The 42476-nt window shown below is 63.9% G+C and carries 44 protein-coding genes and 2 pseudogenes (1 of these 46 only partly in view); 14 read left to right on the top strand and 32 right to left on the bottom strand.

Annotation, left to right across the window (positions count from 1 at the left end):
* The first annotated feature begins 512 nt into the window (after positions 1 to 512).
* From ACIP9X_RS19415 to ACIP9X_RS19405, 3 genes and pseudogenes are all read left to right on the top strand, one after another.
* Complete coding sequence (locus tag ACIP9X_RS19415) at positions 513 to 740, top strand: hypothetical protein (protein WP_400481393.1); 228 nt, start codon at positions 513 to 515, stop codon at positions 738 to 740.
* A gap of 299 nt (positions 741 to 1039) precedes the next feature.
* Positions 1040 to 1279, top strand: coding sequence for a response regulator transcription factor (locus ACIP9X_RS19410; protein ID WP_400481392.1), 240 nt, complete (start codon positions 1040 to 1042; stop codon positions 1277 to 1279).
* Positions 1225 to 1506, top strand: a pseudogene (locus ACIP9X_RS19405) (excalibur calcium-binding domain-containing protein); the annotation flags it as partial. The gene ACIP9X_RS19410 and the pseudogene ACIP9X_RS19405, both read left to right, overlap by 55 nt.
* Before the next feature lie 30 nt (positions 1507 to 1536).
* Here the strand turns inward: ACIP9X_RS19405 and ACIP9X_RS19400 are convergent.
* The 18 genes from ACIP9X_RS19400 to ACIP9X_RS19315 form a co-directional block, all read right to left on the bottom strand.
* Positions 1537 to 5799: a hypothetical protein gene (locus ACIP9X_RS19400; protein ID WP_400481391.1), complete on the bottom strand. Its 4263-nt coding sequence runs from the start codon at positions 5797 to 5799 to the stop codon at positions 1537 to 1539.
* Positions 5800 to 5812: 13 nt separating this feature from the next.
* Positions 5813 to 6397: a hypothetical protein gene (locus ACIP9X_RS19395; protein WP_400481390.1), complete on the bottom strand. Its 585-nt coding sequence runs from the start codon at positions 6395 to 6397 to the stop codon at positions 5813 to 5815.
* A 3-nt stretch (positions 6398 to 6400) separates the two neighbouring features.
* Positions 6401 to 7813, bottom strand: coding sequence for a hypothetical protein (locus ACIP9X_RS19390; RefSeq protein ID WP_400481389.1), 1413 nt, complete (start codon positions 7811 to 7813; stop codon positions 6401 to 6403).
* Positions 7814 to 7845: 32 nt separating this feature from the next.
* On the bottom strand, positions 7846 to 8328 hold the full coding sequence (locus tag ACIP9X_RS19385) for a hypothetical protein (protein ID WP_400481388.1): 483 nt from the start codon (positions 8326 to 8328) through the stop codon (positions 7846 to 7848).
* Entirely contained in the window at positions 8321 to 11395 is a 3075-nt protein-coding gene (locus ACIP9X_RS19380; protein ID WP_400481387.1) for a LamG-like jellyroll fold domain-containing protein, read from the bottom strand. The genes ACIP9X_RS19385 and ACIP9X_RS19380 overlap by 8 nt, the downstream gene beginning before the upstream one ends.
* Positions 11392 to 12708, bottom strand: a complete 1317-nt coding sequence (locus ACIP9X_RS19375) for a baseplate J/gp47 family protein (RefSeq protein WP_400481386.1) — start codon at positions 12706 to 12708, stop codon at positions 11392 to 11394. The genes ACIP9X_RS19380 and ACIP9X_RS19375 overlap by 4 nt, the downstream gene beginning before the upstream one ends.
* A 3-nt stretch (positions 12709 to 12711) precedes the next feature.
* On the bottom strand, positions 12712 to 13188 hold the full coding sequence (locus ACIP9X_RS19370; RefSeq protein WP_400481385.1) for a hypothetical protein: 477 nt from the start codon (positions 13186 to 13188) through the stop codon (positions 12712 to 12714).
* Positions 13185 to 13529, bottom strand: a complete 345-nt coding sequence (locus ACIP9X_RS19365) for a hypothetical protein (protein WP_400481384.1) — start codon at positions 13527 to 13529, stop codon at positions 13185 to 13187. Before ACIP9X_RS19365 ends, ACIP9X_RS19370 begins: the two co-directional genes overlap by 4 nt.
* Positions 13529 to 15214, bottom strand: coding sequence for a hypothetical protein (locus ACIP9X_RS19360; RefSeq protein ID WP_400481383.1), 1686 nt, complete (start codon positions 15212 to 15214; stop codon positions 13529 to 13531). The genes ACIP9X_RS19365 and ACIP9X_RS19360 overlap by 1 nt, the downstream gene beginning before the upstream one ends.
* Positions 15211 to 15594 (bottom strand): hypothetical protein, encoded by a 384-nt coding sequence (locus ACIP9X_RS19355; RefSeq protein ID WP_400481382.1) that lies wholly within the window; start codon positions 15592 to 15594, stop codon positions 15211 to 15213. The genes ACIP9X_RS19360 and ACIP9X_RS19355 overlap by 4 nt, the downstream gene beginning before the upstream one ends.
* Positions 15595 to 15615: 21 nt before the next feature.
* Positions 15616 to 16119 (bottom strand): hypothetical protein, encoded by a 504-nt coding sequence (locus ACIP9X_RS19350; protein WP_400481381.1) that lies wholly within the window; start codon positions 16117 to 16119, stop codon positions 15616 to 15618.
* Positions 16116 to 16295, bottom strand: coding sequence for a hypothetical protein (locus ACIP9X_RS19345; protein ID WP_400481380.1), 180 nt, complete (start codon positions 16293 to 16295; stop codon positions 16116 to 16118). The genes ACIP9X_RS19350 and ACIP9X_RS19345 overlap by 4 nt, the downstream gene beginning before the upstream one ends.
* Before the next feature lie 3 nt (positions 16296 to 16298).
* Entirely contained in the window at positions 16299 to 16691 is a 393-nt protein-coding gene (locus tag ACIP9X_RS19340; RefSeq protein WP_400481379.1) for a hypothetical protein, read from the bottom strand.
* A 14-nt stretch (positions 16692 to 16705) separates the two neighbouring features.
* Positions 16706 to 18145 (bottom strand): hypothetical protein, encoded by a 1440-nt coding sequence (locus tag ACIP9X_RS19335; protein ID WP_400481378.1) that lies wholly within the window; start codon positions 18143 to 18145, stop codon positions 16706 to 16708.
* 272 nt (positions 18146 to 18417) lie between these two features.
* Positions 18418 to 19233, bottom strand: coding sequence for a hypothetical protein (locus tag ACIP9X_RS19330; RefSeq protein WP_400481377.1), 816 nt, complete (start codon positions 19231 to 19233; stop codon positions 18418 to 18420).
* Between the two features lie 43 nt (positions 19234 to 19276).
* Positions 19277 to 19492, bottom strand: coding sequence for a hypothetical protein (locus ACIP9X_RS19325; protein ID WP_400481376.1), 216 nt, complete (start codon positions 19490 to 19492; stop codon positions 19277 to 19279).
* Positions 19493 to 19995: 503 nt separating this feature from the next.
* Positions 19996 to 20430 (bottom strand): hypothetical protein, encoded by a 435-nt coding sequence (locus ACIP9X_RS19320; protein WP_400481375.1) that lies wholly within the window; start codon positions 20428 to 20430, stop codon positions 19996 to 19998.
* 344 nt (positions 20431 to 20774) lie between these two features.
* Entirely contained in the window at positions 20775 to 20963 is a 189-nt protein-coding gene (locus ACIP9X_RS19315) for a DUF4236 domain-containing protein (RefSeq protein ID WP_400481374.1), read from the bottom strand.
* A 447-nt stretch (positions 20964 to 21410) separates the two neighbouring features.
* On the opposite strand from ACIP9X_RS19315, the gene ACIP9X_RS19310 reads away from it, so the two are divergent.
* Positions 21411 to 22445 (top strand): DUF4192 domain-containing protein, encoded by a 1035-nt coding sequence (locus tag ACIP9X_RS19310; RefSeq protein WP_400481373.1) that lies wholly within the window; start codon positions 21411 to 21413, stop codon positions 22443 to 22445.
* Between the two features lie 316 nt (positions 22446 to 22761).
* Entirely contained in the window at positions 22762 to 23769 is a 1008-nt protein-coding gene (locus tag ACIP9X_RS19305; RefSeq protein ID WP_400481372.1) for a hypothetical protein, read from the top strand.
* A gap of 570 nt (positions 23770 to 24339) precedes the next feature.
* On the opposite strand, the gene ACIP9X_RS19300 is transcribed toward ACIP9X_RS19305, so the two are convergent.
* Both ACIP9X_RS19300 and ACIP9X_RS19295 read right to left on the bottom strand, forming a co-directional pair.
* On the bottom strand, positions 24340 to 24462 hold the full coding sequence (locus ACIP9X_RS19300) for a hypothetical protein (RefSeq protein WP_400481371.1): 123 nt from the start codon (positions 24460 to 24462) through the stop codon (positions 24340 to 24342).
* 1134 nt (positions 24463 to 25596) lie between these two features.
* Complete coding sequence (locus tag ACIP9X_RS19295; protein WP_400481370.1) at positions 25597 to 26550, bottom strand: M12 family metallopeptidase; 954 nt, start codon at positions 26548 to 26550, stop codon at positions 25597 to 25599.
* Positions 26551 to 26609: 59 nt separating this feature from the next.
* Between ACIP9X_RS19295 and ACIP9X_RS19290 the strand changes: the two genes are divergently transcribed.
* Positions 26610 to 27764, top strand: a complete 1155-nt coding sequence (locus ACIP9X_RS19290; RefSeq protein ID WP_400481369.1) for a hypothetical protein — start codon at positions 26610 to 26612, stop codon at positions 27762 to 27764.
* A 206-nt stretch (positions 27765 to 27970) separates the two neighbouring features.
* Here the strand turns inward: ACIP9X_RS19290 and ACIP9X_RS19285 are convergent.
* A pseudogene (locus ACIP9X_RS19285) lies at positions 27971 to 28219 on the bottom strand (DUF4259 domain-containing protein); the annotation flags it as partial.
* Positions 28119 to 28370 carry a DUF4259 domain-containing protein gene (locus ACIP9X_RS19280; RefSeq protein WP_400481368.1) on the bottom strand — a complete coding sequence of 84 codons (252 nt, stop codon included), beginning with the start codon at positions 28368 to 28370 and terminating at the stop codon, positions 28119 to 28121. The pseudogene ACIP9X_RS19285 and the gene ACIP9X_RS19280, both read right to left, overlap by 101 nt.
* Here ACIP9X_RS19280 and ACIP9X_RS19275 point away from each other — a divergent pair.
* Positions 28278 to 28526 (top strand): hypothetical protein, encoded by a 249-nt coding sequence (locus ACIP9X_RS19275; protein WP_400481400.1) that lies wholly within the window; start codon positions 28278 to 28280, stop codon positions 28524 to 28526. The two genes, ACIP9X_RS19280 and ACIP9X_RS19275, sit on opposite strands and share 93 nt — an antisense overlap.
* Before the next feature lie 66 nt (positions 28527 to 28592).
* On the opposite strand, the gene ACIP9X_RS19270 is transcribed toward ACIP9X_RS19275, so the two are convergent.
* The 3 genes from ACIP9X_RS19270 to ACIP9X_RS19260 form a co-directional block, all read right to left on the bottom strand.
* The gene (locus ACIP9X_RS19270) at positions 28593 to 29306 is read right to left on the bottom strand and encodes a hypothetical protein (RefSeq protein WP_400481367.1); all 714 of its coding nucleotides are present in this window, start codon (positions 29304 to 29306) and stop codon (positions 28593 to 28595) included.
* Positions 29307 to 29574: 268 nt separating this feature from the next.
* Positions 29575 to 30444, bottom strand: coding sequence for a hypothetical protein (locus ACIP9X_RS19265; protein WP_400481366.1), 870 nt, complete (start codon positions 30442 to 30444; stop codon positions 29575 to 29577).
* Between the two features lie 239 nt (positions 30445 to 30683).
* The gene (locus ACIP9X_RS19260) at positions 30684 to 31052 is read right to left on the bottom strand and encodes a hypothetical protein (RefSeq protein WP_400481365.1); all 369 of its coding nucleotides are present in this window, start codon (positions 31050 to 31052) and stop codon (positions 30684 to 30686) included.
* A 134-nt stretch (positions 31053 to 31186) separates the two neighbouring features.
* On the opposite strand from ACIP9X_RS19260, the gene ACIP9X_RS19255 reads away from it, so the two are divergent.
* Together ACIP9X_RS19255 and ACIP9X_RS19250 are read left to right on the top strand one after the other, a co-directional pair.
* Complete coding sequence (locus ACIP9X_RS19255) at positions 31187 to 31993, top strand: BRCT domain-containing protein (RefSeq protein WP_400481364.1); 807 nt, start codon at positions 31187 to 31189, stop codon at positions 31991 to 31993.
* 190 nt (positions 31994 to 32183) lie between these two features.
* Entirely contained in the window at positions 32184 to 32342 is a 159-nt protein-coding gene (locus ACIP9X_RS19250) for a helix-turn-helix domain-containing protein (protein ID WP_400481363.1), read from the top strand.
* 945 nt (positions 32343 to 33287) lie between these two features.
* On the opposite strand, the gene ACIP9X_RS19245 is transcribed toward ACIP9X_RS19250, so the two are convergent.
* The gene (locus tag ACIP9X_RS19245) at positions 33288 to 34376 is read right to left on the bottom strand and encodes a tetratricopeptide repeat protein (protein WP_400481362.1); all 1089 of its coding nucleotides are present in this window, start codon (positions 34374 to 34376) and stop codon (positions 33288 to 33290) included.
* A gap of 733 nt (positions 34377 to 35109) precedes the next feature.
* Here ACIP9X_RS19245 and ACIP9X_RS19240 point away from each other — a divergent pair.
* The gene (locus ACIP9X_RS19240; RefSeq protein ID WP_400481361.1) at positions 35110 to 35937 is read left to right on the top strand and encodes a LuxR C-terminal-related transcriptional regulator; all 828 of its coding nucleotides are present in this window, start codon (positions 35110 to 35112) and stop codon (positions 35935 to 35937) included.
* Positions 35938 to 36434: 497 nt separating this feature from the next.
* Here ACIP9X_RS19240 and ACIP9X_RS19235 read toward each other — a convergent pair whose 3' ends face one another.
* The 5 genes from ACIP9X_RS19235 to ACIP9X_RS19215 form a co-directional block, all read right to left on the bottom strand.
* Positions 36435 to 36812 carry a hypothetical protein gene (locus tag ACIP9X_RS19235; protein ID WP_400481360.1) on the bottom strand — a complete coding sequence of 126 codons (378 nt, stop codon included), beginning with the start codon at positions 36810 to 36812 and terminating at the stop codon, positions 36435 to 36437.
* 403 nt (positions 36813 to 37215) lie between these two features.
* Positions 37216 to 38124: a DNA/RNA non-specific endonuclease gene (locus ACIP9X_RS19230; RefSeq protein WP_400481359.1), complete on the bottom strand. Its 909-nt coding sequence runs from the start codon at positions 38122 to 38124 to the stop codon at positions 37216 to 37218.
* Between the two features lie 97 nt (positions 38125 to 38221).
* Entirely contained in the window at positions 38222 to 38377 is a 156-nt protein-coding gene (locus ACIP9X_RS19225) for a hypothetical protein (protein ID WP_400481358.1), read from the bottom strand.
* A gap of 385 nt (positions 38378 to 38762) precedes the next feature.
* Positions 38763 to 38945, bottom strand: coding sequence for a hypothetical protein (locus ACIP9X_RS19220; RefSeq protein ID WP_400481357.1), 183 nt, complete (start codon positions 38943 to 38945; stop codon positions 38763 to 38765).
* 305 nt (positions 38946 to 39250) lie between these two features.
* Complete coding sequence (locus tag ACIP9X_RS19215) at positions 39251 to 39469, bottom strand: hypothetical protein (protein WP_400481356.1); 219 nt, start codon at positions 39467 to 39469, stop codon at positions 39251 to 39253.
* Positions 39470 to 39590: 121 nt separating this feature from the next.
* On the opposite strand from ACIP9X_RS19215, the gene ACIP9X_RS19210 reads away from it, so the two are divergent.
* The 4 genes from ACIP9X_RS19210 to ACIP9X_RS19195 all read left to right on the top strand — a co-directional run bounded on the left by ACIP9X_RS19210 (position 39591) and on the right by ACIP9X_RS19195 (position 41990).
* Positions 39591 to 39869 carry a YciI family protein gene (locus ACIP9X_RS19210; protein ID WP_400481355.1) on the top strand — a complete coding sequence of 93 codons (279 nt, stop codon included), beginning with the start codon at positions 39591 to 39593 and terminating at the stop codon, positions 39867 to 39869.
* Positions 39870 to 40004: 135 nt separating this feature from the next.
* Positions 40005 to 40409: a hypothetical protein gene (locus tag ACIP9X_RS19205; protein WP_400481354.1), complete on the top strand. Its 405-nt coding sequence runs from the start codon at positions 40005 to 40007 to the stop codon at positions 40407 to 40409.
* Positions 40410 to 40442: 33 nt separating this feature from the next.
* Positions 40443 to 41006: a hypothetical protein gene (locus ACIP9X_RS19200; protein WP_400481353.1), complete on the top strand. Its 564-nt coding sequence runs from the start codon at positions 40443 to 40445 to the stop codon at positions 41004 to 41006.
* A gap of 120 nt (positions 41007 to 41126) precedes the next feature.
* Positions 41127 to 41990 (top strand): hypothetical protein, encoded by an 864-nt coding sequence (locus tag ACIP9X_RS19195; RefSeq protein WP_400481352.1) that lies wholly within the window; start codon positions 41127 to 41129, stop codon positions 41988 to 41990.
* A gap of 34 nt (positions 41991 to 42024) precedes the next feature.
* On the opposite strand, the gene ACIP9X_RS19190 is transcribed toward ACIP9X_RS19195, so the two are convergent.
* On the bottom strand, positions 42025 to 42476 hold the 3' portion of the coding sequence (locus tag ACIP9X_RS19190; protein ID WP_400481351.1) for a helicase associated domain-containing protein. Its footprint extends 208 nt past the window's final position; 452 of the gene's 660 nt are visible here — the last part of the coding sequence; the start codon falls outside the window, past its right edge; its stop codon occupies positions 42025 to 42027.

The raw sequence follows: 42476 nt of genomic DNA, 5'->3' as shown, positions 1-42476 counted from the left end.
GCCCCGCACCACCGAACTCGCGGCCCTCCTGCCCCCCCCCCAATACGCCGCCGCCCCGCCCGCCCGGCCCGGCTCCGGCTCCACGTCCCCCGCGCCCCCCCCCCCCCCCGCGGCACCGCCTGGGCCGATGTGCTGCGCACCGGCGAGGACGAACTCGACGGCACCCCGACCTCACCGCACCCACGAGATCATCCTCGAAGAAACAGCCTGGAACCTCCAGGACCGGGAGAACCTGCACCACCTCAGCTGGAAGGCATTCACCGAACGCTTCCAAGAACGGCACCAGCCCCGCCGCGGCCCCGCCTCCGCCGGACCTCACCGACACCGTCTTCGGGAACCCCCTCCTGGTCGCCGCGACCGCGTACCTCACCGCCCACGGCCCCGAAAGAACCATCCCGGGAACCCGCGAAGGCCTCCTCGACGGAATCCTCAACCACGAAGCCGGCCACTGGACCCGCAGCGCCGACCGTCCCTCTGGCACGGATGCAACTGTTACCAGCCGTGCCGCTGCCATGGCCGCCCTCGCCGGTGCCGACAACGAAACTGAAGCAGCAGGGCTCCTCCACCACCTGCCCGACCTCCAGGACGCACCCACCGGGACCCGGATGGCCTGGGCACGCTGGTACCAGCGCTCCTACCCCGGCCCCCGGTTCTGGAACCCCCTCGAACCCGACCTCCTCGGCAGCACCTCATCGCAACCATCGACCCCGCACGCGGCCCCAACACAGCCCAACCCCTGACCGCCATCGCCCGCATCGCCGCCACAAACCAAACCCTGGACACCTACCCAGGCTTCACCGCCGCGGCAGCGGCAGCCCTCCCAAACACCCTCCCCAGCTCACCCGCACGGACAGCAACGAAGCCGTGATCCCCCGGACCGGCTTGCCCGCCGGGCCGCACTCTCCGCCGCCCTCGCCCAGGCTGTGACCGCCCTCAGTCCGCACCTCGGTGACGTCACCGAATCCCTCAATGCCCTCCCCCAACGCTCAGTCCCGCACCTGAACGCTCTGGCCCTCGCCCTCACCCGGCACCACGCCTCATGGCTACGAACCCGTACCAACCCAAACACCACTGCCCTCGACCACCTGCGCTCACCCGAAGGGAGATGCAGGTTCTGGTTCTCCTTGCCGAAGACTGTGATGTCCGCACCACGGCAAGGAACCTCAACATCACCGTGAATACGTACCGGGGCTACGTGAAATCGATACTGAGCAAGCTGGACTCATGCACGCAGCTGCAGGCAGTAGCATCAGCGAGGAAACTGCAGCTGCTGGCTTGACGACGTCAAGTGACGCGGACCAAGCCGGCCCCACGCCACCACCTCGACGGCCTACCCGATCGAGACCCGGTCCACCCAGTCCCCCACCCCGGCACGGCTCCGGAGCCGGTGCCGGCACGGACCCGCGATTCAGCAGCGGCGCCAGGGCCAAGGCCGCCGGCCAGGGACCCTACGTCACCGGCATCGACCCGGAGTACCACTGGTACCGCGACGGTGACGGCGACGGCATCAACTGCGAATGCCACCGGACACGGCTCCTACTCGATCCACTCGGGTTTGACCGCGGGATCCGCAGGAGCGGTCATTCCTGGCTCCCACTTGGCCCTCCAGCCGTGCGGTATCTCGAGGATCTTGAACATCTCCGCCTCCGTTCCTGCCATCTCCCTGCCGATCTTCTCAATCTCCTCGACGAGCGCGGCGCCTCTCTTTCCGTACAGCCGTCGGGTCAGCGTGTACGCGTACTCCTTCTTCTTGCCGGCATGGATGTAGGAGAGATGCAGGCGGGTCAGCTCGGGGTTGGCGGTTTTCCAGCTACCGGCGAGGAAGACGCCGTTGCTCGCCTCGTTGATGCCGCATCCCGCCTGCGCGAGGCGTTCGCGCAGCCAGTCCAGCCCCGGCTGGAAGTCGTTCTCAGGGACGATGTGGTGCGCGTGGGAGCCGGGCGACGGCAGGCCGTCGCGAGCGATTAGCGAGGCCCGCAACGCCTTGCTGCCAGCGGTTTCCACCACGTCCCTCAAGGGCTCCTCCAAACCGTCTTCGTCTAGGCGTGGGGGTTTGCGCTTGACCTTGTCGATGGTGACGCCCTCGGTCGTGGCCAGCTCCTTCTCCGAATAAACCCCCAACGGAGCATCGTCACCGGACAGCATCTCCTCGAGCTCCGCGATCCGTTCTCGGAGCTTGCCCTTCGGCACGTGTTCCAGAAGTTCCTCCACCGCCCTGTCGTTCAGGTCGGTCCTGTGCTTGGCCAAGAACTCGCCGAACGCCCTGACCTCCTCCGGGGTGTAGTGTTCTAGCAGTCTTGCGACCTGGCGTGCGAGAACGGCCGAGAGCTTTTGTCGAGTGCCCATGAAGGCGCGCAGGTCATCCTTGGTGAACCCCTTGCTCGTCGCCAGCGCCTGCACGATCTCGTCGAGCGTGGCGGGCTCGGGTGCGACGGGCAGGGGCTCCGGCGGCTTGGCCGCCGCCTGAGCTTCCTCGAGGACCTGCGCCGGGCTCCGGCCCGCAGCCTTCTCCAGCGCCGCTGCCCGTTGCGCCTCGGACAGTTTGGCGAACTCGTCGCCAAACTCTCGAAGTGTTTTCCCGGAGCCATCGAGCAGCGCACGGATGTTAACCTTGGCGCCTTGCAGCTGTTCCAGCAGCGCGAGGGACGCCTCCTCTAGGGTTGCGAGCTCGGCGAGCCTTCCGGCTTGGGCGATCTCGGCCAGTAGCGGCTCCTGCGTCCTGTTGAGGACACCGAGCACGTCTCGTAGCGGCCGCCTCGTTTCCAGGGCCCGTTGCAGCAGGGCGTCGACCTGGCGCACGTTACCGAGCCGCAGCAGCCGCTTCAGGCCGTCTGCTGCCGCCCCGGTGAGCTCGGTGCCGTACAGCTCCAGAAGGGACTGGTAGGCGCGGGACTCGTACTCCTTGCCCAGCGCCTTCAGGACGCCGGTGACCTGTTGCCGGAATCCCCGCGTGATCGCCTGGCCGGCCGGGTGCTGGACGTTCTGGGCGATCGCTGACTCGACCCCTTCGGCGCCCTTCAGCAACAGTGCCGTAAGCTCGCGCAGCGACTTGCCGGTCCCAAGGAGGGCTCGGGCTGCCTCCACGGCCGTTGAAGCCTTCTCGAGCGCCAGGCGTATCGGAGGGGCGAGGATCGGCACAGCGAGGAACTCGAACGCGAGCGTCACAGCGAAGCCCATCTTGAACCGATCCCAGTACTTCTCGGGCTTCGACCAGCCCTGGCAATGCGAGTAGTGCAAGAGGTCTTCACCGAATTGGTAGGCGGCCTCCATGGCGCCAGCGCCGGTGGCGGAGGTGAAACCACGCAGGCCGTACACGAGCCACTTGGTGGCGACCTCGCTGACCAGATTCCTGGTGACGAGCCGACCGGCGGCGAAGCCGCCGAGCTGTTTGACCGCTCCGGACAGGACCTTGAACCCGACGGCGTCCAGCTCTCCCTTCAGGGCGGCCCCGAGATAGCCCTCGATGCTTCGGTCGTCCACGTCGGTGGTGAAGTGGTAAATGAGGACCTGCATCCCAACGAAGAAAAAGAGCTGGCCGAGCGTGGCGACGCCAAGCTCGATGATCATCACGCCGCCGATCACGACCGTCTGGGCCATCACGAAGATGGTAAGAGCGCGCTCGAGGTGCTTGACGTGGTAGGAGGTGAGGTAGGCCTCGAACGCCGACGGCAGGCCAACGATCACGTCCCCGGCCGGCACCCACGGATTGTCCCCGACCTTCTGCACCGGCTGGTAGTGGACATAGATTTCGTCTACCCCGGCCTCCCGCCGCTGCTCGAGCTTCAGGACGCGGATCGACTTGACGAGCGTGACCTTGACCAGATCATCTTCGGTCAGCGGCGGAAGCTCCTTGGCAGCCTCTTGGGTGGCCCGTTGGAGCAGCTCCTCGCGGGTCATCCGCTCGCCCGGTTTGCAGATCATGCGCGCGAGGAGCTCGGAGACTTTTTTGCGCGTCGGCTCGCGGAGCCGGTCCAGGATCTCGGGTTTCGGCTGGAGGACCCGCCCGTACTCGCTGTAGTACGAGTCCACCTCCGCGACTACGCCTGTCTTGTGGTCGCTGCTTCCGTTGGCGGCGCGCACCTTTCGCTCCGGATCACGCAGGAGCCAGACCTCTTGGTTCGCCACGTCGTAGTAGCCGTCCAGGACACCGCGCGCCAAACGCTCGATGTCATGCACCACGTCGGAGAACCTGGCGTCGCCGTCGGCGAGCTTGACAATCATCCGTTTGTAGGCAGTGTACGTCGACGGCAGCGCCCGCACCGCCGCCACGAAGGCGTCGAGGGTGCCGCGGTGATTCAGCTCCTCGAGGAGGAGCGCGAAGAGGTCAGAGTTGAACTTTCTGCTCCAGCGCGCGATGAAGTCGAGGAGCGCGTGGTTGCGGTCCATCCCGAGCCAGGCGCTGTTCTCCTTCCGGAGGATGACGTGCACCGTCTCGGCCTCTGCGGCAATGAAGCCGGCGTTCGCCGTGCGAAGGATCTGCTGACGCAGGCTGCCGAGGAGCGGTGTCAGGTTCGCACCCGCGGCGCCGGGGGGCCAGAAGCCGGCGGCCGGACCGCGCCCGCGGCCCGGATTGGCGGCGGCCAGAGAGGCTACGAACGGTCCCAGTGTGGATCCGAGGCCGGCCACCCGCGGATCCGTGTATGGCACGACAGCGCCCATCCGAACGAGGAACATGTCGCGCCGGTATCCGGCGAACAACGCGGCCAGAGAGCGTTCGTGCGTTGGCCGCCGGACCGTGAACGGCGTGACGGCCACCCGCACTGGCACATCAGGTGCGGTCCGCAGTGCGGCGGCCCGGTCCAGGCCGGCCTCCCTAGCGAAGTCCTCCGCAGTGCCAAGCGCGACCACGTCGCGGAGCGGGACGTCGACCCCGTGGACGTCGCCCAGCTCGACGACGCCGCCGATGGTGAGGTTCGGAAGCGGTAGGAAGACCGACAACGCCCAGGCTCCTGGTCGCAGGATCGTCTGGATGTCACCCCGTGCCGGCCCGGGCCGCTCCTCGGAGAAGCCGCGCAGGGTGAAGTCCGGGATTCGGGTGGCGACCCGGTGGTCGCGGTCGGCTTGCGCGATCAACTCACGCAAGGCACCCCACCCGTGAATCGCCCAGACGAACTCGGGGGACTTTCGGGTCACGCCGAACCTGCCCTGGACCTCGGCGGCGAGCCCCGTGAACTCTCGTTCGCTCCGGACCTCAGTGACCCAAGCTGTTGCTCGTGCCAGCTCGTCGAGGATCGGGAAGTAGAGATCCATGGGGTCGATCGGGGCGGCGGATGCGTCTCGTAGGTTCCGTGCGAATTGCGCGCGGATCTCGAAGAATCGGCGTGGGGTGATGCGGAAATCCACCGCGATCCGGATCTTCCAGGACTCCGTCTGGACTGACACTGCGGTCAAGTGGGCTGCAGCGCGGCGCGGAGCTGTGGGCGCGGATGCCGGTGAGGTCGCCACGGCCGAGCCCAGCGGCAGCGATTGCGACCGGGCGGCCTGCTGGATTGCCTCCGTGAGACGGCTGACCAGCTTGGCCCAGTCGTCGGGGGCGACCTCGCCCTTGGCCAAGTGCGGAGGATGGAGGATCACTCCGCCACCGACCACGTCGGCCGCAGGAAGCGCCTTCCGCGCGCGGTCGAAGGCGCGGCCCAAAGCACCGGCAACGGCGTCGTCGAGGCCTTCGGCGGCCACCAGGTCGCGCGAGTCACAGCGCAGACGGATGGGAAACGTGAGCGAACGCTCGTGGCCGGCCTCGGGCTGCGGGGCGACGCGCCGGACTGCCGGCGTGTTCGCCTCAGTGCCGCTCTGGCTCAAGCCCCGTCTCCCATTACACCGGCCTCATCGGCTCGCCCCATCGGCTTACTCCTGCTCGCCCAAGATCGGCCCGGGGACACTGTTCTGTCGCTAGGCGGGCCTTGCGCGATGCCACGCACCCACAGGCCCCGCAGATGTGGTTGTCGCTGGCTCCGGCGATGGCCACCTTGTAGACCCACTTGGTCGGCGGTTCGATCAGCTCCGGGCACGCGGCGCACGCCGCCATCCGGCGCTCGTAGGTCTCCTCGTCGACGGTCCGGAAGCCTGACGACGTCCAGCGGTTGAGTGCCTTGCCTGCTTCGATGACCAACGCTGCCGTGGACTGGTGCCTGGGCGGCGACAGGTGTTCAGTATCGTCGTCCAGCGCGGTGTCGCCGGTCAGCTCGTAGGCCTGGTTGTCGGGGTGGTGCATCAGTTCCTGGAGGCGAGGCTGGTTCCCGCGGAAGGCCAGCAGGACGAAGCAGTACCGGTCGTCCACCAAGGCGCGGCGCAGCACGGGTGCCGGGAGTGGCTCTGACAAGCCGACGTACTCGGCCGCAGCGGATCTCGCTTGGTCCCACTCCAGTCCCGTGAGCTGCTCCTCCAACTCTTTCAACATGGGTCAGTCCTCCCGCTTGTCGGGCGCGGCGCACTCGGGCACCGGCATCATGGTCATTGCGGCGACGTAGGCCTCGAGGCGGCAGTCCAGGGAGGGCTGCTGGCAGCGGTCGTCCGGGTTCCCCTCGGCGGCGGGTTCGTCGACGTACCTGAAGAGCGTTCTGATCTCGCCCACGCCCTGCTCGCACATCGCCGGGAAGAGGGAGTGCGGCCAGATCTGTCTCAGGTTGTTGATGGCCGCATGGTCTGCTTCTCCTACACACTCGGCACCGGTGTGATAGGCCAGCGCGTGGGCCAGGACCAGCGCGATCCCTGCCTCGGTGAGGTCCTTGAGGCGAAGCAGTCCGCCGGTGAGGACGACGAACCGCTGCCGTAGCTGTGTCCATGCGAAGGCGGTTGGCAGGTTGTTGTTCCAGTCGATCAGCATGACGACGTCGTGTTGCACGGGCCTGGCCATGTACAGGATCTTGTCCGCCACGGTGATGCGGAAGGTGTTGGTCGAGGAGAACTTCGGCGCGGCCTCAAGCAAGTTCCGGGCTTGCGCCTCGCCCAGGAAGGCCTTCGCGTTGGCGGGGATGGTTATCATCGCCCGGGGCGGTTCCAGGGCCGTGGGGTCGAGGTGGATCCCGGCCTCCTTGATCTCTTCCAGGAACTCTCGTGTCACGGTGTAGCGCGACAGGTACTCCTCACTGCCGGCCACGGGGACGTCCGGCTCGAAAACCGTCCCGTCGACGACCTTCTCGTCGCGCAGGCCCCCTCGGCTGACCGGGCGCTGCACGGACAGGTCGGCGGTGACGACGCCGTAGGAGTTGAGCAGGTGCCCCTCGAGATCGTAGCCGTCGAACGGGCCCAACTCGATAGAGTGCACACCGACGGACAGCGCTTTGGTGACCGGGCCGATAATCTCGGCCTCACCTCCATCAGCACGACGCAGACGGTCACCTGGCACCAGCACCTCGGCCGTTTTGAGCAAACCCGAGTCCATCAGGAACAGCGTGTCGTCGGTCACCTGGAGGAGCCGGATATCGCCCTCGTCGTAACGGTAGACGACGTTCAGGACCGGATACGCGGGCTGCTGGGTCTGCATGCCCGAGGCGAACGAAACCGTCACGGGTTGCCACACCAGGCTGGGCCCGGCCGCGAGGACCGCGTCGCCAGTGCGGATGTCCTGGACCTTGAAGAAGACTCCGGGCTGCACCTCGATTGGGGTCTCATGGCCATAGCAGCTGCAACAACACGCGCACTGCTTGGGCGGGTTGCCGGTAAAGAGGATGTAGGCGTCGTTAGGCTGGTAGCCGTTGAGATTACAGTGACTGTCCACGGTCTGCTGGACCGCGGCGCAGACGTCGTCCCCGCACCAGACGTTTGCCGGGGGCGGAGAGCTATTGACGTTATCGATGCACTTCTGCGTCGGCATGGCATGTTCTTTCTTGTAGTGAAACGGATTGGTCAGGCGTCCATCTCGAGGCGCAGCACGCGGACCGAGACGGTAATGGCGATGGGCCTCTGATGCCGGAGGCGAAGGAGGCGAGCGATCATCGGGGCAGCCCCCGTGTCCGCCGCAAACGCGATTTCCTCCCAGGTCACCTGCGCGTTCAGGAACGCCGCACCTGGTCGCACGCTCACGAAGTGGAAGGCATGACTGGTTACAGGCAGCAGGCCCCCGAGCATTACGTCGAACGAACCTCCGGTCTGCGGGGGCCCGGCATTGAACGCCGGAATGGTGACCGTCTGGTCGACCAGCGGCTCGGCCGAAGGACGCTGCTGGAGCGCATCGCCGACTTCTGTGAGGACGTCCGACAGCTTGCCGAGGTCGATCGCTAGGGCCCGAAACCGGGCGTTGAACCCGTTCGGTCCACCGGCCTGCACCCGGTCCCGGTTGTCCACGTAGTCGGAGTGGTGGAACGTCGGGGTGAACGAGATGTCAGACATCCTTGAGGTCCTTTCGCAGTTGTTCCTTACGTAGTTGCGCGGTGGAGCGGTGTACCCGGAACTTGGGGTACGTGTAGGCGGGGTCCAGCGAGGACTGGCCGGCCAGCTCCACCACGGCAGAACGGATGTCGCGGGTCAGCACCTCGACGCCAAGCGGATGCAGCGCGTGGACGACGTTCATGATCAGGTCGTACTGGTCGCGAGTAATCGTCGCCCCGGCGGGCACCGCACTGCTGAGCCGAACCCGCATGGCGTATGGCCCGGTCGCGCCCGCATCGCGGAACGCGGCTTGCACCCATACGCGGCCGGCCAGGCGGCCCGTCAGGAGCAATTCCGGCAGGGCCGGGCTGGTAACGTCTGCCATCCCGGACGTCGGGCTCAGGGACCCGGTGGACCAGTGCAAGCGAGTGGTCGCCGAGACCGCGCCGGGCTCGGGAACCACCTTAAGCGTGATGCTCTTGCCTTCCTCGACCATGTCCGGCCCGCTCACGACGACCAGGTCCTCGCCACGGTGCAGCACCTTGACGTCGACCCCCTGGACCGAGACCCAGCTGAACCCGGCTGCGTGCGCCAGCGCCGCCAGCCGGCTCGCAGGCACCGACGAGTGCCTCATGGTGAGCGAGCGCCCCTGTCCGGCAAGCGTCGGCGGACCGGCGAGCTCCGGGACGAACGCCGACGTCAGGGTGAGCGTGCCCGTGAGCCCCCCGAGCAGTGCACGCAGCCGGTCGGCCGTTCCGGGCTGCATCCGGCCCGCGTTCACCGACGCGAGGGTGACCTGGGGGTGCGTGAAGCTCAAGAGCAGGGCGGGGTCGAACCGCTCGGCCGGCTGTCCCGCCACATCGGCGCCCGCCCCCAGCGTGCCATCGGCGGCGATCGATGACCCGTCGGCCAGGGTCACCGGCAGTACGCGGACGGCAACCGACGCCGTGGCCGAGAACTCGCCGTACACCACGTCGACGGTCACCAGGGCCTCACCCGGCGACAGCCCGTCTACGGTTGCTTGTCCGTGGGACGCGGTCACCCGCAACGCGCCGTTGGTCACGGACCAGCGGACCTCGCCGGATGCGGGCGGCGCGGGCAAGGCCGTGAGGGTGACCGTCGCACCGGCGTCCACGGTGACGACGTCGTCCGTACTCGCCGCACCCTGCTCCCCGACGACGATCGGCATGCCTGGGGCGCATGACGCGTACACACCGGCCGAGCCCGGCAACGTACGCACCAGCAGGAAGCCCGCTCGGTGTGCGAGCGCCGCGAGCCGGGGCGACGCGATTGCGGGATGCCGCAGTACGACGCCCCGGCCTGCCGCGCGCGCGTCGGGTGCGTCCGGTGTCCACGCACTAAAGATCCGCAGGCGACCCGCTGCCTCGGCGATGACGAGGACACGCAGCCGGTCGACCATCCGCGACAGCGGCGGCTGCATCAGATGAGGGTCGCCGGAGTCCGCCGGGCCGTAGTCGACGTCGGGCTCGTCGTGCCGGAGCAGCAGCACCGGATCGATGGCATGGTCGTCCGCGTCGCCGTACAGCTCCTCTTCCGAGTCCACGCCGCGCCGACCGGCAGCGTCGATGCTCTCGCCCACCGCGAGCGCGGCGGGGACCACCCGGATCACCCGGTGACCGCGGTCGGCGGGGGTGTCGACGTCGTCGACGACCAGCGGGTTCGTGATGCCGCTGACCGTGCCGACCGCGTCGTTGAGCACCGCGGTGAGGGCGCCTGGAGTGGGTAAGGTCCAGCGCTGGAAGATCCGCAGGCGGCGGCGGTAGTGTTCGTCGTCCTCACCGAGTGCGGGTGCGAAGGTTCGGCGCGCCACCCGGCTGATGTGCGCCTCGTCCACCGTTGCGTGCAGCGCCGCTGCGGTGCCCGGGCCGATCACCAGGGGCTGCGTAACGGTGAGCCCGCCGAGTTGATCGGTCGACTGCAGGTCGGCCCGTATGCCGTCCACCCAGAGCGAGGCGGAAGCCTCGGACCGCTCGAGCACCAGAGCGACGTGGGTGAACCGATCGGTCGGCAGCGATCGACCGCTATGCAACACCACCTCCAGCGTGCCGTCGGAGACCGTGGCGCGTATGGTCCGGGGCAGCCCGCGGCCGAACTCGCCGAGCTCGATGAGCCAGCCCGCACCGGCCGCGCCACGGCGGCCGAGAACCCGTGCCTCGGACTGGGTCGTCTCAGGTCTGATGAAGCACTCGGCGGTCAGGTCAGTCGTCGCGGGAGTGTTGAAAGCTGCGTTGGAGGCGACGGTGATGGCGCCGGTACCGGAGAACGCGACGGCAGTGCCGTACCGCCCGCGGGCACCGAGGGTGGCGGTCCCGGAGAGCGCGCCGTGATGCGGCGTGCGGCCCGGGAAGCGACCCGCGAAGTCCTCGGCTCCACCAGCTGCGCCCGGCGCGTCGTCGAGGTGGTAGAGGGCGATGGTGTCGTCGTCGACGGAGTACGCCAGCGGCGGGAAACGCGGGACGGCGACACCGGCGCCGATCAGGTCGAGGCTCAGGCCAACGGCAGTCTCGAGCTGCCGCTGGGCCGCCGTCCGGGCGATCTCGCGGCGCAGGAGGTCGCGTTCGGCACCGAGCACCCAGAGCAGGCGCGCGGTGTTGCCAAGCAGCGCGCTGAGTGCCCAGTCGCTCGCGACGGCGCCGGGCACGGTGGTGAACCCCGTCCCAGTACGACGAGCGACGGTGATGCGGCGGAGCCGCGCGGAATCGGTGGCACCAGCCGGGAGGCTCATCAGCACCGACTCCCCGGCGAGGGTGCCCGCCGGGAGCATCACGGTCGCATCGGCCGTGCCGGCGGGCAACGCCGGGTCCGCCACTAACACGGTCACCTGCACGTCACGATCTAGGTCGCGCATCGCCCGCACCACGTACGACGGGATCGGCGCGCGCCCATAGCGGGCGACGTGATCGGTAAAGTCGTAGGTGGTGACATCGGCAGAGCCCGGCGTGGCGTCCGTCAGCGCCAGGTGCAGCACAGCACCGCCGGCTTCGAAAGGGGCTGTGAGACGCCGGGACATCCTCCCGGCCGCCCCGCGGGCGACCGAGATGAGTTCGAGGGCTGCGGGCAGTGTCACGGCATCACCAGCTCGATGTCGTGCAAGTTGGCGTCGTCGCGGAACACCGGCAACTCCGTGGGACCCATCAGCAGGTTCTGCCCGACAGCGGCGTCCACCGTGGTGGTGTGGAACACCACCTCACCGAAAGTGATTCGGCCGAACGCTGCCGGGTGGCGACGCAGGTGCAGCCGCTGGACGTCGACCACGCCTTCGACCTCGACGACGGTCCGGACCACCTGGCTGTACAGCACGTCGCCGCCCAGCCGCAGGTCGCCGAGGGCCCCGGCGAGCCTTGAGCGAATGGCCCTCGCCAGTGCCGCCTCGTCCGAACCGCGCTCGACGACGACGACCGCCCGCACTCCGACGTCGATGTGGTCTGCCTCGATGACGTTCGGGTGCACCCCGGGCGGCCGGATCCGGTCCAGCACATTCTGGACGCGTTCAAAGACGCCCAATGTGCTGCCGGTCGTCCGCCAGGGCCAGCGGAACTCGCGCGCGACGACGACGTCGAAGGTGTACGGCTCACCGATGCGTCGCTCCGCGCTGAACAGCCGCTCACCGAAGGCGAACTCGTTGAAGAGGCTCTGCGACATGTCGTTGCCGCCGAGCGGGTCGGAGAGGAGCACGTCGACGACGCCGTCGACGTCGAGCACTGCCTGGCGGGCCGCCTCGGCGGTCCACAGTGTCCGGACGATCCCGAGCTGCCGGCCACGGTAAGTGTCGTCGTCCTCGCGCGCGCCGCCGCCCGAGAGGTCAGTCTCGTTGGTCACGGTGACGTCGGCGGGGCCGAAGCCGTCCAAGTAGATCGCCCGGTACTGCGGGTCGATCGCGGTGATCGAGCCGTCCGGTACATTGCCCGCGGAGCCGCGGGTCAGCGCCTGCACCGCCACGGGCAGCACGGGAGCACCGGCAGTGAGCTCGGCCATGACTGTGGTCGCAAAGGTCTGGCCGAGGGTTGGAGCCAGCAAGACGGTGCCCTCCGGCAGGAGGTACGTACGCCCCGGCAGGCCTCCGGTGAGCGTGAGGGTGACCGTGCCGGTGGCGAACAGCTCGCGCCTGTGCAGGCCGACATCGTCGCCGAGCAGGTCGAGACTGTCACCGGTCGCGGTCGAGACGTACCCGCTGTAATAGAAGTCCTCCAGCCGTTTCCAGAGCTCGGCGTCCTCCAGGGCCACGGCTTCGATCAGTTTGCCCAGGGGGCTGGTGGAGCTGAGGTCGGCCGTCAGGCCGAGGCTGGCCCACATCTGCTGGACCCGGCGCCTTGTGTCGCTCAAGATCGCGTCGAAGCCCTTGGGGATGAAGCCGTCGTGGGTCACACCGAACTGGGTCATCGCTCAGAGCTCCACATCGACCAGGACCGACGTCGTGACGTTCTGGACCGTCTCCACCGTCACCAGAATGTGCCAGAGGCGACTGCGATGGTTAGGCGAGGGCTCGCCGGCAGCCTGTAGCTGGGCCAGGAACTGCTGGTCGTCGTCGAACAGCACTTCGGCGACCTCGGACACGCGCGGGTCGGAGACCAAGGTCCGTACCACCTCCAACCGGATCAACTCTTTGACCATGCGGCGGGTCTGGCCCGTGGTGAAGGCGCGTCGGGCATCCAGCCCGTACCCGGCGTTGACGGGATCGGTGCCGAAGGGCGTGAGCAGCCGCAACGTGAGTGCCTGCTTGAGGTTCGCTAGACCGCTCACCAGCTGAGGCTCCGTACTGGCCTCGCCCGAGGCCAGTACGAGGTCACCGTTCTCCAAACGGAAGCTGGAGCCGAACAGGACGTCCGTGGCTGGGGACGGGGCGTTCACGGTGCTGCTCACAATGCCTCCAGCACGCTCTGGCCTGCCTTGCTGACCTGCCAGAGCACCGGTTGTGGGGGCACTGCGTCGGTGAGTCCATTGGCAGTCTCCAGCATCACCGACTGACCGTTCACGGTGAGCTTACTGCTCTGGCCGGCGAGGATGGAGGTCACCTTCAGGCACGGCTTCTGCCCGGCGTTCGCGTTGGTGTTCGTGCAGCCCGAGACGGTCGCGGCCAGCACGTCTGCCTCGACCAGCACGGGCGATCCGCCGACAGTGAGCGAGGACGTGGACGCCTGCACCTTCAGCTCGCCTTGGTGTGCACAGACGAGCCTTGCGTTGGTGGTCAGCACGGCCGGCATCACGACACCTGGACCTTGGCGCCGTCGAGCTTGACCGACACCTGCCCGTTAGTGAGGGTCAGCGTCTTCTGGCTGGTCGTGATGCTGAGCTCCCCCTTTGCCGAAATCTCGATCTTGGTTCCGGACTGGTGCTCGATCGTGACGGTGTCCTCGGCCGGCACGCTCGGCCGGACGCCGACGTTCGGCAGCTTCGTGCCGCCCACCAGCACGTGCAGGGCACGCGCCTGCACGACCCGGTGGCCCTTTGCGTCGGTTAGGTCGTTGACCCCCTTGCCCGTGGGAAGGCCCTCGGGATCGAGTTCGGTCGGCAGGGCGAGCCAGTGGTCACCGGGCTCGTTCGGTGGCGGCTTGTGCTCCGGCTTCCGCGACCACAGCCAAGCGCCGACGACTGCGTCGTCGACAGAACCCCGGTTGTGCGCGAGGAGTGCGCGCATCCCGGGGTAGATCGGCGTCACGAGGCCGACGTTGTGGAACGCGAACGATGACGCGATCGGCTTGGCATGGAGCTTCACGTCGTCGCTGACCGGGCTCCCGACGCTCGGGGTGGACACGTCCGGTTCCGCAGGCTGGCCGTAGTCGAGGTCGACCAGATGTTTGCCGGCTTTGCCCGACTGGTAGGCCGACACCTTGCCGACGTCAATGGAAGGGTGGTCGGTGCGGCCACGCTCGACCACGTCTCGGACCCGGTCGACGACGCTCTGTACCCCGCCCGAGATCCGAGCGCGCTGGCCCGGGCCGACGGCGGTGAGTATAAGCTTGCACGTGTAGCCGGTGGTGGTGCCGTACGTGTGCGAGACCTGGCTGATCCGAAGCGGGCCGGCGGGTACGGCGTCCAGGCCGGAGACCGTCACGCTCTGCCCGGCCCTCAGCTCGGGGTGGCCGAGGACGGTGACCTCCAGCCCGGTGGACACGGTTGGCTTCGCGTCCTTGTCGAGGCTCGCTGGGGCCGCCGGGTCGTCGCTCTGGGTGTTCCCGCGAGAGACCAGGTTCAGCTCGGGGTCGATGGCGACTGGCGCGCGGTCCCGCCCGACCGCCGCACCGAGCAGGACGGAGCCGTCTCGGACTACGATCGGGACGCCGGCGTCGGCGGCGAGCTGCCGGAGCGCCGTCAGGGTGGAGCCGGAACAGACGCTGAAGTTGCCGACGTTCCCGGGGATGGTCGAACCGGGTGCCAGGTCCACGCCGTCCGGCAGCAGGGCGCGCACCAGCTTGAGCCGGGGCAGTGTGGACGGCTGGTCGTGCCGGGCCGGCTTGCCGCGCAGCAGGTAGCCGGCTTCCTCCTGGCCCTCGATGACCGTTTCGGTCACCCCACCGCTCCCGATCCCCGTCGTCATCTTGGTGGCGCGACCGGTCATCACCGGGCGCGAGCCGAAGCGGGTGCTCAGGTTGTCGAAGTAGCCGAGGCCGATCGTCACCTTGAGTCCGTCCGATGAGTAGCTCGACTGGAGGTGGTCCATCGCGTTCCTGGGTAGGTCGTAGAGCGTCACCCGGAAGGTGTCTGCGGTCGCTCCTTCCCCCATTACGACGCACACCTTGGCGTCCAGGACGAGGCCACCGGCGAAGACGTCGTTGGAGACCGTCAGCGGCAGGCCAAATCCAGCGAAGGACGTGATGGCTTTGATGAGACCGCTGGCGTCGCCGGACGCCTGCTCGATGCGCACGCGGTGCCACAACACCAGATTCATGACAACGCCACCCCCGCCACCACCTCGGAGCCCCACCGGCCGAAACCGTGCAGGTTGCCCAGCGCGATCCGGATCGTGCGGAAAACAAGCGCGAGCTCACCCGCGCGGTAGACCATGCCGGGGATTACCTTGCGGCGCAGCAGCGTCACGTCGCTAACCGATCCTTCCTGTACCACCGTCACGGCCAGGAAGGCGCCGTCTCCGGGCAGGCTCACCAGGGCGCTGAGGCCATCTGGGGCCGCGACGTCCGGCAGGACCTCCTCGGCGATGGTCACCTGAAGGCCGACGATGTAGTTGCGGCCGTCGAAAGACAGCCGGAACGACTGCGGAAAACCCTCGTCGGGGTTCACCGGCAGACGCAGGAATCTTGATTCTGTCATCTGGTCTCCAGGTGGGTGTGCTTACAGCGGCGGGCCAGGGATGCGGGGCGCCGGACTGGGCGCTGGCGCGGCGGCGGACGTCGCCGTGCCCACGGCGAGCGCCATGTCCGCCACCTCGCCGGCGAGGGCCGAGAGGTTGGATCGTGGTACGTGCTGAAGGCTCAGCGACACGTCGAGTGCCTCTCGCTTCGTTGTGCTGTGGGTGATCCGCAGGTCGGTGATCTGCATGTCCAGGCTGATCGTCATGCCCGACACCACCGGGATACCGGCCACACCAAGCAGCGGCGCGGCGGCCGCGGCCAGCGCCCGGCTGGTCAGTGCCATCGCCTCGAGCGCCTTCTTGACGAGCAGGCGTTCCGGTCCGATCAGGACAGCCTCGATCGCGATGGTCTTCACGGTCGGCTGGGTCGCCTGGGACCAGCGGCTGCCCATAATCCGCTCGATCCTGTAACCCTGGTTCATCGTCATGCTCTGCACGTGGAACAGCGGGACGGAGCCGACGAGCACGGGTGGGTTGCCGTTCATTGCCGGCTCGCCAGCTCGCGGTCGAATTCGGCGAAGACCTCAGCCACGACCCGGTGCACGAGGGTGTCGTCGGCGTCCCCGACTACCTCGATCTCTACTGGGAAGTAGTAATTGACCGCGGCGCCGTCCACGGCCGGCGCCCGGACTTGCGGTTGGTCAGTCTCTTCAGCGGCCACAGCTCAGTCCTCCATGGTGGCGGTCAGCGCCATGCAGGTGAAGTTCGCCTGCGGCACACCGTCGATGACGATGTTGCTGGGTGAAGCGGAGGTGACCATGCACCGTGCGAACTTAATGGCGTTGAAGGCCCAGTCGGTGCCGCGCTTCTCCGCCACCGTGATCGCGAACTCCGTGCCGGTGACCGCCAGTTCCGTGAGGTCGGCGACAGTCTGCGCGATCGCCGGTACGGTCAGCGTGAAGGTGAAGGTGAACGGCTGCCGCACGTACCCAGTGCCGTCCTGCTCTAGGCTGTGGATCACGGTGTGCGGGACGTTGAAGGTGGGCGTGAAGTTCGAGATCGGGGTGATCGTACGATCACCGAGCTTTACCTCGAGGCGCGTGTTCCAGTCGGCCATGGTGGTTGCTCCTCCTACACAAACTTGAGCGTGATGGACAGTCGATGGATCGCCCCTGCGTAGTCCACAGCGATCAGAACCTCGACCACGCGCTGGCTCTGCGCGTTGTTGATCTGATTCAGCTCCGCCGCCGTCAACGTGTTCGGGTCCTTGTCGAGCAGCACCTTCATCGGCGTCGTGATCTCGAAGCCTTCGATCACCTCACTCTGGACCAGCGGCTGCAGCACCGCTTCCATCTGGGCCTCCAGCGCCCGCAGTCCAGTGCGGCTTACCCGCACCGCGCCGATGGTCTTGATGAGCTGCGCCTTCACCCGGAAGGAGACGTCGTCGATGGTGCGAACGATGTCGATGTATTTCTTGCCGCCGGGATTGCCCGTGTAGCCCTCGCCCAGATAGGTCCCGCGACCGGGAATCAGAACTGGGTCGACCAGCCAGTTGACGCCATTGCCGGCCGGGCCGCTTGCGAACGTCTCGGTGCCGTTGATCTCTGCGATCTGCGCCGGTGTGAAATCGTCATTGGTGATGTTGACAGGCTTGAGCAGCAGAGAGATGTGCGGCTCGTATCCGGCGATCACCCCGGCCAGCGCCGCGGCCGCGTCCTGGTCGCTCTTGTGGGCGATGTAGACCATCCGCTCGTTGACCAGCGCCGCGGTTACGACATTCGTCTTAGTGGCCCCCTTGGCCAGCATGGCCACGCCCATCCGCTCCTTCCCGTCGCCACCGGTGTTTGAAACGCTGATGACGTGGTTGGCAAGCTGGAGGATGGCACCAGAGGGCGCGGTCCCGCTGGTGGCGTCGAGCGGTGTGTTCGCGAGCGTGACGAGTTGCGCATCCAGCGGCGCGACCGCGTTGATGGCTGCGGTCCAGTCCGGACCGGCGGCGGTACGCACGCCGTAGACCAGCATCGGACCGGGGGTCTGCGCAAATGCCAGCGCGATGGCGTTGCCAAGGTCGCCGGGCGCGCGCCGGCGTGCCTCGCCCGGATCTGTGAAGGCGATCGGGGTGTTCGCCCGAACGATCGGCGGCTCATCGCCGAGCCGCGCGTCGCCGGTCGTGTCTTGGAACGTCGTGGTGGTGTTGTCCTCGATCGTGGCCAGCAGCCGTCCCGAGCCCGCGGCGCCGTTGGCGGCCGTTCGATAGAGCCGACGCGCCACCGTGTTGGTCGCGGCGGCCCCGGTCGGGATGGCGGTGACGTTGACTGCTTGGTTGCCGGCCGTGGTCGTTACCGTCGCCTCGGTGCCGGTCTCGGTCTCTCCTCCGGATGTCACCAGCGTCACCGCGTACCGGTAGGTACCGACCTGGAGTCCGGCGCCCGCTGCGACCGCGACCGCCGGCGCGCCCGGCGCCGGGGCGGCAGGCGAGACTTGCCCCACGACCGCGATATTGCCGAATGCACGCACCACCGGCGCGAACAGGTCGGCCACCGGGTTCACCCGGATATAGCGAACAGTCATCGTGGTCTCCTCCTTGCTCCAGAGTTCGTTCAGTGAAATTTGGCCTCAAGCTTCCGACGCAGCCGCTTCTGTTCCTCACGGCTGAGAGAGGATGGCGCGGGCGGCGCCTCTCCCCACGGGCCAGAGCCCTGTACTGCGCCGGATTTCCCGTTCTGTTCCTTAGCCGGCGCTTGTCGCTTGCTCCATATGCGCCAGGGTGCGCGGCCGTTGCCCTTGGCTGGGGTGTGACGCTGCTTGGGCATGTGCTTTTCCATTTCCTGTGGTGGGTGGGGTCAGACGAAGAGAGCGAGCACCCCTTCAGCGGCGAAGAACAACTCCAGGGCGGACCGTGTCACGGGTCCCCCGTTGGCGACCGCTGCGGGCAGGAGCACCACGGGCGCGTACGGTGTCCGAATCTCCGCCTCACCCGGGGCCTTGGCGACGATCGCGCTCCCCACGGCGGCGCACGCCATTTTTGCGTCGCGCAGGATTGACGCCACGTCCACCGTGTCCCGCAGGAGAATCGCCAGCCTGAGCTCATACGGGTGCAGATTCGCCGGATCATGCGGGTCGAACGGCCCACCTGTGCGCAGATGGATCTCGGCGAGGAGGTACTGGGAGACCTCGCGAAGCTCCTCGACTGTAGTAATGCGGTGTTGTCGCATGAACGCGTCGAGGTCGAGAAACCGGAACCGGCTGCGGAAGTCCTCCAGGCTTGTCACCTCCGTGATCTCGCGCATGACGATAGCTTCCACCTCGCCGCCGTCGATCTCCAGCAGCAAAGTCAAATCAATCTCAGCCGACAGATCCACCCAAAGTGGAGTGAGCAGATCATGTCGCTCGAGCGCGAGCTCAGTTCTGGTGTAGGCCGGCGTCGTCTGGAACCACGCGCCGGTCGTGCGCCGTGACAGGAAGACGGGCCGCTGGCACTCCGTCCGTCGCACCTTGAGGTCCGACACGCCACGAACAGCCGCGAAATCCATGGTGTACATCGCGTCTAGGAGGGCGCGGACGCGGGCATGGGAGGCGTCGGCGGGCGGATCCACCAACTCGGCTAGCTGCGTGGAATCCCGTAGCCGAACCATGTGCTCATCGACGAAGGCGCTCATGGCGTCGTCACTTTGCCTGCAGCAACCGCACGGGGGTGGCCGGTCACATCAGCCTCCCGGTTAGCAGGCCGCGAGCGACCTCCTGAAAGGAAGTGGCCTCCTTGGTGAGCAGTTTGCTGGCCGAAAACCCATTTGCCGCGGCCAGGGCAAGCATGTCTTCGGCATCGAATTCGCAGGTATTGAGCTCGCTCGTCCAGCCGCTGTATTGCTGAGGGTCAACCGAATTTGATCCCACATGGATGGATATTGCCCTTGTCATGATGCCTCCCTTTCGTGTGAGTAGACCTCCCCTTGCGTTACTGCCCCGTTACCGTGGACCGGTAGCTATGGCAAGAACCGGCTCCACGAGGCCGGAAATTTCCTGGCCTTCTCATCAGCCGAGCGGTAACGGCGTCGTAACGCAGAATCTGCATGCTTGCGGCTGACGACCGGGTGATGAGGATGCGCTCGAAACCGGGTGGTAGAGGGCTGTTGTCAAGGTGCGCGCCTGTCTAGATTTCTCGGCTTTGCCGGGTCAGGCTTCAAGAGACAACACAGGATACAGCCGCGCTGAGCCACGGGGAGGAGCAATGACAATCCCTGAGGACGTGATCGCAGCGACAAGGAAGCGGTTCGAGGCCCGGCAAGGTCCTCGCGCTGACACCGAGCAGAGGCTCACGCGGCACGCAGCTCTCAGGGCAGTATTTTGGACGTCGATACACCGCAAGGGTGGCCCTTCGCAGCCGCAGGGTTCTGCGGCCTTCATAAATTAACTTTTGAGGCTTAGGGGCTATCCGGTTCAGCCACCAGTTCCACTTGAAGACCTTCAACTTCACCCTCGCTCCTTCGAGCGGTCAAGGCACCATGGGCGCGCAGGGCGACCCTGATCGCCTCGCCGTACGCGTGCTCACCCACGACTTCGAGATTCGGCCATTCTGAGCGACCGAGCGAACCAGGATAAGACCCTTTGACAGGGGAAACACGCTGATTGACCGGCGCAGTTAGTTCCACCACCCCTGAAGAATCCTGGGGACGCGAAGCGAAATTGGCCAACTTTTCAACGCCGGCACCAGGGACAGGATGTTCAAAACTGGCTGACCATGTCGCATCCTCCCACGCCTGACGGTCACGGCGGCGCTTTCGCATCAGCAACACCAACCCGACAATTCCCGCAGCCAGCAGAACCCCTGCAGGCGAGGACACTGTAACGATCAGCAACAGCAGTCCAAACAGGGCCCACTGAGCAGCTGTCCCAGGCTTCTCCAGCCCCGGCACACCGCGACCGCCGGCGCTCAGCTATGCAGGGCTCTCACCCACGTAGTTCAGGACGTTAGCTGCCTGTCCCAGGGTCAAGTGCAGCAGACTGGGACGCATGCCCGTTACACGGGCGACCGCCGCGCGCACGAAGTTACGCTGGAACTTCGATATTGCAGCCGTACCATCGGGGGCCAGGAGCTGCCGCCATGTCTCGTCGCTGATGATTTGTCGCCCGGCCTGGCCGCGAACGGGACTGGACCCCCGCGCAGCGGGCTTCCCAGTACGGGGGTGGTTCGAGCTGCTGGTCACACAGGAGATCCCAGTTTTATGATCCTCACTGTACTTGTGGTCCGGCCTGTCGCGGACTTCGTAACCTGAAACGGGCCAGACCCCACACTTGCGCTCACGCCGCGCTTCGATGCCGTGATCCGCGCAGCCCAAAACTCTTCGAGTTGCGGTAACGAAACCTCGACCCGCGCCCCCAAATTAGGCACGAAAAGCCAGTTCTCCTCGTAAGAGAGATTCTATGCGTCGGCGCTTCATAAATGGGAACCCTTCAAAAGCTCGAATCATCTACATAGACCCAATCAAGAGCAGGTTAGAACCCCTACACCTGTCGAAGTCATGCCGCATGGTTCCCCAACTTCAATGAACAGACGAGAGCATTACCTCTGCTTGTCATTCTGATATGTCCCATGATCGCTGGGCGGGTCCTCCGCGCAACCAGGGCGCTACCGCGCCGACCCCGAACCGAAAACTTCTGCACACGAACAGCGAAGCATTACCTGCGGATGAAGTTTTCGCCCAGGCGCCGGTCCCCCAAGTTGCACTCCGGCCCCCGAACCCAGCGGATGGTCCCCTACCAGAACGACGCCCACAACCAACAACCGCAAAAGACGCAGTGACTCAGCAATCAAGGGTGAAGGGAACCAAAAGGGATCATGGAAAAGCTCACGATCACAACACCATCAGATGTGCTCAGCTTCATCGGGCACACTCTGGGCTTCTGGCCACAGGAAAGCCTGGTCTGCATCACCCTGAACGACAACAGCATCGGCGCGACCCTGCGCATCGATCTGCCCCGCCAACCTGGACAGGAACTCCCCTACGCACGCACCGTCGCCCACTACTTGACCAGCGACACGACCGCGACATCTATCCTTTTCGCCGTCTACACCAGCGAAACCGCCGGCCCCGGACAGGCCAAACCACATGCCGGCACTATCGCCGCTCTTACGGGAGTGCTTGCCGAACAGGGCATCACCATCCGGGACGGACTCTTCGTCGGCGACGAAACCTTCTCCCCCTACGACGGCGATCCGGGCACCAGCATCGCACTGCCCGTCAACTCCACCCAGACCAGCGCGATCAACGCCGAATTCATCTACCGCGGCAGCTTCATCGAACTCACCGACCGCATCACCCTCCCTAGGACCAGTCAGGAAGCAGCGAAAGCGGCCGCCGTCGAACACCACATGGACACCATCGCCTCCCAACGAGCCGACGACGCTCTGCAGCAAGGCCGGAAGCTCTGGGCAGGTATACTCGCCTCCAACACCTTCCCCAGCGACGACAACTGCCACGCCCTCGTCGCCAACCTGCAGTTCCCGGCCATCCGCGACCGACTCATCGCAGACATCCCAGGAGTGGACGAACCGATGCAGCAGATTCTGTTCGCCCAAACCGACCAGGCCCCGAAGTGGTCACGTATCGAGTGGGCACAACAACTGCTCCTCCACGCCTACACCCGCACCAGTGCAGAACACGCAGCTCCAGTCCTCACGGCCATCGGCTACATCAACTGGTGGGAAGGCAGAGGCAGCAAAGCACACCAATTCCTCCAACTCGCACTCGACACCGACCCCGCCTACCGCCTCGCCCGCCTCAGCGATCAAATGATCGGCTCAGGCCTCGTAGCCGGATGGAACATGAACAAAGACACCGCCTACAAGACACTGCCCTATGACCTGCCCTGAGGCACTCGAAGCTCGAGCTGCCAGAGGAAGGCTGGGCCCCGGGTCAACCAGGAGTCACCCTCTTCCCTCATCGTCTGCCACCGCTACTGCTAAGCGGCCACTCCACAGGCTCCGGTACCAGCCGCGCCTAGTCCGAAGCAGCCCGCAGATCAGATTGACGAAAGGTCCATTATCGGCGTTGGAGCTCTGACCGAAGGTTTGTAAATTGGTCGCGATAACGCCGCAATAACGCTGGTAGTGCAATATGGCCAATACTGGCGAACCCCGAACTGACCACCTAGGTCGACGGGCGGTCGGATTTTTAACGCATGATCACATGGACAAGGCGCATGGCAAGAGCAATGTCGCCATCACAACCTGGCAAACGATTCGTATTCAGGGCGGTCCAGGGAGACCGGAAGGCAGCCGAATGAGCACATTGTCTCGACGGTTTACGGCAGCCCGACCGTTGTTGGTCGCTGCCCTCATCGTTGCACTTGGCGCTGGCGGGGGTTTCGTTGTCGCTGCGTCATCAGAGCAGAAGCTACGTGAAATCCTGCAAACGGCGTCGACTGCCCTCATTTTCGGTGCGCTTCTCGGTGGGGTCGTGAAGCTGCTGCTGGATCAAGTCGAGCGGGGGCGGGAACGCCGAGACGAGCAGTTGCGTTTTATCACTGCCCTTCTAGCCGACCTCAAGTCTGTCTATGATCGCGTGGAACGAGCCCGCATCCTTGTCAAGGCTCACCGCTCAGCTAAGACTTATGGCAATGAAATGCGTGATCTTATTGAATCTGCTGTCCAACTTCGAAACGTGAAACGCGCACTAGACGTGACAAGCGGCCTCGCCCAGTTGAAGGATGTTTTCCTGTGCATCCAGCGCATGGAAAAATACTTGAACGATCTCATCGAAGAGTTTACAACTCTCTACAAACTAATCGCGGATAAGCAAAAAGTCTCCGAGGCTAAGTTCACGGCTGGAGCTAAGGCCTATGAGGCGAGCTTCGCGGCCCAAGCAAAGGAGGCGACGACAGTGCCTAATGCAATCTTGGCCCTTCCTGACGATGACGCTTGGGACGAGATCCTCCTCAGCCTCCCGAACCTGAAGGAATTTTGCTACGGCGACCCGGGGCAGGGGTACGGGGGTAACGATTACCAGAGTCGTTTTGTGGCAGCACTAGATCTCGCGTCGTGGGTCCTTCGAAACGAGTTGCAAAGCATAAGAGGTGTCCGCAGGTCGAACATCACGAAGTACCTCGAGCAGGTGCGCACTTCGATCCGAGAACAAAAAGGTGAGCAAGAAGTGACCGAAGATGCTGGGAGCTTGCCAGAAGGCCGAGGTAAATAATTGTCCGCAAAACAGCGCAAAACAGCGCTAATGCCTCCATGCTTGACCCCTATAGCCCAATGTATCGGTTCCACCCCCCTTTCCCCGATCTGCCACAACGAGAAACGTGTCGGCCGACAACGAACCCATGTAAATGCGATGGAATTGTCGGTCAGGACCAGCGCTGGATAGGGCCCTGAAGGGGTGGACTAGGAAGGCTGAGACCGGCGGACTCCCCTACTCTGCCATGTCCAGCGTGAATGAGTCATGAGTGTCGGGTTGGGATCTAAGGGTTCCTCGAGGCCAGACGACATCCCGGAGGCCCCCGACCCACACCAAGGATAAAGACGCCTGCACCTGACATGAGCCAAGTCCGGCTAGTAACGCCGCAGTAACGGACTTTAACTATGTTCTCAGCATGGCCAGAGACCCGCCGCCGACACGTCGAGGCTATCGCTTGATGCCCTCCCCACTACACGTTCTCCAATAATAGGACCTCGTCGCCATTCACCATTCTGGGGGATGGATTCCAGAGCCAAATGCATCATCAACGCACTCTCGAAAACGAAGGCATCCAAATTCTTGCAGTTTTTAAGGATTGATTGAGGCGGCGAGCAGGAGGGCTTTAAGCAGGTTTTTCCCGGCCGGGTCGAAGTAGGCATCGGGCTTGGTTCCGGGTTCCCGGGAGCCTGCCGCGAAGTGGCGTGCCACCATCAAGCATCCCGAACAGCCACCAGAAGTTTAGGTGACACGCCCTAGCCGCCAGCCGCTTGGAGCATGCATAAGCCACCTGCTGATCCGGCCGGTCCTAAACTAAAGGACCAGGTTAAGGCCGTGGCGTTTACCCCGGGCAAAACTCACTGCCAGTGCCGTGGCGTGGGCGACCGACGGCCTGCAGCGTTTCGACACTTCGGTCTCTGCTCTGGCGGACCAGCTCGGCGTCTCCTGGCACACTGCCTGGGACGCCATCAAGGCAGAGGCCGCCCGGCGGATCGCAGCGGGCGGCAGGCTGACCGGGGTGGACGCGCTGGGCGTGGATGAGCATGTTGTGGTCCCACACCGGCCCGCCGGGCACGGGAATGGTCACCGGGATTGTGGACCACACCCGCGACGCCCAAGGTGTGGTGCATGCAAGATTGCTGGACCTTGTTCCGGGCCGGTCCGGGAAGGCCGACGCGGACTGGCTCAAAGACCGCGGCCTACCTTCAAAGGCGGCTGCACTTCCGCGATGCTTACAGATGGTGGCGTTCTTTTCATAATGAGTAATTGCGCCGATAAGGAGCAGCTCTTCTTTTTTGCCTCCCAGCTAAGAACCTCGCTCGTAGCCGCGGACCTGAGCGACTTCACTGGAACGGATATCGACTGCGCCGAGGTGGTTGTGTCTCCACGGCGCAGCCCCCGCCGTCGCTGGTGTTTTTAGCCGGTTGACCGCATATTAAAGGGCAAAGCCAAGACGGCCCGCGCATTCAATGCGCTGACCGCCGTATGTATTGTGGCCTCACTCCACACGTACGTTTACGGTCCAGGTTGTCGGCGCCTGCCAGGGGTCTCCTGTCACTACATCCACCACTGCCTGGCCCGGCTCTGAGGCCCGGAACAGAACTGTCCCAGGCCCACCCATTGGGCTGATCACCCGACCGTCAGTACCCAAGACACTGTCGGTTAGTATCCCAACGAGTTCCAGAGCCGTTCCCGACCTGAGGTGAGCGCCCGTGGCAACGAATCGAAGCACGTCGCCCAAGCCGACCACTAATTCGGAGGGCAGATCTTGAAAACCAGGCTGAATATCGATTAGTCGGCTCATTTCGTATAGTCTGTGGCTTAACCAACCCTGTTGTCCATTACGATTCATTCATATGAAACTTCCTTTACGTCCTCCGATGGATCCCAGTCATTCTCAGCATCTACCGCGTTGTCGGAGGGCAAATGCAGAACCTTGGGGTAGATCAAGCTGGCGAACCAAAAATCTGTGGCGTTGATATCCTTTCCTCCACGGATCGGTTGGCCGTCATAAGTGATTTCGCCGGGCAGCTGATAGCACATGATCGAATCCTGATCGGGTTCCGTGCCGATAATCGAATTGGCCGCGAGCGGGGTCAATACCTGCCGATCAACCATGGCTTTGTCCCAGCCCTGCGTCCTGAGGAAATAGGCGTAAGCCTTAACCGGGTCGATACGGTCGACCAGCGCCTTACGCATGTGCTCATGCGGGAACCCCAGAGTGTGGCCGGCTTCGTGACGGATCACCCTATGGTACTCGGAATCCGGTGTGGCCATCGTGAATCCCTGCAGGTTCATGGTTGGCCGGTTACGCGGTATCAGTTTGATGTCAGTTCCCAAATAGGACCAGTAGCCACCCGGCCCCCGTGAGATACGGACGTCGCCCGTGCCCGAGGTTTCCGCGAACGAGATGCCCACTGTTTTCGTCCAGGCATTCAGGTGACTGACGATCTTCGCACGCAAGTCTGCGGGTGTGGACTCCATGAAGCTAACCGACAGTTGTTTAGGCCGCGGTCCCCAATACTTGGTCGTGGTGACGGTAAGCGCCAACGGTTCCTGAATGCCGAGCGTGGCGTAACTACGCGGCAGTTCGGACGATGGGGCGTTGACGGGATTCACCCGCCAAGCGACTTCGGCACCCTTTTCCAACAAACGCTGCGGCAAAGCCATGATCCGGCAGCCTGCCATTGAGTCGGCCTGACCGTCTCCGTCGGACTGGGCGTCTTCGCCTTGCAGGAGCTGGTTGGCTAATTTGAAAATCTTGAGTACTGTATCCTGCGTTTGACTTTCGACGTTTGTCATCAGAATTCCTTCAACTTTCCCTATTCTTGGGCGGTTACGGCGAAGAGCAGGTCTTATCAATGGGCCAGCTATTGGATAAGACCTCGTTCTACATGCGTCGCAAAAAAGGACGTTGCAGTGGTTACGCTGCCATGTCGCCGTTACTGCAGCGTTATTGCCCGCTGGCCGAGCGACAGAATGTCTTTTGGCACGACTACGAGGTACTTACGGTGGCAGGGACTCGTGCCGGCATCGGTTTAGCAGCACTTCCCCCTGTCCGCGAGGCCATCCTCAACTCTCCTGAGACCTATTTCCAGGCCGCTTTCCGAGTGCAGTCCCCCTGGTCCATAAAGAACCCCCACGGCGACAATCCCAGCGAAGAAATGATCCTAAAGCCAGCGTGTTTCGTCTTCGACTTCGCCCTCACTAGAGCCCTACGTCAGATCGCAGACTACGGTTACGGACTGGCTCCAGAGGCCGCTAACCCTGAACACGCGGTCGCGGAACTTGTCAGCTTTCTCCCTGTATTGGCCTATGACGGCTCCAACATGACCCAAATCGATGCCGGCGGGATCCTCGACATCGCCATGGCCGGCACATCGGCCACTCTGTTGGCACGCAAATGGGAGTCTGCCATCCTTGTGAACGTCGATTACGAAACGCTTCGCAAAATCATGAACAGCCAGGCGGCCATGGACGCCGTCATGAACATTGAGGGCTTCCGAGCATTGGGCAGTTCGATTTTCGAGACCGTCGTCAACAAGAGCGAGGCGGTCACGAGCACCAAGAAAAAACAGGGCGATTCGCTAACTCCCACAGAGAAGAGGGAGCTGAGTGCCGAGGAAAAGGACTACAAATCCAAGAGGAAGCAGATTCAAGACAAGCTAATCAAGTTCGCAACACGTATCCCAGCATTTATGTACCTCACCGACTACCGTGAGAACACCCTCCGGGACGTCATCACCAAACTGGAGCCGGAGTTGTTCAAGGCCGTCACTGGCCTAACCGTCGACGATTTTCACCTGCTTGTCTCGCTCGGAGTCTTCAACTCCACTCACATGAATCAAGCCGTCTTCGCATTCCGCCGCTATGAGGAGGCATCCCTTTCATACACTGGCATCGAGTCGCACCAAGGTCTTCGGCGTTTCGGGCTTTACGACACCGTGGTCGAAGTCGCGATGGAATCCAACCACGATCGCCGCGACGCGGTTCAGCCGGTGGCCGCGAGTTCCTAGCGTTACCTGCAATGACACCGGTCACCTGGTCTGGTCCTTCAAAGGCATCAACCGGGCTGGTGAGACATTTATGGCCGCCCAGGGCATCGCTGCAAGTCTTGAGAGTAGCTGTCCCATTATCTAGAGTTCCTGGTAGGCAGCAGCCCGCCGCAGATTGTCCATTGACATACTGGCGGGGTAATGTTTCCCCGCCATAGTGTTCCTTTTCAAGGGTTCAGTGCTGCCCGCACTCTCTCGGAGAGGTCATCGAGGGATTCCTTCCATTCCGGCTCGTCGGCGTCATCCCACAGTTCGGCGAGTTCGGATTCCTCGCCCACAACCCGTTCTACCGCCACGAGCACAAGCTGCACGTCCTCAGCTGTCAGCTCGGCCCCGTGCGCGGTAACCCAGGTTGCCACGTCCTCGGGCAGGTCGCCGTGCGGGTTCCCCTGCGCTGCAGCGGTGATCTCGGCAGCCGCGACAGCAACACTCCTCAGGCGCTTCGATGTATCCGTCGGTCACAGCGTTCAGGCCGTGTCGGACGACCTCCGCCCCGCCGGCTTCGAGCTCCTCCAGCCAGTCCAGGGCATCGTCGTTCTCGAAGGCCTGGAATCCCCATGCACCCATGTCTGCTCCTTCTGTTGCCACCCACTCCTGGAGCTGCGTGGTACTCCAGTTCGGTGTGGCGACGAGGAGGTCCCCATTGTCGTGCCGCGTCTCCACCTCATCGACTACTTCCAGCCGGCGCAGCGCTTCAGCGCTGCGCGCTCAGAAGTCCGCTAGGTTCGGGCCAGGTCGTCCTGCTGGCCGTCAATGTCATGGCGGAGCTACTTCAGTTGGCTGTCGTCTTCAGTGGTGTGCAGCACATATGTCTGAACCCGTCGGCATAACCATTCCCTGCCCGAACGCGCGGCCATCCTCCCTTCCGGCCCAAACAACACCACCTCCAGGGCAGGGCATCGCCTCGAACGCCAGGCCATCACGGTGGGCCCGCAGGCGGCGCCCGTCATCCTCGACCACTTCCCAGCCCGCCGCTGGCAGCACTGCCCGATAGTGCTGCAATACATCGGCGTCTCCTGAGAGAACAAACCAGCGGGTACAGCCGCCGACACCACTTATGCCGCCACCCCTGAAATGGCCGATGTGACCAATGGAATCGAACGCCTGTTGGGACTCACGATCTGCGCCGGCCATCGGCTCCTCCGTGCCCTCGATCACGCATTGCGGACTTGAGCTGTGTTGCTCCTCAAGCTTCTGCCCCAGAGCCGCGGGGGTGACAGCGAACATCCCGGTCAGCATGAGGACAGGGATGGCAACGGCCGTCAGCCGCATCCACCGTCGTGTCGAGACCATGAAGCCCATGATGGCAGCCACCGCGACAAGACCGAGCCCCAGTCCGGAGGGGCCGGCCGTGAGCCCCCAGGTGAGCCCCTCGAACGCGGTACCGGTGACATCGCCGTAAATTCGCATGAATTCGTAGTGGACCACCACAGCCAGCAGCGCCAGGCCTGCCCCAATGACGAGCAGCACCGTGGCAGAGACGGCTCGACCGGTCACGGGCATGGCTCATTTTAGTCCCGCTTTAGCATGCATCCAATGGCCCGAATGGTCGGCAATCGCACCAGATTTCCTGTGCTGGCACTCGGATGACCGCACCCATTGAGGGAGAGGGGCAACCTGTTCGAGTCAGGTCGGGTCCGAGTCCTGCTTCGGCAGGGCTCAAGCCTCGCATCTCTGCTAAATACCGCGTTCCTGTGTCGAGTGAATCGTCTTGCACTGCGACCAGGTGGAACCAGGATGCTGTGAGCGCCCCGTGAGCTGGGAGTCAGCTTCAGACATTCTCCGTTAGGTAGCCGGCGGCCCATTCCTGGAGCCGGGCTGTGCTCCAGGTAGCTGTCCCGACGAGGAGGACCTCCCGGTCCTCGCGGATGACCCGGGTTATGCCGTCTTCCTGCTTGAGGGCGTTGATCATGCGGCCCACCACCCGGTTGTGCTCAAAGACGATGTCCTCCCGGAGCGCCACCTCCAGCTCCCGGCTGCGGAGCTCGTCGTCGCCGAGGTCTTCAACCTCCACGAGCGGCTCGTCCTCGGCCATCTCATCATCCTCGGCTGGCTGGTCGCCGCGGTTCAGCTGCTCGATGAGACCGCGCGCGTAGGCGGCCATAGTGTCATTCGGGGACTCGCGGAAACCGGTGAGGCTGCCGTATGCGTGGACTCTTGGCAGCCCGGGGAGGTAGTTGTGGACCTCACAAGTACCGCTGACCAGGACGGGGTGCTTGTTGAGGTGGTATCGCTTGATGCGGTGGTGGGCGATCTCCCACCGCGCCTCTGGTGCGTGCTGCTGCACGACGTCGCCCAGGTAGGACACCAGCCCATCCAGCAGGAACAGCGACTCCAGGGACAGGGAGTGCATTACCTCATACTCGTGCCGCGCCCAGGACGGCCACACTTCCCGCGGCTCGCTGTTCGAATCAGTGCCGCCGCCGGGTGCGTCGAACACCGTGGAGTTGGCGAGGATCCACCGCCACAGGGGAACCAGACTCTCGACAGAGCCATCCAGAAGAACGTCCGGGTCCTGCCCGTCGGCAGCCAGGGCTTCCCGCAGCCGGTCCAGGGCCGGTCCGCGCTCTTCCAGATACTCCTGGAAAGCGGCCTCGGACTGCTTCTTGGTCATGTTGATGTAATCGACGTACTTAGCCATCAGTTGCTCCCCCAATATTCGCCGTCACCACGGCCGTCGGCGCACATTGGATGGCGACACGGGCGACCCGTGCTTTAGGCCACGCGAAATGGCGATGCCGGAACTTCGGCAAGAGCACCGACATCCTCCGGGGATAAAACGGTCTAGCGCCAGGCAGTGATCGGGAAGACCGGCGAGGCCATGCCTTCCTGGCCGGCTGTCTCCCAGATGAAGTGCTCGAAGAGGTCGTCCAGGCAGCCTCATCGGAACAGGGCACCGGTGCCGTCGATGGCGTAGAACTCGAAGCGAATCTGGTCCACCTCCGCCTGGCTCGCGATGGCCGCCCCGCCGCCGGGGATCAGGGCAGGGAGGCCCGGGCCAGCAATGATGTACGCGGGAAGGATCACGCTCTCCTCGGCCGGGTAGGTCCCTCCCAGCCCTACGTCCTTAAAACCTCCCAGCCCATCTGCGACAGCAAAGCAGTCGTCAGCGCCGACCGTAATGGCACCTTTCTGGAGGTTGTCCCGGGCTTCTGCCGTAAGTACACAGCGTTCCTCCGGCAGTCCTGGTGCAAGCAGCTCATGGCCGGCCAGGTAAACCATGAGGGCGGGTACGGAAATCTGAGTCATGGAACTGCATGTGTGCGGTTCCCGGTAATTCACTCACCGCCTGGTTCGTACATGGATGACCGGGCGGCCGTAACATCTGTCCCAAAGCGCCTCACCATTTTGCTGCCGCCCCCGTATACCGCTTTGATCACTCCATGACGAGCGAATGGGTCTACGACCTGCGGGGCAAGGAAGTTGTCTTCACTGGGAAGTTCGAGAGCTTCAACGAGGTGGAACTGACCAAGATCGCGGAGAGGCTCGGCGCCAGCCGTGTAAAGGAGTGGGTCAACAAATCCAGCACCGATGTCCTCGTCCGCGGGTGGAGCCCCCACTGGAAGTATGGCCGGTACGGGAGTAAGGAAAAGCAAGTCGCCGAGATGCTACGGGCCGGCCACCACATCCAGATCATCGACACGGAGGGATTCTTTGGTCTCCGGTCACATTACCCAGCCCCGGCACTAAAGCCGAACGTGCCAGACGCTCCTGCTCGCGCTGACGCGGCGGAGGGTGGGGTGGTGGGTGCCCCATACCGGGCTGGCGCTTTTGCTGGACCGCTGCAGGGCGACGGCGAGCATTACCGGGACCCGGACATCATGGAGCGGGGGCTCAAAGCGCATTCGGCGACGCAGGACAAGCTTGCGGAGCTGATCGGGCTGCACGGGCTCACGCCGCTGTCCCCATTCGACAAGGCCTGCAACTTCGACCTGGCGTGGGAAGGCGAGGACGGAAGCGTCGGGGTCGCCGAGGTCAAGAGCATCACTGAGGGAAACGAGGCCTTCCAGGTCAGGCATGGACTCGGCCAGGTGCTGGACTACGGACACCGGCTGAGGGGCCGCGGCTTCCGGCCGAAGCTGTTCCTCGTCCTCGAAGCGAAACCTAAGGACGCAGCCCACTGGAAGCCACTGTGCGCCGATCATGATGTCACCCTGGTCTTCGGACCGCACTTCGCGGGTATCCCCTGATATGGAGTGGGGCATCTGGGATTTCCTGCAGGCGGTTACGGCTCCCGGGCTTGGCTGGCATCGATGGGTGCACCAACCGCAGGGCGCCGGTGAGCAACAGGATACGGCCACCGTAACTGCGGTAGTCTCGATGGCCGGGTCGGGATCCTCAACGGCCTCAGATGCTGCGCTTGATGAAGGAACCCACGAAATGAACGTCAGAATTGACGAACTGTTTGAGAATTTGCGCCTTGTTCTGAGTGTCAGCGACCTGACGCGGATCCTGGGTAAAGACAGGGCGACGGTGTACCGGTGGCTGAAGAAGGGCGAGGTTCCCGGAGTCCTCATCGATACGACGTGGATCATCTAGCGCGACGAGGTGAGGGACTACCTGCTGAGCAGGCATAACCAGGTTGGCGGCGCTCCGGGCGTCAGCAGCCCGGAAGCTGACAGCGAGCCTCAAGACGAGTCATCTTCGGCATAGAACGTTCGTTAGAGCGAGTCTCTCACTGCCCTGGGACTGTGAAGAAGAAAGTCCGGGTCGTCAACCGACGCACGGCCCCGTCGGCCCTTGCCTGACCGGCTTTGGCCCGAGTGCAGTGACTCACGTTCCGTATAGCTCGGCGGTGGCCGCGCCCACCGCCGAGCCCCCCAAAATGTGACCCAAGCCTGGACAAGTAGGCGTAGGCCCAGCGTCGTAGTCGCCTACCCCGCCGTGAACTGCTGCTGACTGGGTAGGCACCCACTCCGCTGAAACCAGAATATTTAAGCGGGGAAGCTCGCCACATACGCACTTATACGTACACGGGATTGCTTGTCAGCGGCTGGACGGCAAGCATCTTCCTTCCGCATCACCGCCAAGTGGCTCATTACGAACAGGGCTGGCCTTTCGGCACACACGTCTCGACCTTCGTCTTGAGTGAGCACTCTACGAACACGCCGTCGCAAATGAGGTTGAAGTCGCACGGGGCGGTTTTCTTGCAGCGCTTGAATCCTTCGCCGCAGTCGGCGGGCGGATTCGTGAAGGGACACGTTCTTCCGCACGTGCACTTGGTTTTGGGCGCGTTCGGCCGGGGCATTGCTGTCAGGGTTAAGACCCGTTCCAGCGGCGTTCCATCCAGGCAGCTAATTCGAGGGTGGACGGAGACCGGGGTGCCGACCTGTTGTACCCCTGACTGTTCATTCCAGGCGTCGACTGCGCCGGCCCCGGTCGGTGCTGATGATCCTCCGGCAAGGGCTACGATGAGCGATGCCCCAAGGACGAGGCTGTGAAGCGTTTTCATAACATGCCTCCTGATTATGTGTACGTCCTGCGTCAGACGGTGGATGAGGCGAGGCGGCTCAAGCTAACGGCGCAGGTTCTGGTGCTCGGATGCTCGTGCCCGAGGGTCTGGCGGAAGATCGACAGAGCTTCGGCGTAGTGGATCCTCGCGTCACTCACCTGCCCTTGGTCCGACTCGAGATCGGCGATGTTGTTCAGCAATGCCGCGATCTCCGGGTGGTGGCTGCCCAGCACCCGCTCCTTGATATGAAGCGCCTGATGGTAGCTGGCTGCTGCCCCGTCAAAGTCGCTTCGCTTTTGCTGGATGGAACCCAGGTTGTTCAGCTGGACCGCCACCTCGTAATGCTCCTCACCGTAGCGGGCCTCCCAGATCCCCCGTGCTGTCAGGAGCGCCTCTTCCGCTTCACCGAGACGGCCCTGCCCGTTCAGCACTGCGCCCAGAACAGACAGATCCGCCGCCACGGCCACGCAATCCGCCGACTCGATCCCCCTCCGAATAGCCAGGGCTGACCGTATCTCCGGCTCGGCCTCAACATAAAGGCGCTGGGCGTGGACAAGGCCGGCAATGTTGTGGTGGAGCGCCGCCAACTGCCTTCTGTCGATTTCCGGGTCGCCTTCGAGGATCGCCTGGGACTGGGCATAAAACTCGGCGGCCTCGCCATACCTACCGGTGTCCTTGGCGAGAATGCCCAAGGCGTTGAGGGTTGCGGCCCGTCGCAAAGGCTCCAACCTGTCCCAACAGTCAAGGGCACGTGCCGACGTCAGAACCGATGATGCCTCAGCAAATCGTCCCGCCAGCCGAAGACTCGTCCCGAGCCTGGTGAGCAGTTCAGCCAGCCAGATGTCCCTTTCCGGTCCAACGGGGAACCGCAGCATGAGCTGCACGGCGCTCTGAACGTATTCGGCGGACTGGTTGTGACCGGCCTGTTCGCCAACGATGTAGGCGAGAGTCAACAGCATGTTGGCCCGGTCGGCAGTGCCACGGAAGCTCTTGGGTTGTACCGGAAGCAGCGCGAGCGAACGCTGGGCCGTTCTGGACGCGGTGGCAAGATCTCCTGAGGCAAGAGCAGCCTGAGCCAGACGGTTCAACCGCTTGGCCCTGGGTGTCTTGACGCTGAGCATGCTGCTACTGGGAGAGCTGCTCAGAATGGTTGAGAGCCATTACCTGCAAAGGCGGGGGCTGCCGCGGCGGCCGCGAATCCGAGTGCAGTCAGGGTGGCTAGCAGTATTTGTTTGGTGGTCTTCATCGTGGGCTTCCCCTGTAATTGGAACGTACCCTCAATTGAGCGGTTCTGAGTGATTCACCCCAAGCCCAGCCAGGGCGGGCGCAGCTGCGGACACGGCTAGCCCGAGAGCTGTCAAAGCGGCGAGAACGATGCGCTTGATTGTTTTCATGGTCTCTTACTTTTCTGATTGTTTTGATTGTGCCGGTTAGTTGAGCGGTTCTGAATGGTTGAGCATGACGCTTGCCAGGGCTGGCGCTGCTGTCGTTGCGGCGAGTCCGACTGCCGTCAGTGCGGCAAGAAGGATGTGCTTGGTGGTTCTCATTACGGCGTCCTTCCCGGAGCTGGCTGCGGACCGTCGGCGAGCCGGAGTGGCTGAAAGTCATGCGATCCCCGCACTGCTACGGCGGGTACTGGATGGAGCAAGCCAGACGTGGTGAGCCGGCCCAATGGAATATGTCTGCAGGACCCTAGGCCTTCGTGTTTGGTCCTATCCCCTGCTAAACCCAGAGTATTAAAGAGGGACAGCTGCTGCTATACGCACTTCTTCGTACCTCCGGATTCGCCGTCACTGCCTGCCTGATTAGCTTTTTCTTATGTCGTCCGAGCGCGTCTGGATCTAAAATTCTGGCGTGGCTCGTAATGATGCGCAGTACCGCCTGTGGCTGGAGCTTGTTGGAGAAATTCTTCAACAGCCACTTGGACTGTCCTCACGATACGAGGGTCAACTCTTGGAGTTGCTTGGCCAGTCGTTCAACGGTGCCTGCATTGCACGTAATCGCGTAACCCCGGAATGGGAGAATCACATTCTCGCTCTCTGGCCCCGGGATTACCTACCGGACCAACCGCCCGTGGATTACGACTTCAGGCAACATCCGCTGCTGCGCTGGTTTGCGCTCACCCGACAGCCGGGACCACAGTCCTACGGGCGGGTTCCTGACGCTCTGGCCAGCAGCAGCCTCAAGCAGGCCTGGGAGGAGCTGGCGCGGCCCTGGGGAATCACACATCAGTTGTCCATTTCTTTACAGATAGGCGGAGGCGACCACAACGTAGGCAGCGGCGATTACGAGGCCTACGTCATCCATCGACCTGACCGTGACTACACCGAGCAAGAGTTCGATCTGGCAAGACTGCTGCAACCAATCCTGAACGGCCTCGCACTTCACCTCGCACTGGCACCCCAGGAGGGCAAAGCGGCCCGCCAAAGCTGCAGCTACGGCCTGACCCTTCGAGAAATGTCGATCCTGACGTTGCTTAGTGAGGGGCTGACCGCAGAGAGCCTGGCGAGGCGACTCAGCATCTCGCCCCGCACTGCCGGAAAACATCTAGAACACATTTACCGCAAACTGGACGTTGGCGACCGCCTGATGGCCGTCCAAAGGGCATATGAGCTGGGACTATTGAAACCGGCGCCGGGCAACCTTCTACAGAATCAACGACTCGAGTCCAAGACTCGCTGAGACGCTGCAAATTGTCAGCGCCGCGGCAACTTCAGTGAATAGAAAGTGGCCCAAGCACGTGGGGAGATCCTGACCGGGGACCGCTCGCTAGTTCAGGTTAATGCCGATCCGCCGAGTCAGAAGTGCCCGCTTGAATGGGCCTCGGCGGCATCGCCCATGCAGGACCGGCGCACTCGGCTCTTTATGCGCCGGCATGGTGTCCCAACTCCACCTGGACTTGCCAGCATCCTGGCGATTTCGACACTCTGTTCCGATTGGACTGGTCGGTGAAAGAGCCAGAACAGACGTGAGCCGGGTTGGTCACATGGCAAGGCCGGCACCGTGAAGGTGCCGCCCTTGCCTTCGTATCCCTCAATCGCGGAAAGTCATCAGCCCCGCAGTATTAAAGTGCGGGCCGAGGAGAAGAGTTTCGTGTGGGCGCCAAACATCAGGAGCCCAACCGGGCTGTTCCTCCGAGATGCGTGCTGACTGCTGCTCCGCCGCCCATTTCCGGCCCACTACTCTGCCTTGATATGGCAGGTGAGAGTTCCTTGACCGCTCTTGGTGTAGACGAAGTGTGAGTCGTAGGTGGGTTTCTTCAACGCGAAGCAGAGGAAGCCCCTCCGGTTGACGGTTTCTTTCGCGGGAGGGCCATCAAAGTGACACGTCAGTTTGATGTTTCCACTCGGGGTGACGACTATGTGGGTGTCATTCGTGAAAAGGAAGCCGCCGTTGGGATTTGGCCCAGCACAGGATTGGTCCTTGATAACGAACGCACCTTGATTCGGCTCCGCTGCCGCTGCATTCGCTGCATTTCCGCCCACTAGCAATGAGCCACCAACTGCGGTGCCCGACGCAAGGGCAAGTGTTGTGAGTTTCCGAATGAACATACGCATGACGATGACCTTTCTGTCATCTGGAGGAAGGCCCCTCGGGCCCGCTTTTAGGAAGAAGAAGTAAGCGACGCACTAACCCGATGGGTTGATCCTCGTCACTCTTGGCTTGTCGACGATTCGAGCAGTGCTCCATCAACACGCGATGCAGGAATTGCTTCCTGGTGATGAACCAGTGGGCATCCTGATTGAACATGTCAGCGGGATCAGCGCGACCACCCCTTGTTGGGTCGCATGCCTACTAACGCCAACAGTACAAAAGCGGGGCACCTGTACCCAATACGCACTTATACGTACGCTCTGGAGTGGTCCTCTCGGCGTACAACGGCAGAAACAGCAGACGGTGGAATGCTTCTTCTGCCTGTCCCGTGCGCGGGCAGTCCCTGTCCGCAGGCTCCGAGCAGGCCTAGTCCTCCGGGTCGAAGTCCAGGTCAAGATCTTCGAGAGTACCCAGTTCGCGCCACGTGGACCCGACCTTTGCCCTGCCGAGGGTTGCGGCGATGGGCATCCGGTCCACCTCGATCAGCTGGTCAAGGTTCAGGCCGGTGAGTTCGGCGATGTCCCTAATGGGTGCCTGGAAGGTCCGGAACGGTCCCAGCGGCGGAGCCTCGTCTGTGGCTCCAGAGTCTATGGCCTCGGGTCGCGGCACGTCGGGCAGCTCGGCCAGTTGCGGGGTCTGGTCCACGACGTACCCGGTCGCCGCGAGCTCACCCTCGTGGATGAAGACGGCGACCCTGAAGAAGCCCAGCGGAATGTCCACGCCCCGGTAGACCGGGTCGGTTTCGCTGAAGATGGGGCCGGTGAAGACCACGAGCCGCCGGCGGTTGTCCGCGGCGTGCTCCAGCAGGTAGGCCTCCAGGCCCAGCCACAGTTCCAGGCCCTGGTTGAACTTGGCCGCCTGCGGTGCGGCGTTCGTGTAGTAGAAGGTGTCCGCATTGGCTTGTGCGGCTTCGGCCCGGGTCTCACCCCAGATGGCTGAGGCCCGGCGGACCAGGTGCCCGCGGTCGATGTCGTTCCGAACGTAGACCCGCTCCCCCGTCTGCTGGTCCTCCCTCAGCCGTGGATCCAGCCGCCAGTTGATCCCGGTCCGGTCCAGGTCCATCAACTTGGCGCCATGGATGCCCAGGCCGGTGACGGCGGCAAGGCGTTTGTCCAGGCGCATCAGCACCGAGAAATGTGTGTACGGCAGCAGGACCGTGTCGACATCTGCGAGGCCGGGCAGGGGCACACGCTGTCCGAGGAAGTTCTCGTCAAAGCCCTTACGGCCGGCAAGGTCCTCAACAGTCGCGGTCGGGGCTATCAGCAGTTCGTCCATGAGCGGACCCTACCAGCGGAACTTTTCCTCCAGATGAACGATGGACTAAAAGAGGAACGCTCCGGTGGGCGCCGCGGCCCATGCAGGGGCCGACTGCTTAATGCGCGTGATGCCCCGCTTGGCGGCTGGCTTTCCGTTCGTGGCGGCGTTCCCGCTTCTCGTCGCGATCTACGCGAGAAAGCAACACCAGGATCGTACAGACCCAGATGACAAGAATTAGAAAGACAAGAGCAATCGCTTCTTGGCTGCCCATGCAACAATTTTATGTCCCGGCATCCTGGGGTTGAGAACGGATGCCCTAATCCAGAAGAGGGCCGGGACGGTTCTACGGAATTCGCGCCCGGCCGCTGCGGGAGAGGCTCCGGCGGTGCGCCAGCCTCCGCCCCCGTGATACCTGGTGTGACTTCTGGAGAGCTGCCCGTTCTGCTTTCCGTTCCTGGCGCCGCGCCCGCCTTTGAGGCAGCCTGGAAAGCAGCACCAGAATCGTACCGACCCACATGAGGGCCATCCCGAAAACCAGTGCGATCGCTTCCTCGGGGCGCAAGAGCCAAGTTTACGCGCCAAAAGTGCCCTCAGCGGGGGCACCGGCAGGACGCACACCCGGCCCTCAGGTCAGGACCTGCCAAAAGCAGGACGGTTCAGATGAATGCGTACACGGGGAAGATTTTGGGAATCAACGATTCGGTCGGGACGTCAGGGGCAGGACCCTTCCCGTGGTTCGCGCCGACGTCGCTCGTGGCCTCGTCATCGAGCCGCACTTCCGTGACGTCGACCAGCTCGTCCTGGTGACCGCCCACTCGTGTCAGGACGGACGCAGACATGGCACTGCTTGGCATTCAGCTGACCCCCTCAAGCCTCCAGCCGGGAACCTCCCCCAAGCCTCTCTGACAGGGTAACCCGCGCCGGGGCGGAATTGATGAATTTATCAATGGCGCAATTCGCTCGGCCGACGCTCTCGCCACCGGTGGGCCAGAAAGACGAGCCAGACGTTGGCAGCGATGGGCAACGGAGGGAACACAAACTGGCCTTGGCTCATGGTGATGGCGACACCATAGATCACCCAGAGTACGACCGTAATCACGGCAGCAGACATCAGCGATTGGCGGGTGACTGGATATGGAGGCAGCTAGATCCCTTCGGCGCGCAGCTGGCGTCTTTCGACCACGGCCGCCCTGACAAGAGGGACGAAGACGGCGGCCAGCACAGCGAGCACGAGCAGTGCACGCCACGGCTCCCCAACACCTGCTGCCTCAAAGACTGATCCCAGCAGATGAGCCAGAAGATTGCCCAGCCTGCCAACGGTCTGCGTTTCGGGGGCATGCCCTGGAGGGAATCCTGCGGCCACGACTGCCAGTCGTACTTGTCCCCGTCCTTGCCTGCCCCCGTGGTCATAGCCATAGAGTAGCCGTGCTTCAGCTGATACAGTCTCGGCATTGTCAGGCGGAGCGGTGGTTAGGAGCGGATCCGTGGAATTCGTTGTGATGTATAGCCTCAGCCAAGGCGTCGATCGCTCACGCGTTCTTGAGACGTATCCCCGCCATGAGGCTTACTTTGAAGCGTTCCATGCCGACGGCGGCGGGCTCCTCGCACTGGGCCCGTTCCAAACAGTGGATCCGGCGGGTGCGTCGATGGGGATCTTCACCTCACTCGAGGATGCTGAGCGCTTCATCGCCGGTGATCCATTCGTCCTTGAGGGGCTCGCCGTTCCACGAATCCTTGAGTGGGACGCCGTGCGCTTCGATTAAGCCCATGGCTGCGGCGCCAGAAGACCTACTCTCAGGACCTGGCATGGAGCAGTCCCGGGGCTTCCGGGCTTCCCTTCTCCGCTGACGGCAACCAGCCTACGCTGTCGTTACATTCCTAGCGCTAGGAGCAGCTCGATGGGGCTAGAAGCAAGGGGGACAAAGCCGATGTTCGAGAAGACCGAATACTGGTCGTCGCCGCTCTCCCCAGAGTCAGTGTTCGAAGCTATCTCCACAGCATTTGGTTCGGAAAAGGCAAGAATCCGGCAGGACGGCGACCTCCTTGAGGTACGAACCGGGTCCAACTGGCAGTACCGGCTATGGGGCAACCTTTTTCACTGGAGCCGGCAGGCAGTGCCTGTGGCGTTGACCGTCCGGGTTCGGGCAGCGGGGGAAGGCACACAAGTAGACGCCCACGCCTTCGACACCTTCGGCTTCAGACTGACTGACCACGCCTTCTTCGGGACGGAGAAAACTTTTGCGGACAGGCTCGACGCTCTCCTGAGCAAGGCAGCCACGGCGGCAAGTGCTTCCAGGGACTGAGGACGGCTTCCGAATGCGGCTACGCTTCTCTCCATGATCCCGAACCATCAGCAGCTGATCGGACTCCTGGGTCGTGCGGATCCGGGGTTTGTCGCCGGGGACTTTGCGACCAGGTTCAGGGACGCTTCCGGGCGGGAGGGCGAGACTGGCTCGTTCCGGTACTTTCCGGGCGGATTTTGGGAGGTCAGGATTGACGACGCGGGCCGGTTCCTGATGGCGCCCTGGGGACTGCGGGTGGAGTTGGAATCGGGTCTCGTCGAGGAATTCTCCGGTGGGCGCACGCCACTCCGGTTTCCTCCATGGTCGCTTGTCCTGCCGCGGTACTCGACCTTCCTGGGCCGGGAAGGTGATGAGTGGCAACTGGACGCCAGCCGACCGCTTCTGGAGGAATCCGGATCCGTGACCGCCGCGCTCACCAACCTGGAGGACCCCAGGTACAGGGGGACCCTGACCGTCAGCACGGACACCTACACGGTCACCTCGGCCGATCTGGGCCATATAATGCATACTCTCGCCATCGTCCGTAGCGAACCGAACGATGATGACCGGGCCGCCCTGGAGGACATCAAGGCCAGCGTCAGGGGCCAAGGGGGCTGACCCACGCTTAGCTTTCATGGTGGTTTTGGGAAATGGGATGGGGGGAATCTCCCGGACCTTTTCCGCAATGTTGCAGCGCCATTGAGGAAGTAGGCTAGCGCTCAAACCCGAGGAGCAAACATGACTGCATTCAAGCGAAAAGATTCGCTGACGGACCCTGTATCGCCGGTGTTCGGCGCGGTGTCGACTGCCACCATGGGCGCGCTGGCACTTGTCGACCCTGCCAAACTGACCAAGGCACAGCGCCGTACCTTCCATGCAGCCACGGCTGTCCTGACAGGTCTTTACACTGCAGTAACCGTCGACCGGAACAGAACTGTCCTGGTGCCGCTGAACGCCGTAGCCGGGCTCGCGGCGGTCGCTGCGACGCTTCGATTCGCAGACGCTGGCGATGCAGTGGAGTCACGCATAGTGCGCGGGCTTAACTCGGCCGGCATTAGGCGGCCGCGCCGGTGGTTGGCCGCAGGATCAGCTGCATTGACGTTCGTGACGTTTCTGGCTGACAGGGCCGCAGCCAGGAAGGAAGAATACGAGGCGGCCGTCCTGGATGAACCAGCGCAGGTCCGCCCGTTGACTCCGGCTGTGCGGGACCTGGTCAGGGCCATCCTGACGGCGGCCGTTGTCCCCGGTGCGGACGCCCTGCTGGCCCAGCTGGAGCAGGCCGAGGAAGTTCACTGGAGCGCGGATGTCGTGTCGTCCGCTTTCTTCAAGGTCCCCGATGACGTACCGCGCGCGGTCCCGCACCATCAAGTATTCCCTGTCACGGCACGGTTTGAGGGGGAGAACGGCCTTCCGCTGCAGGTGATGCTGCAGATCCGCGACGGTAAGCTCGAGCACCTCGGCATTGACACGGTCGCCGAACCTGAGGAACCGGTAGAGGAACTTCCGGACGGCTGGCCGGACCTGCACGAGGTGCAGTTCGTCATTGACGGGCCGGACGGCACCCGGCTTCCGGTCACTCCCAACCCGCCGGACCATGCCTGATGGCTCGGGCCGCTGCCCTGATCCAGCATTGGTTTTACGGTCGTCGGCCGCGCTGCCTGCCGATCCTCCACCCCGGGAGTGACTCGTCAAGCGTCTGCCGCTTCGCGTCATCCAGTTCGCCGCGGCGCAGCTTGGACCGCTGGAGGTGCAGCCAGACGCCCAGCTCGTGTTCTTCTCCGCTGATGTCAGCCTTGTGCCGCGGCCAGTCGTTGCCTGCGCCCCGGTACGCGATCAGGGCTGCGAGCCGGTGCTGCCACCGCGCCTCGAATGCCTCAGCCCGTGGGGGAGTCTGCCATCCGGGAAGTACCGCCAGACCGTCCCGGTAGGCCGGTGCGAGGGTTCCGGCCCTGGCATCTTCACGGCGGCGCTGCAGCCACACCGCCAATGACCGTTCCATGGTGCTCTCGGCCTTCCGGGAGGGGTAGCGTCCCGTCTTCCGCACCATGGCCACCAGCTCCTGCATCCGCGCCAGGCCCTGGGCGGTAA

Origin of the sequence: Arthrobacter sp. NPDC093125 (assembly GCF_044754225.1) — a bacterium.
GTDB lineage: Bacteria > Actinomycetota > Actinomycetes > Actinomycetales > Micrococcaceae > Arthrobacter.
This window is presented reverse-complemented; position numbering and strand designations above follow the sequence as displayed.

Bases quoted from the DNA above. Each gene is read 5' to 3' on its own strand.
- ACIP9X_RS19230 (WP_400481359.1), bottom strand. From the start codon at position 38,124: ATGGACGAACTGCTGATAGCCCCGACCGCGACTGTTGAGGACCTTGCC.
- ACIP9X_RS19335 (WP_400481378.1), bottom strand. From the start codon at position 18,145: ATGACTGTTCGCTATATCCGGGTGAACCCGGTGGCCGACCTGTTCGCG.
- ACIP9X_RS19385 (WP_400481388.1), bottom strand. From the start codon at position 8,328: ATGTCTGACATCTCGTTCACCCCGACGTTCCACCACTCCGACTACGTG.
- ACIP9X_RS19350 (WP_400481381.1), bottom strand. From the start codon at position 16,119: ATGAACGGCAACCCACCCGTGCTCGTCGGCTCCGTCCCGCTGTTCCAC.
- ACIP9X_RS19415 (WP_400481393.1), top strand. From the start codon at position 513: ATGGCCGCCCTCGCCGGTGCCGACAACGAAACTGAAGCAGCAGGGCTC.
- ACIP9X_RS19355 (WP_400481382.1), bottom strand. From the start codon at position 15,594: ATGACAGAATCAAGATTCCTGCGTCTGCCGGTGAACCCCGACGAGGGT.
- ACIP9X_RS19245 (WP_400481362.1), bottom strand. From the start codon at position 34,376: ATGCTCAGCGTCAAGACACCCAGGGCCAAGCGGTTGAACCGTCTGGCT.
- ACIP9X_RS19360 (WP_400481383.1), bottom strand. From the start codon at position 15,214: ATGAATCTGGTGTTGTGGCACCGCGTGCGCATCGAGCAGGCGTCCGGC.
- ACIP9X_RS19300 (WP_400481371.1), bottom strand. From the start codon at position 24,462: ATGGTGGCACGCCACTTCGCGGCAGGCTCCCGGGAACCCGGAACCAAG.
- ACIP9X_RS19375 (WP_400481386.1), bottom strand. From the start codon at position 12,708: ATGACCCAGTTCGGTGTGACCCACGACGGCTTCATCCCCAAGGGCTTC.
- ACIP9X_RS19390 (WP_400481389.1), bottom strand. From the start codon at position 7,813: ATGCCGACGCAGAAGTGCATCGATAACGTCAATAGCTCTCCGCCCCCG.
- ACIP9X_RS19280 (WP_400481368.1), bottom strand. From the start codon at position 28,370: ATGGGTGCATGGGGATTCCAGGCCTTCGAGAACGACGATGCCCTGGAC.
- ACIP9X_RS19250 (WP_400481363.1), top strand. From the start codon at position 32,184: ATGAACGTCAGAATTGACGAACTGTTTGAGAATTTGCGCCTTGTTCTG.
- ACIP9X_RS19340 (WP_400481379.1), bottom strand. From the start codon at position 16,691: ATGGCCGACTGGAACACGCGCCTCGAGGTAAAGCTCGGTGATCGTACG.
- ACIP9X_RS19255 (WP_400481364.1), top strand. From the start codon at position 31,187: ATGACGAGCGAATGGGTCTACGACCTGCGGGGCAAGGAAGTTGTCTTC.
- ACIP9X_RS19305 (WP_400481372.1), top strand. From the start codon at position 22,762: ATGGACAAGGCGCATGGCAAGAGCAATGTCGCCATCACAACCTGGCAA.
- ACIP9X_RS19395 (WP_400481390.1), bottom strand. From the start codon at position 6,397: ATGTTGAAAGAGTTGGAGGAGCAGCTCACGGGACTGGAGTGGGACCAA.
- ACIP9X_RS19235 (WP_400481360.1), bottom strand. From the start codon at position 36,812: ATGCGTATGTTCATTCGGAAACTCACAACACTTGCCCTTGCGTCGGGC.
- ACIP9X_RS19265 (WP_400481366.1), bottom strand. From the start codon at position 30,444: ATGGCTAAGTACGTCGATTACATCAACATGACCAAGAAGCAGTCCGAG.
- ACIP9X_RS19410 (WP_400481392.1), top strand. From the start codon at position 1,040: ATGGCTACGAACCCGTACCAACCCAAACACCACTGCCCTCGACCACCT.
- ACIP9X_RS19330 (WP_400481377.1), bottom strand. From the start codon at position 19,233: ATGAGCGCCTTCGTCGATGAGCACATGGTTCGGCTACGGGATTCCACG.
- ACIP9X_RS19205 (WP_400481354.1), top strand. From the start codon at position 40,005: ATGGGGCTAGAAGCAAGGGGGACAAAGCCGATGTTCGAGAAGACCGAA.
- ACIP9X_RS19200 (WP_400481353.1), top strand. From the start codon at position 40,443: ATGATCCCGAACCATCAGCAGCTGATCGGACTCCTGGGTCGTGCGGAT.
- ACIP9X_RS19195 (WP_400481352.1), top strand. From the start codon at position 41,127: ATGACTGCATTCAAGCGAAAAGATTCGCTGACGGACCCTGTATCGCCG.
- ACIP9X_RS19295 (WP_400481370.1), bottom strand. From the start codon at position 26,550: ATGACAAACGTCGAAAGTCAAACGCAGGATACAGTACTCAAGATTTTC.
- ACIP9X_RS19310 (WP_400481373.1), top strand. From the start codon at position 21,411: ATGGAAAAGCTCACGATCACAACACCATCAGATGTGCTCAGCTTCATC.
- ACIP9X_RS19365 (WP_400481384.1), bottom strand. From the start codon at position 13,529: ATGCCGGCCGTGCTGACCACCAACGCAAGGCTCGTCTGTGCACACCAA.
- ACIP9X_RS19260 (WP_400481365.1), bottom strand. From the start codon at position 31,052: ATGACTCAGATTTCCGTACCCGCCCTCATGGTTTACCTGGCCGGCCAT.
- ACIP9X_RS19270 (WP_400481367.1), bottom strand. From the start codon at position 29,306: ATGCCCGTGACCGGTCGAGCCGTCTCTGCCACGGTGCTGCTCGTCATT.
- ACIP9X_RS19220 (WP_400481357.1), bottom strand. From the start codon at position 38,945: ATGTCTGCGTCCGTCCTGACACGAGTGGGCGGTCACCAGGACGAGCTG.
- ACIP9X_RS19290 (WP_400481369.1), top strand. From the start codon at position 26,610: ATGGGCCAGCTATTGGATAAGACCTCGTTCTACATGCGTCGCAAAAAA.
- ACIP9X_RS19325 (WP_400481376.1), bottom strand. From the start codon at position 19,492: ATGACAAGGGCAATATCCATCCATGTGGGATCAAATTCGGTTGACCCT.
- ACIP9X_RS19225 (WP_400481358.1), bottom strand. From the start codon at position 38,377: ATGGGCAGCCAAGAAGCGATTGCTCTTGTCTTTCTAATTCTTGTCATC.